Origin of the sequence: Planktotalea frisia (genome assembly GCF_001890925.1) — a bacterium.
Lineage (GTDB): Bacteria > Pseudomonadota > Alphaproteobacteria > Rhodobacterales > Rhodobacteraceae > Planktotalea > Planktotalea frisia.
The window spans coordinates 1-51,639 of the sequence record NZ_MLCB01000079.1; the positions used below are offsets into that span (position 1 = coordinate 1).

At 53.6% G+C, this 51,639-nt stretch carries 51 protein-coding genes; 24 read left to right on the forward strand and 27 right to left on the reverse strand.

Annotation, left to right across the window (positions count from 1 at the left end):
- A partial coding sequence (locus PFRI_RS04405) for a flagellar hook-length control protein FliK (RefSeq protein WP_139292090.1) occupies nt 1-1,080 on the forward strand: 1,080 nt, incomplete at its 5' end.
- Between the two features lie 3 nt (nt 1,081-1,083).
- Nucleotides 1,084-1,758 carry a flagellar hook capping FlgD N-terminal domain-containing protein gene (locus PFRI_RS04410; RefSeq protein WP_072629530.1) on the forward strand — a complete coding sequence of 225 codons (675 nt, stop codon included), beginning with the start codon at nt 1,084-1,086 and terminating at the stop codon, nt 1,756-1,758.
- Here the strand turns inward: PFRI_RS04410 and ubiB are convergent.
- Together ubiB and ubiE are read right to left on the reverse strand one after the other, a co-directional pair.
- The gene (gene ubiB, locus PFRI_RS04415; protein ID WP_072629531.1) at nt 1,755-3,290 is read right to left on the reverse strand and encodes a 2-polyprenylphenol 6-hydroxylase; all 1,536 of its coding nucleotides are present in this window, start codon (nt 3,288-3,290) and stop codon (nt 1,755-1,757) included. The two genes, PFRI_RS04410 and ubiB, sit on opposite strands and share 4 nt — an antisense overlap.
- 3 nt (nt 3,291-3,293) lie before the next feature.
- Nucleotides 3,294-4,046: a bifunctional demethylmenaquinone methyltransferase/2-methoxy-6-polyprenyl-1,4-benzoquinol methylase UbiE gene (gene ubiE, locus PFRI_RS04420; protein WP_072629532.1), complete on the reverse strand. Its 753-nt coding sequence runs from the start codon at nt 4,044-4,046 to the stop codon at nt 3,294-3,296.
- A 101-nt stretch (nt 4,047-4,147) separates the two neighbouring features.
- On the opposite strand from ubiE, the gene mutM reads away from it, so the two are divergent.
- The 8 genes from mutM to PFRI_RS04460 all read left to right on the forward strand — a co-directional run bounded on the left by mutM (nt 4,148) and on the right by PFRI_RS04460 (nt 13,399).
- Nucleotides 4,148-4,999 (forward strand): bifunctional DNA-formamidopyrimidine glycosylase/DNA-(apurinic or apyrimidinic site) lyase, encoded by an 852-nt coding sequence (mutM, locus tag PFRI_RS04425; protein WP_072629533.1) that lies wholly within the window; start codon nt 4,148-4,150, stop codon nt 4,997-4,999.
- 64 nt (nt 5,000-5,063) lie between these two features.
- Nucleotides 5,064-5,840 (forward strand): acryloyl-CoA hydratase, encoded by a 777-nt coding sequence (locus PFRI_RS04430; protein ID WP_072629534.1) that lies wholly within the window; start codon nt 5,064-5,066, stop codon nt 5,838-5,840.
- A 97-nt stretch (nt 5,841-5,937) separates the two neighbouring features.
- The gene (gene rpsT, locus PFRI_RS04435) at nt 5,938-6,201 is read left to right on the forward strand and encodes a 30S ribosomal protein S20 (RefSeq protein WP_072629535.1); all 264 of its coding nucleotides are present in this window, start codon (nt 5,938-5,940) and stop codon (nt 6,199-6,201) included.
- Between the two features lie 535 nt (nt 6,202-6,736).
- Nucleotides 6,737-8,113: a chromosomal replication initiator protein DnaA gene (gene dnaA / locus PFRI_RS04440; RefSeq protein WP_072629536.1), complete on the forward strand. Its 1,377-nt coding sequence runs from the start codon at nt 6,737-6,739 to the stop codon at nt 8,111-8,113.
- 116 nt (nt 8,114-8,229) lie between these two features.
- Complete coding sequence (gene dnaN, locus PFRI_RS04445; RefSeq protein ID WP_072629537.1) at nt 8,230-9,348, forward strand: DNA polymerase III subunit beta; 1,119 nt, start codon at nt 8,230-8,232, stop codon at nt 9,346-9,348.
- Between the two features lie 9 nt (nt 9,349-9,357).
- Nucleotides 9,358-10,470: a DNA replication/repair protein RecF gene (gene recF / locus PFRI_RS04450; protein WP_072629538.1), complete on the forward strand. Its 1,113-nt coding sequence runs from the start codon at nt 9,358-9,360 to the stop codon at nt 10,468-10,470.
- Between the two features lie 90 nt (nt 10,471-10,560).
- Complete coding sequence (gyrB, locus tag PFRI_RS04455; protein ID WP_072629539.1) at nt 10,561-12,978, forward strand: DNA topoisomerase (ATP-hydrolyzing) subunit B; 2,418 nt, start codon at nt 10,561-10,563, stop codon at nt 12,976-12,978.
- A 58-nt stretch (nt 12,979-13,036) separates the two neighbouring features.
- Nucleotides 13,037-13,399, forward strand: a complete 363-nt coding sequence (locus PFRI_RS04460; RefSeq protein WP_072629574.1) for a PaaI family thioesterase — start codon at nt 13,037-13,039, stop codon at nt 13,397-13,399.
- Here PFRI_RS04460 and PFRI_RS04465 read toward each other — a convergent pair.
- Nucleotides 13,396-14,592 carry a hydantoinase/carbamoylase family amidase gene (locus PFRI_RS04465; protein ID WP_072629540.1) on the reverse strand — a complete coding sequence of 399 codons (1,197 nt, stop codon included), beginning with the start codon at nt 14,590-14,592 and terminating at the stop codon, nt 13,396-13,398. The genes PFRI_RS04460 and PFRI_RS04465 overlap by 4 nt on opposite strands.
- A 96-nt stretch (nt 14,593-14,688) precedes the next feature.
- Between PFRI_RS04465 and PFRI_RS04470 the strand changes: the two genes are divergently transcribed.
- Genes PFRI_RS04470 through PFRI_RS04480 form a run of 3 tightly spaced genes read left to right on the forward strand, consistent with a single transcriptional unit; the run spans nt 14,689 to nt 17,559 of the window.
- Nucleotides 14,689-15,348: a histidine phosphatase family protein gene (locus tag PFRI_RS04470; RefSeq protein WP_072629541.1), complete on the forward strand. Its 660-nt coding sequence runs from the start codon at nt 14,689-14,691 to the stop codon at nt 15,346-15,348.
- A 12-nt stretch (nt 15,349-15,360) separates the two neighbouring features.
- Nucleotides 15,361-16,407 carry a saccharopine dehydrogenase gene (locus tag PFRI_RS04475; protein ID WP_072629542.1) on the forward strand — a complete coding sequence of 349 codons (1,047 nt, stop codon included), beginning with the start codon at nt 15,361-15,363 and terminating at the stop codon, nt 16,405-16,407.
- A 12-nt stretch (nt 16,408-16,419) separates the two neighbouring features.
- Nucleotides 16,420-17,559, forward strand: coding sequence for a saccharopine dehydrogenase family protein (locus PFRI_RS04480; protein WP_072629543.1), 1,140 nt, complete (start codon nt 16,420-16,422; stop codon nt 17,557-17,559).
- A gap of 39 nt (nt 17,560-17,598) precedes the next feature.
- On the opposite strand, the gene PFRI_RS04485 is transcribed toward PFRI_RS04480, so the two are convergent.
- Genes PFRI_RS04485 through PFRI_RS04505 form a run of 5 tightly spaced genes read right to left on the reverse strand, consistent with a single transcriptional unit; the run spans nt 17,599 to nt 22,192 of the window.
- Nucleotides 17,599-18,330, reverse strand: coding sequence for an SDR family NAD(P)-dependent oxidoreductase (locus PFRI_RS04485; RefSeq protein ID WP_072629544.1), 732 nt, complete (start codon nt 18,328-18,330; stop codon nt 17,599-17,601).
- Entirely contained in the window at nt 18,327-18,890 is a 564-nt protein-coding gene (locus tag PFRI_RS04490) for a DUF3833 family protein (protein ID WP_072629545.1), read from the reverse strand. Before PFRI_RS04490 ends, PFRI_RS04485 begins: the two co-directional genes overlap by 4 nt.
- A 4-nt stretch (nt 18,891-18,894) precedes the next feature.
- Nucleotides 18,895-20,142: an MFS transporter gene (locus PFRI_RS04495; RefSeq protein ID WP_072629546.1), complete on the reverse strand. Its 1,248-nt coding sequence runs from the start codon at nt 20,140-20,142 to the stop codon at nt 18,895-18,897.
- Complete coding sequence (locus PFRI_RS04500; protein WP_072629547.1) at nt 20,142-20,894, reverse strand: DUF1365 domain-containing protein; 753 nt, start codon at nt 20,892-20,894, stop codon at nt 20,142-20,144. Before PFRI_RS04500 ends, PFRI_RS04495 begins: the two co-directional genes overlap by 1 nt.
- On the reverse strand, nt 20,891-22,192 hold the full coding sequence (locus PFRI_RS04505; RefSeq protein ID WP_072629548.1) for an NAD(P)/FAD-dependent oxidoreductase: 1,302 nt from the start codon (nt 22,190-22,192) through the stop codon (nt 20,891-20,893). Before PFRI_RS04505 ends, PFRI_RS04500 begins: the two co-directional genes overlap by 4 nt.
- A gap of 235 nt (nt 22,193-22,427) precedes the next feature.
- Here PFRI_RS04505 and PFRI_RS04510 point away from each other — a divergent pair, with 235 nt between their 5' ends.
- Together PFRI_RS04510 and PFRI_RS04515 are read left to right on the forward strand one after the other, a co-directional pair.
- The gene (locus tag PFRI_RS04510; protein WP_072629549.1) at nt 22,428-22,967 is read left to right on the forward strand and encodes a sigma-70 family RNA polymerase sigma factor; all 540 of its coding nucleotides are present in this window, start codon (nt 22,428-22,430) and stop codon (nt 22,965-22,967) included.
- Nucleotides 22,968-22,972: 5 nt separating this feature from the next.
- Complete coding sequence (locus PFRI_RS04515; protein ID WP_072629575.1) at nt 22,973-23,620, forward strand: ChrR family anti-sigma-E factor; 648 nt, start codon at nt 22,973-22,975, stop codon at nt 23,618-23,620.
- Here PFRI_RS04515 and PFRI_RS04520 read toward each other — a convergent pair.
- The 5 genes from PFRI_RS04520 to PFRI_RS04540 all read right to left on the reverse strand — a co-directional run bounded on the left by PFRI_RS04520 (nt 23,617) and on the right by PFRI_RS04540 (nt 28,746).
- Nucleotides 23,617-23,967, reverse strand: coding sequence for a nuclear transport factor 2 family protein (locus tag PFRI_RS04520; RefSeq protein WP_072629550.1), 351 nt, complete (start codon nt 23,965-23,967; stop codon nt 23,617-23,619). The genes PFRI_RS04515 and PFRI_RS04520 overlap by 4 nt on opposite strands.
- Nucleotides 23,957-25,117 carry a DNA recombination protein RmuC gene (locus PFRI_RS04525; protein ID WP_072629551.1) on the reverse strand — a complete coding sequence of 387 codons (1,161 nt, stop codon included), beginning with the start codon at nt 25,115-25,117 and terminating at the stop codon, nt 23,957-23,959. The genes PFRI_RS04520 and PFRI_RS04525 overlap by 11 nt, the downstream gene beginning before the upstream one ends.
- Nucleotides 25,117-26,946 (reverse strand): DNA mismatch repair endonuclease MutL, encoded by a 1,830-nt coding sequence (mutL, locus tag PFRI_RS04530; protein ID WP_072629576.1) that lies wholly within the window; start codon nt 26,944-26,946, stop codon nt 25,117-25,119. Before mutL ends, PFRI_RS04525 begins: the two co-directional genes overlap by 1 nt.
- 114 nt (nt 26,947-27,060) lie before the next feature.
- Nucleotides 27,061-28,383, reverse strand: a complete 1,323-nt coding sequence (locus PFRI_RS04535) for an ammonium transporter AmtB (RefSeq protein ID WP_072629552.1) — start codon at nt 28,381-28,383, stop codon at nt 27,061-27,063.
- A gap of 24 nt (nt 28,384-28,407) precedes the next feature.
- Nucleotides 28,408-28,746, reverse strand: a complete 339-nt coding sequence (locus tag PFRI_RS04540) for a P-II family nitrogen regulator (RefSeq protein WP_072629553.1) — start codon at nt 28,744-28,746, stop codon at nt 28,408-28,410.
- Between the two features lie 246 nt (nt 28,747-28,992).
- Between PFRI_RS04540 and PFRI_RS04545 the strand changes: the two genes are divergently transcribed.
- Nucleotides 28,993-31,188 carry a transglycosylase domain-containing protein gene (locus PFRI_RS04545; RefSeq protein ID WP_072629554.1) on the forward strand — a complete coding sequence of 732 codons (2,196 nt, stop codon included), beginning with the start codon at nt 28,993-28,995 and terminating at the stop codon, nt 31,186-31,188.
- 10 nt (nt 31,189-31,198) lie between these two features.
- Here PFRI_RS04545 and PFRI_RS04550 read toward each other — a convergent pair whose 3' ends face one another.
- The 3 genes from PFRI_RS04550 to PFRI_RS04560 all read right to left on the reverse strand — a co-directional run bounded on the left by PFRI_RS04550 (nt 31,199) and on the right by PFRI_RS04560 (nt 34,684).
- On the reverse strand, nt 31,199-31,804 hold the full coding sequence (locus tag PFRI_RS04550) for an MlaC/ttg2D family ABC transporter substrate-binding protein (protein WP_072629555.1): 606 nt from the start codon (nt 31,802-31,804) through the stop codon (nt 31,199-31,201).
- 2 nt (nt 31,805-31,806) lie between these two features.
- A complete protein-coding gene (locus tag PFRI_RS04555; RefSeq protein WP_072629577.1) occupies nt 31,807-32,535 on the reverse strand; it encodes an MlaA family lipoprotein in 729 nt (242 codons plus the stop codon).
- Between the two features lie 217 nt (nt 32,536-32,752).
- On the reverse strand, nt 32,753-34,684 hold the full coding sequence (locus PFRI_RS04560) for a lytic transglycosylase domain-containing protein (protein ID WP_072629578.1): 1,932 nt from the start codon (nt 34,682-34,684) through the stop codon (nt 32,753-32,755).
- Nucleotides 34,685-34,839: 155 nt separating this feature from the next.
- Between PFRI_RS04560 and dapA the strand changes: the two genes are divergently transcribed.
- Nucleotides 34,840-35,715, forward strand: coding sequence for a 4-hydroxy-tetrahydrodipicolinate synthase (gene dapA, locus PFRI_RS04565; protein ID WP_072629556.1), 876 nt, complete (start codon nt 34,840-34,842; stop codon nt 35,713-35,715).
- Nucleotides 35,716-35,748: 33 nt separating this feature from the next.
- On the opposite strand, the gene PFRI_RS04570 is transcribed toward dapA, so the two are convergent.
- The gene (locus PFRI_RS04570; RefSeq protein ID WP_084649597.1) at nt 35,749-36,861 is read right to left on the reverse strand and encodes a helix-turn-helix domain-containing protein; all 1,113 of its coding nucleotides are present in this window, start codon (nt 36,859-36,861) and stop codon (nt 35,749-35,751) included.
- 47 nt (nt 36,862-36,908) lie between these two features.
- Here PFRI_RS04570 and PFRI_RS04575 point away from each other — a divergent pair, with 47 nt between their 5' ends.
- Nucleotides 36,909-37,943 (forward strand): alpha/beta hydrolase family protein, encoded by a 1,035-nt coding sequence (locus PFRI_RS04575; protein WP_072629558.1) that lies wholly within the window; start codon nt 36,909-36,911, stop codon nt 37,941-37,943.
- Between the two features lie 41 nt (nt 37,944-37,984).
- Here the strand turns inward: PFRI_RS04575 and PFRI_RS04580 are convergent, their stop codons facing one another.
- From PFRI_RS04580 to PFRI_RS04610, 7 genes are all read right to left on the reverse strand, one after another.
- Nucleotides 37,985-39,289, reverse strand: a complete 1,305-nt coding sequence (locus PFRI_RS04580) for a M16 family metallopeptidase (protein ID WP_072629559.1) — start codon at nt 39,287-39,289, stop codon at nt 37,985-37,987.
- Entirely contained in the window at nt 39,286-40,644 is a 1,359-nt protein-coding gene (locus PFRI_RS04585) for a M16 family metallopeptidase (RefSeq protein ID WP_084649598.1), read from the reverse strand. The genes PFRI_RS04580 and PFRI_RS04585 overlap by 4 nt, the downstream gene beginning before the upstream one ends.
- Nucleotides 40,645-40,742: 98 nt before the next feature.
- Entirely contained in the window at nt 40,743-41,252 is a 510-nt protein-coding gene (locus tag PFRI_RS04590; RefSeq protein ID WP_072629560.1) for a DUF3035 domain-containing protein, read from the reverse strand.
- A gap of 85 nt (nt 41,253-41,337) precedes the next feature.
- A complete protein-coding gene (gene lspA, locus PFRI_RS04595; RefSeq protein ID WP_072629561.1) occupies nt 41,338-41,823 on the reverse strand; it encodes a signal peptidase II in 486 nt (161 codons plus the stop codon).
- A 22-nt stretch (nt 41,824-41,845) separates the two neighbouring features.
- A complete protein-coding gene (purH, locus tag PFRI_RS04600) occupies nt 41,846-43,435 on the reverse strand; it encodes a bifunctional phosphoribosylaminoimidazolecarboxamide formyltransferase/IMP cyclohydrolase (protein WP_072629562.1) in 1,590 nt (529 codons plus the stop codon).
- Nucleotides 43,436-43,453: 18 nt separating this feature from the next.
- Nucleotides 43,454-45,196, reverse strand: coding sequence for a heparinase II/III family protein (locus tag PFRI_RS04605; RefSeq protein ID WP_072629563.1), 1,743 nt, complete (start codon nt 45,194-45,196; stop codon nt 43,454-43,456).
- 87 nt (nt 45,197-45,283) lie between these two features.
- Nucleotides 45,284-46,555, reverse strand: a complete 1,272-nt coding sequence (locus tag PFRI_RS04610; protein WP_072629564.1) for an RsmB/NOP family class I SAM-dependent RNA methyltransferase — start codon at nt 46,553-46,555, stop codon at nt 45,284-45,286.
- An 81-nt stretch (nt 46,556-46,636) separates the two neighbouring features.
- On the opposite strand from PFRI_RS04610, the gene PFRI_RS04615 reads away from it, so the two are divergent.
- Nucleotides 46,637-46,816: a DUF1674 domain-containing protein gene (locus tag PFRI_RS04615; RefSeq protein ID WP_072629565.1), complete on the forward strand. Its 180-nt coding sequence runs from the start codon at nt 46,637-46,639 to the stop codon at nt 46,814-46,816.
- A 4-nt stretch (nt 46,817-46,820) separates the two neighbouring features.
- Here the strand turns inward: PFRI_RS04615 and PFRI_RS04620 are convergent, their stop codons facing one another.
- Both PFRI_RS04620 and dapB read right to left on the reverse strand, forming a co-directional pair.
- Nucleotides 46,821-47,171, reverse strand: a complete 351-nt coding sequence (locus tag PFRI_RS04620; RefSeq protein ID WP_072629566.1) for a dihydrodipicolinate reductase — start codon at nt 47,169-47,171, stop codon at nt 46,821-46,823.
- 113 nt (nt 47,172-47,284) lie between these two features.
- A complete protein-coding gene (dapB, locus tag PFRI_RS04625) occupies nt 47,285-48,094 on the reverse strand; it encodes a 4-hydroxy-tetrahydrodipicolinate reductase (protein WP_072629567.1) in 810 nt (269 codons plus the stop codon).
- An 83-nt stretch (nt 48,095-48,177) separates the two neighbouring features.
- Between dapB and rbfA the strand changes: the two genes are divergently transcribed.
- The 3 genes from rbfA (at nt 48,178) to truB (ending at nt 50,319) form a co-directional block, all read left to right on the forward strand.
- Nucleotides 48,178-48,600 (forward strand): 30S ribosome-binding factor RbfA, encoded by a 423-nt coding sequence (gene rbfA, locus PFRI_RS04630; RefSeq protein ID WP_072629568.1) that lies wholly within the window; start codon nt 48,178-48,180, stop codon nt 48,598-48,600.
- Nucleotides 48,597-49,334: a phosphodiester glycosidase family protein gene (locus PFRI_RS04635; protein WP_072629569.1), complete on the forward strand. Its 738-nt coding sequence runs from the start codon at nt 48,597-48,599 to the stop codon at nt 49,332-49,334. The genes rbfA and PFRI_RS04635 overlap by 4 nt, the downstream gene beginning before the upstream one ends.
- Before the next feature lie 70 nt (nt 49,335-49,404).
- On the forward strand, nt 49,405-50,319 hold the full coding sequence (truB, locus tag PFRI_RS04640; protein WP_072629570.1) for a tRNA pseudouridine(55) synthase TruB: 915 nt from the start codon (nt 49,405-49,407) through the stop codon (nt 50,317-50,319).
- On the opposite strand, the gene PFRI_RS04645 is transcribed toward truB, so the two are convergent.
- Nucleotides 50,316-50,684, reverse strand: coding sequence for a VOC family protein (locus PFRI_RS04645; protein ID WP_072629571.1), 369 nt, complete (start codon nt 50,682-50,684; stop codon nt 50,316-50,318). The genes truB and PFRI_RS04645 overlap by 4 nt on opposite strands.
- 74 nt (nt 50,685-50,758) lie before the next feature.
- On the opposite strand from PFRI_RS04645, the gene PFRI_RS04650 reads away from it, so the two are divergent.
- Nucleotides 50,759-51,277: a DUF1643 domain-containing protein gene (locus PFRI_RS04650; protein ID WP_072629572.1), complete on the forward strand. Its 519-nt coding sequence runs from the start codon at nt 50,759-50,761 to the stop codon at nt 51,275-51,277.
- A complete protein-coding gene (locus PFRI_RS04655) occupies nt 51,270-51,554 on the forward strand; it encodes a DUF5665 domain-containing protein (protein WP_072629573.1) in 285 nt (94 codons plus the stop codon). Before PFRI_RS04650 ends, PFRI_RS04655 begins: the two co-directional genes overlap by 8 nt.
- The last annotated feature ends 85 nt before the right edge of the window (nt 51,555-51,639 follow it).

The following is a 51,639-nucleotide window of genomic DNA, read 5'->3' on the forward strand; positions in this document are numbered from 1 at the left end:
GTCAGCGATCGCCCTCGCTGCAACCGTCATATTCTGGTTATGAGTCCTGAACCTAGGGAGCTAGAGTTGACTAAAAACGTAGCCACGAATGCGCAGCCGGAAATTTCAGCGCAGCAAATTGCCATTGAGGGCAAAGCCAGCATTCCACTTGACCAATCTTTGGAAACAAAACCAAGCGTACTAACAAATTTTAGCTCAGAGCATTCCGAAAAACCACCAAAAGAACAGACAACGTCGCAAATCAACCCCTTGCCGAACTCAGTCTCTCAAGTGTTGATAGATGCGGTTCCGCGTTTGGTTCCAGGTCGGTCAACCTTGCCAGCGACCACAGAAACACTGCGAGACGCGCAACCCTTAGGATCACTGCTTCCTACTTCACCAACATCAAGTCGTACTGGTGAGGCAATTTTTCAGTCATCCTTAAGTACAAGGATGGAGCAAATACCTGAAACGCAAACAACAGCCTCTTCAAGCATGTTGGCTACAAAACCCACTGTAGCACAGAAAAATGCCGCTTTCAGAAACCCGCCTGTAAACTCTTTAGTTGCGTCATCGTTTGAAAGTTTAGAAAAGCCACTTGAGCCACAAGCAGGCGAACATAACTCAGCGCCAGACGCGACCTTAGGCCTGCAATCTCAAGGGCCAGTCCAACTTACGGCACATACCCCGACTGCGTCTAACCCGACAATTCAAACAACTTCGTTGAACAATTTGGCCCAAGTTGTCGACGCCACTGTTTCCCTTCGGGACAATGTTGGAAAAATCGATGTCGCCCTCAAACCCGAAGACTTAGGTCGCCTCGCGATAAAGTTTGAGCAGACTGCCAATGGAACGCAGATCATCTTCAGCGCAGAGCGGCCCGAAACGCAAGATCTCATGCGGGGTCAAATGGACTTCTTACATCAGCAGTTCAAAAGTTTGGGACATGAAAACCTGACCTTCGCGTTCACTTCTTCGCAAGACCAAACTCACAGCCAAAAAGGCGACGCAACACACACTGAAACATTGCCCCCGAAAGAAACTGAAATTTTACTGTCGGTAAAACAATCCGTTTCCAACGGGTTGGATATAAGGATTTAAAACATGGAAACCAGCACAACACCTACACAAGCCCCGCCATTGTTCCCTTCGCAAACCACGAGCGTCGCACCGTCCCCCACCTCTGCTCTGAGCAGTGATTTTGAAACTTTTCTCAAGATGCTGACGGTCCAAATGGAAAATCAAGATCCACTCAATCCAGTGGATTCCGCCGACTATGCTGTTCAACTCGCAACATTTTCATCTGTCGAGCAGCAAGTTTTGACAAATGATCTGCTCAGCGCTCTCGGTGCCAGCATGGCTGGAGGAGGGATCGGTGCCCTTGGTCAATGGGTCGGAATGGAAGTGAGAGCAGGCGACACGGCTTTATATGATAGCAAGCCGATCGAATTGGTTACCCCTGAACCCGACGATTTTGATCAGCGCATTCTCGTGGTACGTGATGCAACAGGAGAAATTGCAACGCGGATCAACATTCCGGTCTCTGGCACTAATATTACATGGGATGGAAAACTTGCTGACGGAAGTATCGCGCCAAGTGAAACTTACAAATTCAGCATCGAAGGCTTCAAAAACGGAGCTCTAGAGTCAACCACGCCAGCCACACCATATAATCGTGTTCGCGAAGCGGTGGTCCAAAACGGTGAAACTTTCCTAATTTTGGAAGGTGGCGTTTCGGTTTCACCAAGCGAAGTCTCTGCTTTGCGAGATATCGATTAAAACCAAACCCATTGAATGGTCAGCAAAACAGCGACTCCGACAGCGCTACCTGCCACGAACCAAACACTTCGGCTCTTCGTTTTGCTAGCCTCTTCAACCGGAACATCGCCTGCCTGCCGGATCAGAGCAGCTTCGACAAGCGCAGGCAAACGCGGACCGAACCTTGCCAGGACTTTCGCAGTTTTGCCCAAGTCCCGAACAACAGCAGCGGGACCGATGCTCCCCTTAATATACTCTTCAACCACAGGACGCGCGACTTGCCAAATGTTCATGTGTGGATCAAGCGAACGCGCGACACCTTCAACAACCACCATGGTGCGTTGCAAAAGTATCAGCTCCGTGCGCGTTTCCATACCAAAACGTTCTGTCACATCGAACAGGTAGGTCAGCAATCGACCCATAGAAATATGTGTCGCATCCATCCCGAAAATCGGCTCACCCACAGCGCGAAGTGCGCGCGCAAACTCTTCAACATCACGATCAGCGGGCACATAGCCCGCTTCAAAATGGACTTCGGCGACGCGCTTATAATCACGGCGAATGAAGCCAAAAAGGATCTCGGCGTAAACACGGCGCGTGTATTCATCAATATGGCCCATGATTCCGAAATCATACGCAATGATATCACCGTTCGGGGCCACTTTCAGGTTGCCCTGATGCATATCCGCGTGAAAATAGCCATCGCGCAAAGCATGTTGCAGAAACAATTCCAAAACACGCGACGCCAGCACGCTACGATCATGCCCTGCCCCATCGATCGCATCGTTGTCACCTAGTGAAACGCCATCTGCCCAGCCGAGTGTCATAACACGGCGCGCGGACAAATCCCACTTGACTGCTGGTAGCGTAAAACCAGCGTCGCCACCTGTATTTGCGGCAAATTCTGATGCTGCAGAACTCTCTAAACGAAGATCAAGCTCGCCCAACACAACGCCTTCAAAATGCGTTATGACTTCCGTCGGTCGCAAACGGCGCGACGCTGGTGAGAGCAATTCAATCATCTCAGCTGCGAGATAAAAGGCATCGATGTCTTTACGGAATGCTTTCTCGATACCCGGTCTTAAGACCTTTACAGCAACAACTTCACCGGTTTCGGCGATCGTCGCTTGATGGACCTGCGCGATCGATGCCGCGGCGACCGGTTCGCTAAACTCTGAAAACACCTCATCGGCAGGAAGCCCAAGTTCTTGAGTTACCATCTTCTTGGCAACTTCAATCGGAAACGCGGGTAATTTATCCTGCAAAACCCGCATTTGAATAGCGAGTTCTTCGCCAACCACGTCAGGGCGCGTGGATAAAACCTGACCGAATTTGATGTAGGCAGGGCCAAGTGCGGTCAAAGCCCGAGGCGCAGGCGGCATGTTCACATCGCCCTTGTAACCAAGCCATTTGAACGGCCAGCCCAAAGTGCGCGCCAAAATACGCAAAGGACGCGGCGCATCCATCGCATCGAGAACAACGCCCATCGCGCCTGTGCGTTCCAAAGTTGCGCCCGTCACAATGAGACGCCAAATATTGTGCGGTCCACGCATCGGCTAGATCTTCCAACCAGAATGGAGTGCTGCAATGCCCATTGTCAGGTTACGATACTTCGCATTCTCAAACCCAGCTTTGCGCACCATATCAAGAAAAGTATCTTGATCAGGAAACTTGCGGATCGATTCGACAAGGTACTGATAACTATCCGAATCATTCGCGATCAATTTGCCCATCGGCGGGATCACATTGAAAGAATAGCGATCATAGGCCCATTGCATCGCAGGGTTGGGAATTTGCGAGAACTCCAGAATCATCAAACGACCACCGGGGCGCAAGACACGAAACGCTTCGTTCAAGGCTTCTTGGGGACGGGTAACGTTTCGAATGCCAAAACTGATCGTGTAAACATCGAAACTGTTGTCTTCGAACGGCAAAGCCATCGCATCGCCAACAACCCAATCAAGCGAATCGATCATCGCACCGGCTTCTGCGCGCTTGCGACCTTCGATTAACATAGGCTCGGTCAAATCGAGCACCGTCGCATGGCCACTGCCAGCACACTTTAAGAACCGGAACGATATATCGCCAGTACCACCGGCAACATCCAGCAAACGTTGCCCCGCGCGCGGCGCGAGCCAATCCATCATCGCATCTTTCCAAACGCGGTGGATGCCCATCGACATCACGTCGTTCATAATATCGTACTTTGACGCAACCGAGTTAAACACGCCCTGAACGCGACCCGCTTTTTCAGCCTCGGGAACCGTTTGAAAGCCAAAATGTGTGGTCTCAGAAATCTGATCGTTCATGAACAACGCCCATCCTTTTATTTGACCTTTGTTATAGAGCGCTGCACACCCGATACAATGCGCCCTTTTGGCTCGCTCAATGCAATGATCGGGGATGTAAATTGCCAGAATTACCAGAGGTAGAAACCGTAAGACGCGGCCTAGCGCCTGTTATGGAAGGTGCGCGCATTGCAAAAGCTGATGTAAACAGGCCCAATTTACGCTGGCCCTTCCCTGATCGAATGAGCGAACGTTTAACGGGTGCCAAGATCGAACGCTTAAGACGTCGCTCTAAATACATTCTCGCGGACCTCAATACGGGCGAATCGCTACTTATTCATCTCGGCATGTCGGGCCGTATGCTGATTTCTGGCGCTAAGCTTGGTCAGTTTGTGCATGATCATCCTGCTCCTGAAAAACATGACCACGTCGTGTTTCATATGGAGAACGGCGCACGCGTGACGTTCAACGATCCTCGACGGTTTGGCGCCATGGATCTGCTCGAAACCAAGACTGCCGATAGCCACAAGCTGCTGTCATCCATTGGACCTGAGCCGCTTGGAAACAGCTTTGATGAAGCCTACCTCATCGACGCGCTCGCGACCAAAGGCAGCCCTATAAAAAGCGCGCTCTTGGATCAAAGCATCGTCGCTGGCTTGGGAAATATCTATGTCTGCGAAACACTTTACCGCGCCCGCATTTCTCCGACGCGCAAAGCGAACAAGATTTCAAAACCACGGGTTGCAAGCCTTGTTCCGATCATTCGGCAAGTTCTGAGCGATGCAATTGCGGCGGGCGGTTCCTCCCTCAAAGATTTCAGGCAAGCAGACGGGGATCTTGGTTATTTCCAACATAGCTTTGATGTCTATGGGCGTGAGGGCGAACGCTGTAGAACGGATGGTTGCGATAACACGATTAAACGCATCGTGCAGTCAGGTCGTTCGAGTTTCTATTGCCCAACTTGTCAAAGATAGCTTGAAACACACAGCGCACATGGTAAGCAATCAGGCCTGAGCGCAACAACAGTGAGCTAACCATATGGCCTATGAAACGCTGATCGTCGAAATCGAAGATCACGTCGCCCTCATTCGCATCAATCGCCCCGAGGCGATGAATGCGTTGAATTCCCAAGTTTTGAGCGAACTAAGCACGGCGCTTTTGGATGCGGACAAGAACGACAAGGTGCGCTGCATCGTGTTGACCGGGTCCGACAAAGCCTTTGCCGCTGGCGCAGATATTAAAGAAATGTCCGAAAAGACTTTCGTTGATATGTTCATGTCAAACTTCTTTGCGGCCGAAGGGGACACTGTACGCTCGACTCGCAAGCCGATTATCGCAGCTGTTTCTGGCTATGCGCTCGGTGGCGGATGTGAATTAGCAATGATGTGCGATTTCATCATCGCGTCGGATACTGCTAAGTTTGGCCAGCCTGAAATTAACCTCGGCGTTGTGGCAGGAATCGGTGGTACGCAGCGTCTCACCCGTTTCGTAGGCAAATCCAAGTCCATGGACATGCACCTAACGGGTCGCTTTATGGACGCCGAAGAAGCAGAGCGAAGCGGACTTGTAAGTCGCGTCGTACCAGTAAAAAAGCTGAAAGAAGAAGCGCTTAGCGCCGCTCAGAAGATCGCTGAGAAATCTGTTTTGACCTCGATGGCCGTTAAAGAAGCCGTCAATCGCAGCTATGAGACAACCCTAAGCGAAGGCATTCTCTTTGAGCGCCGGTTGTTCCATTCGCTCTTCGCAACCGAAGATCAAAAAGAGGGCATGGCTGCCTTCCTTGAAAAGCGTCAGGCGCAATTTCGAGACAAATAAACACCGCAGGCCTTCGGGCCTGTTGACAGGACGCTGAGTCGGCCCTAAAGACCCGACTTCAAGATGAAACCGAACCCGAACAGTGGGACGATGATATATGGCTAATTCGCCGCAAGCAAAAAAGCGCGCTCGTCAAAATGAAGCACGTTTTCAAGTAAACAAAGCGCGTCGTTCGCGCATCCGCACTTTTCTGCGTAAAGTAGAAGAGGCGATTACATCCGGTGACAAAGATGTGGCATCTGCTGCTCTTCGTGACGCGCAGCCTGAATTGATGCGCGGCGTGACCAAGGGTGTTTTCCACAAGAACACAGTGGCGCGCAAAATGTCCCGCCTCTCGGCTCGCGTCAAAGCGATCGGCTAAGTCTAGCCTTCGAGCTAAACTACATATTTGATGATGAGCGCCACCTGATACAGGTTGGCGCTTTCGTCGTTTCGGCGTTCAGCATGTCTAATCTTTGAATTGATTCTTGCAGGTCTCGCAAAATTTCATACCGTCAAGATGACTCAAATAGACGGCTCTCATTTTCCATCGAACCTGTTGCACCACATCGCCGAAAGCGATTCTTTTGCGGCATTCAATGAGTCAAGGCCATAGATAAGTTGCCGCACCACGGGCCAACTTGATACCAACGTATTGCGATACACGTCGCCTCAGAATCACTCGTTATCACTGACGCCGTCGGTGATCCCATTTGGGGTTATTTGGCAGCCTTGAGAATTGTTTGGCTTTGAGGATCGGCATCACTGCGCGGTTTAGAGGTGGGGACCTTCTAAAAAGCGAAGATGCTGATGTTTGTAAGATTCCTAGACGGATCGTTCAGACACGGCGCGTTTTTCCGGGGCTCGCTCGCTCACCGGGAGGTCGCAAAAGATGGTTGGGATAAGAAAGAATACACATGACGCTCGACGACTGGGGACAGCTGCAAGACATACTTCGCGCTTCTGTTGGCAAGAATAACTATACCAATTGGATTGGTCCACTATCCTTCATTGGTGCAAAAAATGGCGTTGCGAGCTTTAGTGTTCCGACGAACTTCCTTGGCAACTATGTTTCGCAAAACTTTGGCGATATGATCGTTTACCAAGCACAACAAGCCGGACACGACATTCAACGCGTTCACTTTGCAGTCTTGAAAACTGGCGCAATCGAGACGAGCAAACAACACGCATCTGTCGCGCCCAAGCCTGACGTGCAAGTTTCCAGCCCTAAACCTTCAAAAACCCCTGATGTCCTCGCAGGTGCGCCCCTCGACAAGCGCTTCACATTCGACACCTTCGTCGTTGGTAAGCCGAACGAGCTGGCTCATGCCGCTGCGCGCCGCGTCGCTGAAGGTGGCCCTGTGACGTTCAATCCGCTGTTTCTGTATGGTGGTGTTGGCCTTGGTAAAACGCACCTCATGCATGCGATTGCTCATGAGCTGCAATCAACGCGCCCTGACCTCAAAGTGCTGTATCTCTCCGCTGAACAATTCATGTATCGCTTCGTGCAAGCCCTGCGCGAACGCAAAATGATGGATTTTAAAAGCCTGTTCCGTGCGGTTGATGTGCTCATGGTTGACGACGTTCAGTTCATTGGCGGCAAAGACAGTACGCAGGAAGAATTCTTCCACACGTTCAACGCTTTGGTCGACCAGAATAAACAAATCATCATTTCTGCTGATCGCGCACCCGGCGAGATCAAAGGCCTAGAGGATCGAATCAAGTCGCGTCTGCAGTGTGGTCTTGTGGTTGATCTTCACCCGACGGACTACGAACTTCGCCTCGGCATCTTGCAATCCAAGGTCGAAATCCAAAAGGCACAATATCCGGGCCTCAATATCGATGAAGGTATCATCGAGTTTCTCGCGCATCGCATCAGTACCAATGTACGTGTGCTTGAGGGCGCATTGACGCGCCTGTTCGCTTTTGCCTCGCTTGTGGGTCGAGAGATCACGATGGATCTGACCGTTGACTGTCTCTCCGATGTCCTGCGCGCATCAGAGCGTAAAATCACCGTCGAAGAGATCCAACGCCGCGTATCTGAGCACTACAACATCCGCCTTTCCGAGCTGATCGGTCCAAAACGCGTGCGCAACTTTGCACGCCCCCGTCAGGTAGCTATGTATCTGTGTAAGCAACTGACAAGCCGCTCGTTGCCCGAAATCGGACGCCGTTTTGGCGGTCGCGACCACACCACTGTCATGCATGGTGTCAAACGCATTGAAGAGCTGAAAATTCAGGACGGTCAAATCGCGGAAGATATCGAAATGCTCCGCCGCGCTCTCGAAGAATAGTCCGCAGAATAAGCCACAGGTCCAACAAACCATCACGCCTTTGTTAGAAAGGGCTTGAGGGATGCACTGTTTCAGGTAATTTGTCGTTCCGACACGTCTTTCGAGGAGCGAGACACATGAAAATCAGCATCGAACGCGCAACGCTGCTTAAAGCCGTCTCGCACGCCCAATCTGTGGTCGAGCGCCGCAATACAATTCCAATCCTTGCCAACGTGCTGATCGAGGCCGAAGGTGCAGAAGTTCGCTTTCGCGCAACAGACCTCGACATCGAAGTCGTGGACAAGGTTGAGGCGATGGTCGAGCGCGCTGGCGCAACGACAGTTTCTGCTACAACTTTGAATGAAATTGTTCGTAAATTACCTGATGGCGCGCAGGTCACTTTGACCGATGATGGCACGTCCGGACGCCTCACGATTGAAGCAGGCCGCTCGAACTTCTCCTTGGCGACATTGCCGAAAGAAGACTTCCCAGTGATGGCGACGTCGGAGTATTCCGCGAACTTCTCCGCTAAGGCGAGCGTTCTGCGCCGCTTGTTCGACAAATCCAAATTCGCGATTTCAACGGAAGAGACCCGCTATTACTTGAACGGCGTTTACATGCATGTCTCCGAATCCGAGGGTGGCAAAGTCCTGCGTTGTGTAGCCACTGATGGCCACCGCCTAGCCCGCATTGATGCCGACCTACCCGAAAACGCATCCGACATGCCCGGTGTCATTGTCCCGCGTAAAACCGTTGGCGAATTGCGCAAGTTGCTCGATGATGACGACATGCAAATCGCTGTCTCCGTTTCCGAGACCAAAGTGCGTTTCGCAACACCAGAGATTACGCTGACTTCCAAAGTCATTGATGGCACGTTCCCCGACTACACACGCGTGATCCCACAAGGCAACACGCGTAAGATGGAAGTCGACGCTGCCGATTTCGCCAAAGCCGTGGATCGCGTTGCGACTGTCTCTTCCGAGCGGTCTCGAGCTGTGAAACTCTCGCTTGACGAGGACCGTTTGGTTCTTTCCGTTAATGCCCCTGATAGCGGTGCTGCCGAGGAAGAACTGGCCGTCGCTTACGGAGATGAGCGTCTCGAAATTGGCTTTAACGCCAAATACTTGCTCGAAATCGCCAGCCAAGTGGACCGCGAAAATGCTGTGTTCCTCTTCAACTCTTCTGGCGATCCGACCTTGATGCGTGAAGGCAACGACACAAGCGCTGTCTACGTCGTTATGCCGATGCGCGTTTAAAGGGTCTCAATGACCACGCTCGCCCTTACCGAGCTGACGCTTTCCCATTTCCGCTCGCACAAATTGGCCCGCATTTCCTGCGGGCCTTTGCCTGTTGCGATCTATGGCCCCAACGGCGCGGGCAAAACCAACATTCTTGAGGCGGTGTCGCTCTTCTCCCCAGGTCGCGGGATGAGACGCGCCAGTGCCGAAGACATGACCCGTCGCCCCGAAGCGCTTGGATGGAAGATTACGGGCCTGCTCCAATCTCAAGAGCAGACCCACGAAATCGAGATGTGGTCCGAGAACGGCAATCCGCGCAGCACCAAAGCCAACTCCAAACCTGTCCCGCAAAATCGCCTCGCTGAACTGTCGCGCGTGCTCTGGTTGATCCCTGCTATGGACCGCCTTTGGATTGAAGGCGCAGAAGGACGTCGCCGTTTTCTCGATCGCATGGCGCTTAGCTTTTTTCCGAACCATGCAGAGGCATCGCTCACCTATGAAAAGACCATGCGCGAGCGCAACAAGCTTCTGAAAGAGAACGTGCGCGACCCAATGTGGTACGGGGTCCTCGAAACCCGCCTCGCGGAAACTGGCGCGGTGATCCACGAGAACCGCGTTCAAACACTGGATTTTCTTAGCAAAGCACAGACCCAAGCCGAAACCTCCTTTCCCACAGCTGATCTTGAACTGATACACTCTGAGGACGCGATGCCCGTCGATAGCGCAGACCTGAAAGACGCGTTTGAAGCCAGCCGTTTCCGCGATCTTGCCGCTGGCCGCACACTCGTCGGACCACATCGCGCTGATCTTTATGGGGTTTTCACTGCCAAAGGCGTTCCAGCGAAGGACTGCTCTACAGGCGAACAGAAAGCACTGCTTATCTCGCTCATCCTCGCCAATGCCCGCGCACTTTGTGCACAAATCGGTGCACCGCCCATTCTGCTCCTCGACGAGGTCGCCGCCCACCTCGATGCGACCCGCCGTGCATCCCTTTATGCCGAGATCAGTGCATTGGGCGCACAAGCATGGATGACGGGCACTGAAGCTTCGCTTTTTGATAGTCTTTCAACACAATCTATGCACCTCGAAGTGACCGAAAATGCAGGTGTCAGCGAGACGAAAGTCGTGCAACTCGATTAAGCTATGTTCCGCACACAAAATATAGGTGTAGCGCGTGACATTCCCCCCAAAGATTAGTATAAAACCTTTAAATAATGAGGGGGTTTTCGCATGTCCGAGACCGAGCAGAACAACGCCGAATACGGTGCCGATTCTATCAAAGTTCTCAAAGGCTTAGAAGCCGTACGCAAACGCCCGGGCATGTACATCGGTGACACCGATGACGGCTCTGGTTTGCACCACATGGTCTACGAGGTCGTGGACAACGGAATTGACGAAGCGTTAGCCGGACATGCGGATGCGGTGAACGTAAAAATTCACGCAGATTCCTCTGTTTCAGTCAGCGACAACGGCCGTGGCATACCTGTTGGCATCCACGAGGAGGAAGGCGTTTCCGCCGCAGAGGTCATCATGACCCAACTCCATGCAGGCGGTAAATTCGACAGCAACTCCTACAAAGTGTCCGGCGGTTTACACGGCGTTGGCGTCTCCGTTGTGAACGCACTTTCCAACTGGCTAGAACTACGTATTTGGCGAGATGGCAAAGAGCACGTCGCACGGTTCGAGCATGGCGACACCGTCGAACACCTCAGAATTGTGGGTGACACCCCTGGTCGAAGTGGCACGGAAGTCCGCTTTCTTGCCTCGACCGACACTTTCTCCAATCTGGATTACGTGTTCGAAACGCTTGAAAAACGCCTGCGCGAACTTGCGTTCCTAAACTCTGGCGTGCGCATTATCTTGACGGACGAACGTCCTGTAGAACACCTACGCACAGAGCTTTACTATGACGGCGGCGTTAAGGAATTCGTGAAATACCTCGACCGGTCCAAATCTTCCATCATGGAAGAGCCAGTCTACATGATCGGCGAAAAGGACGACATCGGCGTCGAAGTCGCGCTCTGGTGGAACGACAGTTACCACGAAAACGTCCTGCCTTTTACCAACAACATCCCCCAACGGGACGGTGGTGCGCATTTGGCGGGTTTCCGAGGCGCTTTGACCCGCACAATCAACAATTACGCTCAATCAAGCGGCATCGCGAAGCGTGAAAAAGTGACTTTCACAGGTGACGATGCGCGCGAAGGTTTGACATGTGTTCTTTCGGTCAAAGTTCCAGATCCGAAGTTCAGCTCACAAACCAAAGACAAGCTTGTCAGCTCTGAAGTACGCCCAGCGGTTGAGGGTTTGGTGAACGAAAAACTGGCCGAGTGGTTTGAAGAGAATCCCGCCCAAGCGAAAATCATCGTTGGCAAGATCATCGAAGCCGCCCACGCACGCGAAGCTGCACGAAAAGCCCGTGATCTGACGCGTCGCAAGACTGCGATGGATGTGAACTTCCTCGCGGGTAAGCTAAAAGATTGCTCTGAAAAAGACCCGTCCAAAACCGAAGTCTTCCTCGTCGAGGGTGATTCCGCTGGTGGCTCTGCGCAAACAGGGCGTGATCGTCAAACCCAAGCGATTTTGCCGCTCAAAGGTAAGATCCTCAACGTCGAACGTGCGCGTTTTGACAAAATGCTGAATTCACAGGAAATCGGCAACCTCGTGATGGCGCTTGGAACTGGCATTGGACGCGACGAGTTTAACATTGAAAAGCTGCGCTACCATAAGATCGTCATCATGACTGACGCGGACGTTGACGGCGCGCATATTCGCACGCTTTTGCTCACGTTCTTCTATCGTCAGATGCCTGCCTTGATCGAGGGCGGTTTCCTCTACATCGCGCAGCCGCCGCTTTACAAAGTGGCACGTGGCAAGTCCGAAGTGTATCTCAAAGACCAAGCCGAAATGGACAATTACCTGATCGAGCAAGGCATCGAAGGCGCAGTTCTGCGCCAAGGCAATGGCGAGGAAATCCTCGGCCAAGACTTGCGCCGAATTGTCGATGAGGCCCGTCAACTCAAGCGCGTGCTCGATGCGTTCCCGACGCACTACCCACGTCACATTCTAGAACAAGCCGCCATCGCCGGTGCCTTTGTTCCCGGTGTTGTCGATCAAGATTTGCAAGGTACTGCTGACCTTGTAGCGAAGCGTTTGAACCTGATTGCCCTTGAATACGAACAAGGTTGGCAAGGCCGTATCACCCAAGATCACGGCATTCGTCTCGCGCGTATTTTGCGCGGTGTAGAAGAAGTGCGCACACTTGATGGTCCAATGATGCGTTCTGGCGAAGCCCGCAAAACGGGTAGTTTCACCAAGAGCCTTCAAGACGTATACGAATTGCCTGCGACGCTTGTTCGCAAAGAGCGCAATCAAGCAATCTACGGCCCACTCGATCTGCTGAATGCAATCCTGCAAGAAGGCGAAAAAGGCTTGTCTTTGCAGCGCTACAAAGGTCTCGGCGAAATGAACCCCGATCAGCTTTGGGAAACAACGCTCGACCCAGATGCGCGCACATTGTTGCAGGTAAAAATCGACGATGTTGCGGAAGCAGATGATCTGTTCACCAAACTGATGGGCGATGTGGTTGAACCACGCCGCGAGTTTATCCAGCAGAACGCGCTCAACGTGGAGAACCTTGATTTCTGATCTTTTGGACTCATTGATCGAACAAAAGGTGCGCGACAGCTTCGCCCACCAATCTTTTATGACACTTCTAAACGCGCGTATGGAAACACTCGCACTAGGCCACGCGCAGATATCGGTCACGATAGATGAGCGCGTGCAGCAACAGCAAGGTTTTGCACATGGCGGCCTGATTTTCTCACTCGCGGATAGCGCTGCCGGATATGCCGCACTCACAATGCTTCCTCTCGATATGGAGGTCATGACGGCAGAGCTCAAGATCAACTATCTCGCCGCCGCAAAAGGAACTCTCACAGCAACAGGGCGAGTCCTGAAACCCGGTAAACGTCTAATAGTTGTCGCGGCTGACGTCTGGGCAGAGCTCGACGGAACGCGCAAACATATCGCCGCTGTTCAGGGCACGATGGTACCTGTCAAAACCTAGATAAGGCGTGCAACAGCGCCTGCCAACACGCGCAAACCTGCCACCAAATCCGCCTCATCGGTGTCCTCTTCGAACGCGTGGCTGATTCCATTGATTGAGGGCACGAAAAGCATCGCAGCGGGCATCAAGGCAGACACATTCGTTGCATCATGCAGGGCCCCTGATGGCATTTTGCGCCATTGACCTTGCGCGCACTCATCTGCACTTGCCTCTAGCGCCGCTCGCAATTGCAAATCCATCGCGACAGGTTCAAGACCAAGCAAAGGACCATAGCTCAATTCCATTCCATAGGTTTCAGCGATGTCATTTACCGTCTCTCTGATCACCATTTCCATACGCACCAGTCGATCCAGATCACCATCGCGCCATTGCATCGAAAACGTCACCTTCCCAGGAACAATCGAGGAGGCATTGGGATGCAAACTAACATGCCCAATTGTCCAAACCGATTGCCGCGTCACGACATTACGCAAGCGATCATTAAGCATCGCATTGAACCCCGATAACGCTTGAAACGCGTCTCGTCGCAGCGCCATGGGTGTGGTTCCAGCGTGGTTTTGCTGCCCTTCCAAGGTAATATTCATATCTCGAATACCGACGATATCAGTCACAATGCCAACAACATCGGTTGTGCCGTCCATCACTGGTCCCTGTTCGATATGCATCTCGATAAAGCTGGTGAAACGGGATGGATCAACAAACTCTTCTCTTTTGCCACCCATCAAAGCGCGCGCTTGGGCAAACGTAACCCCACTCTGATCCGTCAACGCGTCAGCGCCTGCCAGATCGAGCGTTCCACTCCAAATAGCGCTACCTGTGGTAACGCCAAACCGCCCTTCTTCATCTTGAAAAGAGACGACAGAAACAGGCGTTAACCCATCTTCAAACCGCGCCCGCGCGATTTCCAACGCGGCCATCACACCCAAAGCCCCGTCAAGCCAACCACCCTCTGGCTGACTGTCTGTATGCGATCCCAGCAGCAGACTTTGACCCTCCGCAAGCCCAAAGACAGAACCAGCCGGATCAACATGCACCTCTAACCCACAAGCGCGAAGCTGATCCGCTAACCAAGCACGCGCGTCAATATCGGGCGCCGAAAAAGCAGGGCGCACCACACCTTTGCCAACTCCGCTCGCACCAAAACTGCGCAGGTGATGCAAGCTCTCTAAAAAGCGCTGGGGATTGAGGGGCATTTGCAGTCTCCTTTGCTGCATTACACTCACACAAATCCGCCCCTTTCAACTCTGCATCCCGAGCGCTACATCTTTGGAACGCGATAAGGAAAAGACATGTCACAAATCACCCTCGTGCGGCACGGTCAGGCCAATTCCGATAGCACGGATGAACACGGCTATGACAAGCTTAGCCCCCTCGGGCACGAACAAGCCGCTTGGCTTGGCGCGCATATGCGCGAGACGCATCAGGCTTTTGACAGCGTTTACTGCGGCACGTTGCGACGTCACGTCGAAACCGCCGCTGGCATGACCGCTGAGCAATACGCCCCCATCACGCAAGACGCGCGGCTGAATGAGCTTGCCTACTTCGACCTTTCCAACGCGTTCGAAGCTTATAGCGGTCAGCCAATACCGACACTGCAAGAAGAATTCGTCGCCCATATGCCCCGCTTGTTCGAAGCATGGATGGACGGGCATTTGAAAGATATACCAGAGAGTTTCGCAAGTTTTGAGGACCGGGTCAGCCAAGCAATTGAAGACATAAGCGCGCGCAGTGATCGCGCACTGGTGATCACATCAGGTGGCGTGATTGGATTGATGACGCGCCAAGTACTTGATTTGAGTACGGATAATTATGCGCGCACATGCTTGTCTATTATGAACTCATCGACCCATCGCTTCACAAAGATCGGCTCCAAGCTTTCGCTGTCGCAATTCAACAACATCGCTCATCTTGAGCACGTCGGGCGTCACCACGCGCAAACGCACATCTAAAGGGCTTAGAATATGACACATCTCTGGGTGCGCGCCGAGCAGCGCGAAAATGAAGAACGCGTCGGCTTAACACCTGCAGGCGCGGCGGAACTTATTAAAGCAGGTCTGCGCGTCACTGTTGAACAAAGCTCCGTCCGCGCGATCGGGATTGAAGGGTATAAGGCAGCAGGATGCGAAATTGCGCCAGAGAACAGTTGGCCCGATGCTCCTGCGAATGCGATTATCTTTGGTCTGAAAGAATTACCTGAAGACGGTACTCCCCTTTCCCATCTCCACATCATGTTCGGACATGCATTCAAAGGCCAACCAACAGGGCGCATTCTGCTTGACCGCTTCAAAGCGGGCGGCGGCACGCTTTATGATCTGGAATATCTCGTTGATGAAACAGATAGCCGCGTTGCAGCCTTTGGATATTGGGCAGGATATGCAGGCGCAGCGGTCACATTGCGTTGCTGGATGGCTCAACAAAACGGTGGCATCGCTGGCACTGTTGGTGTGTTTAAAAGCTCGGACGCCCTCGTTGATGATTTACAGAACGCTCTGAAAGGTTTGGATAAATCCACGCTCAACGCTCTGATCATAGGCGCGCTTGGCCGTGTTGGCACTGGTGCAACCGATCTGCTGAGCACACTCGATATCCCCGTTACGAAATGGGACATGGCCGAAACCGCCAGCGGCGGCCCTTTCCCTGAAGTGCTTGACCATACGCTTTTCTTGAACTGCATTCTGGCACGACCCGGCACACCTGTTTTCGTTCCCGAAAGCGCTAAGACCGATGAACGCCACCTTAGAGTGATCGGCGATATTGCTTGCGACCCCGATAGCGATTTCTCTCCGATCAAGGTCTATAATCGCACCACAACTTGGGACGAACCTGCACTGCGCGTGCATGATGCTCCTCCTCTTGATGTGACGGCGATCGACAACCTGCCCTCTATGCTGCCAGTTGAGAGTTCCGAGGATTACGCAGAGCAACTCTTGCCTTCCCTCCTAACCCTCGCCAATCTCGACAGTGGTGTCTGGGCGCGAGCTGAAACCACTTTCAAAGAACATCTGTAAGGAAACGTAGACATGATAATTCATTGGTGCGGCACTGGCCTTTCGGCCATCCCGGGTTTGCGACGTTTGATCAAAGCGGGCCACGACGTCACCGTCTGGAACCGCACGCTCGACAAAGCACAGGATGCTGCTGGCGATCTCACGAAAGACATTCGGGTGTTTGATCTTGATGCTGTCGGCGCTGCGCTAGAGACTGGCGATGTTGTCGTGTCGATGCTTCCGGGTGATTGGCATGTTCCGCTTGCGCAAAAAGCCATCGACGCTGGTGCGCATTTTGTCAGCTCCTCTTATATCGCGCCTGAAATGCGTGATCTGGACAACCAAGCGCGCAGCAAAGGCGTTGCATTGGTCAATGAAATTGGCCTCGATCCGGGTATCGACCACCTCATGGCGCACCATTTGATCGAGACCTATCGCGCCAGCGATGCGCTCGACAAAGACGCTGAACTGTCCTTCACCTCCTATTGCGGTGGCATCCCGAAAACGCCAAATCCGTTCCGCTATAAGTTCAGTTGGTCTCCTCTTGGCGTGCTTAAAGCACTGCGGTCTCCTTCAAAATCTATTCGTGATTTCAAAGAGTTCAACGTCGCACGCCCGTGGGATGCGATCACGCATTACGAAGTACCGCTACCCACACCAGAGAGCTTTGAGGTGTATCCGAACCGCGATTCTCTTCCTTTCATGGCGCAGTACCACTTTGACACAGAATGGAACGTAAAAGAGTTCGTGCGCGGCACAATTCGCTTGAATGGTTGGGCAGATGCGTGGGCAAATGTCTTCGCTGAAATCGAAACGCTTGAGGGCGCAAGCGGCGAAGCCCGCCTTAAAGAAATGTCAGACAAATTCTGGGCAGAGAACGCTTATGACGAAGGTGAGCCCGACCGCGTTGTTCTGTGCGTCGCGCTCAAGGCCGAGAAAAATGGCAAAACAACTTGGCATCAGAGCTATGTGATGGATGCTTGGGGGGATGAGAACGGCACGGCTATGGCGCGTCTCGTGTCTATCCCGCTCTCGCATGCGATTGAGGCTGTGATCGCTGGGAAAATCGGCGTTGGCGTCAGTGCTGCCACGAACGACCCAGAGCTTTTGCCGCAATGGCTGGCTGAGATCGACAAGCTCGCTCAGCACCTTACCATCGTTGACCACATGTAAAACAAAAGCGCGCCGTTCATGCGCGGCGCGCACTTTTCTTTAGGCGAACAGACGATAATACATCCAGTCCGGCATGAATTGGCTAAGCCTAAAGACCCACGAAAACATGCCAGGAAAGCTTTTCTTAAACCTGTCTGTGTTCATCAACTCAAACATCTCACGCGCTGCGTCGTCCGGCTCCATAATGAAGGGCATCTTAAAGTCGTTCTTTTCGGTTAAACGTGTCTTGATGAAACCCGGATTGGCGAGTTGCACATCAATTCCGGTGTTACGCAAATCGGCATACATGCTTTCTGCCAAAGACATGGTTCCTGCCTTTGACGCTGCATACCCAATCGCGCCGGGCAGACCACGAAAGCCAGACAGCGATCCCGTAATCACCAGATGTCCCGTGCCGCGCGCTTGCATCATTGGCATCACCGCGCCCATGACACGCACCGCGCCGGTAAAGTTGATATCCACCATCGCTTCGGCCTTTTCGGCATCCCACTCTTGCGATTTCATAGGCCAGTAAACGCCCGCCAAAAACACAACGCCGTCTACATCACCAACAGCAGACGCCGCCGCTTCAACGCTTGCGCGGTCACTCACATCGACCACTTGAGCGGACGCGTTTCCCGGCAATTCAGCAACCAATGCGTCGAGCTTGTCTTGCGACCGCGCAGAGACTATCACTTCGACCCCGGCGCGCGCCAACTGATGCGCCAATGCCGCGCCTAAACCTTCACTCGCCCCAACCAGCCAATACCGTTTGCCTGCCCAATCTCTCACGCCACTTCCTTCTTTCTCATTGTCGCGACCAGCTCTGCGACCTTGAAGCCGAATTTGCGGAACTGAGAGCGGTTCACGATAGTGCCATTCGGTGCCAGATACATCCAGTCAATCGTATCAAGCACATGGCCACCTGCTTCATCTGGTAGTTTAATGCGATATTTCAACTGCACCGCAGATCCCATTTGCGTGCCAGAGCCAGTCCCGATCAAATCAGGTGCTTCGGCCTTGATTCCACCATCGTTGCCAAGCGTCAGGTGCCATTCACGGTTCTGCACGGTGCCACTGTCATAGCGAAATTCTTCGCGCATGTAGCCTTTGTTACCGTCCCATTCCGCCTCAAAGTTACCAACAAAACGAGACGTCACGCGACCTGTTGGGCCATAAATAACGCCTTCACATTCAATCGGACCATTGAGGTGTTCACGCAGATCAAATTGCGGGTCATTCTTGGCATAGTCCAGCGGACTTTGCGCCGCAAAATCTAGATATTTGCTCTTGAGATGGTTCAAAACCAGCATCAAAGCGACACCCAGCAACACGTAACCAATCGTTTCCATTCGCTTATCCCTTTTCCATTTGTGTTGTCGCAAGCAGCGCAATCGCAAGGCATTTCAACCCGCAAGGCACGGCTGCATAAAGTAACGTCAAAAGCCAAAGTGAGGCTTCCGTATTATCGCCGCCGGAGGTAAATCCAGCCCGCTCCAACATGGGGAGCAAAACGACAGCCGCAAACGCAAGCGACAGCTTCGACACCAACGCCCAAAGACCAAAGCCTTCAGCCGCATTCGGTGCGATTTTCGCCATGCGGGTGGCGAAGGCCGCGGGCAAAAGAGTGAGGTCTGCACCCATCGCAGCGCCAGTGGCGACACAAACGAGAGCAAACAAAAAGATGTCACCAGTCCTAAGGCTAATGGCCACAGCAAAGGCGAGAACAGCAAGGATCATAGCGCTCAAAAGCACGGGTTTTATCCCGTATTTCTGTGCCAGAAACCCCCAGATCGGCGCAGCAACGGCCGCGCTCAAAAAGAACAACAAAAGCAACACACCCTCTTGGCCGGGCGCATCAAGGCGGCTCTCGACGAAGAACAGGAAAAGGGTGGAACTGACCGAAACAGGCGCTGCATTGACCAGTGCTATCAACAGCAAGCGGCGCGCCTGAACGTCTTGCAATATGACACGAAATCCAGGTCCCGCCTCAGGTTTCACATTGCTCCACTCGCCGCGCATCAACACCAAAGCGAGCATGCCCAAAACGGCAAAGGCCAATGCGAATCCAGTGAACTCGGAGTCCATAAACGTCAGAAAGATGAATGGTGCGATAGAGGCCAAGCAAACACCGAGTAGCGCACCGGTTTCTCGCCAGCGCGCAAGCCTCAAGTGACCCCCATTTGCCATGCCATCCGCTTTACCAACACCTTGGGCATAAAAGGAAATTGTTAGAAAACTGAACGCAGAAAAAACCAGCGTCAGCATGATTGCGAACCACAAAACAGGCGAAAACATCGGGGGGATCGCAAACAATCCGATCATACCACCGCAAAGGATAAAGACCCCAAAAACCACAGCAATCCCGCGTGCCTGAGCTGTCATCGCCGCGAGTTTACCTAGCAATGGATCTTGCACCACATCCAGCAAACGCAAAGCGAATAGAACCGCACCCAATGCGCCCAAAGACACGCCAAACTCGTCCACGTAAAACTTCGGCGCATGGATGTAGATCGGCAAGCCAGCCGCTGAGAGCAACGCTGCAAAAACGCCATAGCCACCCAACGCGGAAACCCGCGTGTTATCTTTAACCACGCTCTGCATTACGATATTTCGCTTGTGGGGGGCTCAGGGCGGTTGCGAAAACCAGCGCCTTTCCACCAAAGTTTCAACGCTTGCCAATGGATCAGACTTAGGACGCGCCGCGATCCAAAAGGACGCTTCAAACAGAAACCCAGAATATTGCCATTGCTCAACGGCGCGCGTGGCCCTGTCAGAGTAGCGATCAAACCGCCTGCTTGGCTCGTGTAGTCGATGAAAATTCCAACGCGCGCAGCAGTGATGTCAAAACGAAACTCATACCCACCTTCAACAGGTTGGAAAGGCGACACATGCATAAGTTTGCGTGATTTCAGACGATCACTCGCCACAATCGGACGCAGATCGTCATGGTGACACAGGTAGCTATGACGATCGCCGTATGTGTTCGTGACTTCAGAAATAACAGCACAAAGCTGATCCTGTTCATTATAAATGAGCCAGAAACACACAGGGTTAAACACATGTCCAAGCACACGCGGCTGGGTCAAAAGAAGGATAGAACCCGTTAGCGCAATCTTATTTTGCGCAAGCACCTCACGCACCCAAGCAGCGCCGCGCCCTTGTTTGGGCAAACCACCGTGATCACTATCGAAAACCGCAGTCAGATTGCGCCCGTTACGCGAAAACAACGACGGCGCATCAACAGGCGTGTCCATATCTAGCAGCACATAATCCACACGGTATCGGAACGCATTGGCAATATCGCCTTTGCGCCCATGATACGTGTGACCAGCTATGTGCTGCACTTGGCTCATTGTGCCGCAATCCCCATCGCGTTGGCACCACGCATGGCTTCGACCACATCGACTGCGCTCGAAAGACCATCTTCATGAAAGCCGTTCTTCATCCAAGCGCCGCAGAACCATGTGTTGTTCGAACCATTTAGCTGTGCCACTTCACGCTGACCGTCCAGTGCCGCGAGATCAAACACAGGATGGCGCAAAGTGACTTGATCGTAGATCAGCTCTTCACGGATCGAGCGCGTTGTGTTGAGCGTCACGAAATGCGGATCATTCGCAGGGATCGGCTGTAGCGAGTTCATCCAATAGGTCAGATCAATCCGATCATTCGTCTTGCTCGCGTCCTCTGTGTAATTCCAAGATGACCAGCACACTTTGCGTTTAGGCATCACCGACGCGTCCGCGTGCAGGATGATGTCATTCGGTTGGTATGCGATCTTACCCAATGCCGCAGCTTCTTCAGCAGTAGGATCCGCCAACAAACGCAAGCTATCGTCGGAATGCGTGGCGAAGATCACCTCGTCAAATGCCTCCCACTCACGACCATACGCTTTGATCTCAATCCCATCCGCAACACGGCGCACCGCATCAATCGGCGCACCTAGCCGCAAATCGACACCTTTGGCGCGCAAAGACGTCTCAACACGGCGTACATATTCCGTTGAACCACCGTTCACCGTGTACCACTGATGCTGCCCGGTTACCCCCAGCAAAGCGTGGTTCTTAAAGAAGTCCATCATCGCGTACGCAGGAAAATCCATAATCTTGTCCGTTGGCGTCGACCAAATCGCACCGGACAAAGGCGCCAAGTAATAGTCACGGAAATACCGTCCGACACCCAACTCATCTAAGAAAGTTCCGATTGTCCAATCGCGGTTTGCGGCGGCGATATCGTAACCCTTGCCGTTAAAGCGATTGATATCGCGCAACATCCGCAGGAACCTTGGATCAAGGACATTCTTGCTCTGCGCGAACACAGCGCGCACAGAGGCGAGCCCATATTCCAAACGCCCCCCGTCAATAGAGGCACCAAAACTCATGCTCGATTCCACGACGGGCACATCAAGCTCTGCGAACAATGCCGCCAGATGCGGATAGTTCGCGTAGTTAAACACGATAAAGCCCGTGTCGACAGGCTGGTTCCCGCTCGCTCCTGCCATAATAGTGCGCGCATGACCGCCCAAACGCTTCTCTGCTTCGAAAACCGTCACACGGTTGTCGCCGGCAAGCATGTGCGCGGCACCAAGACCTGATATACCTGCACCGATCACGGCAATATTTTTATGTGGCCGGTGTCCGTTCTGTGTTGGCATTCAAAGCGCTCCAAAGCTAAATACTGATAGATGTTATGAGAGTGTACGCAGCTTCGCTGTAATCGGATGTAAATGAAGAAAATTAGCAGGCGAGTGATCCAATTCAGCAAAAGACGCGTATTAATTTACGTTGATACGCGTGAAAGCCTTGGAACACGATCCAAATACCCCAGTTTCGGTCTAAATATCCGCATTTGGGACGTACAAAAGTAAGAAAAGCCAGGACTGAACTGACGTGAGCAACACAACGAAAGACTGGACCGCGCAAATTTATGCGATCAGGGACAAACAGGATCAGGCAGCCTTTGCCGAACTGTTCGCCCACTTCGCGCCGCGTGTGAAAGGCTTTTTAATGAAAAGCGGCGCTGATGCGTCTTTGGCAGAGGAATGTACCCAAGAGGTGATGGCCACTTTATGGCGCAAAGCGCGCATGTTTGATCCGAGCCGCGCGAGTGCGTCTACCTGGATCTACACAATTGCGCGAAACCGTAAAATTGACGCATTGCGCAAGCAACGTCGGCCTGAACCGGAAGATTTACCTTGGGGTCCCGAAGCTGAACCCGAACAAGCCGATGCAATCGGTTTGAAACAAGAGACAGAGCAATTGGCAGTTGCGATCAAGGAATTGCCAGAGAAACAAAGGAGTTTGATTGAACAAGCCTATTATGGCGACCTTTCGCATAGTGAAATTGCAGAAATTACAGGTCTCCCACTGGGCACAATCAAATCCCGCATTAGGTTAGCTCTAGAACGTTTGCGCCACGCTATGAAGTGATGAACATGACAGATACGATTAAACACCACCTGACGCCCGAAATTCTGATGGCTTATTCCGCTGGCACTTTGCCAGAGGCGTTTGGCCTGATCGTGGCAACCCACGTTTCGATGTGCGATACATGTCGCTCTGATCTGGATAGCTACGATGCTGTCGGCGGTGTTGTCATGGAAGATGCCAAGTTAGCCAATGTATCTGATGACGCCTTCGCCGCGACAATGAAGCTTATTTCTTCAGGCGACAGCACCCCGTTAACGCCACGTCGATCATCAGGAACGCTCCCTAGCCCGCTTCAGGATTATGTCGGCGGCGATCTGGATCAGATCAAATGGAAGCCACTTGGCATGGGCGTAAAACAGGCGATCTTGCCAACGTCAAAGGCGGCAACTGCGCGATTGCTCTATATTCCAGCAGGCGCAGCCGTGCCGGACCATGGACACAACGGCACTGAAATGACACTCGTTCTGCAAGGTGCATTCGTCGATGAAGACGACCGGTTCGCACGTGGCGATGTCGAAGTCGCGAACGAAGACCTAGAGCACACGCCAATCGCGGATGTAGGCGAAGACTGCATTTGCTTGGCCGTTACCGACGCGCCACTCAAGTTTAACGCGTTCCTGCCCCGTCTCGCACAGCGCTTCTTGCGAATCTAAATGTCCTCGTGACAGGCTGATGCTTGCGTCACTTGCCCGTTCTCATCAAAAAGCAACGTCTCTGCCGCGCGCACACCGCGGTGGTTCAGGTATGTGATCACCATCATCTGATGACCTTTGAAAACATGTAAGACCTCGAACTTGAGGTCCGGTTGTTTTTCTAATGCACGTCCCCAGTAATCGCGTAATGCTTCAGTTCCATGCAACTCACCCGCACCCACCAAAGCCACGGCCTTGAGTGAGCGAAAACAAACGTCATCGCTATAGTGCGACAGAATACGATCTAGATCGTGGCTGTTCCAAGCGCTTTCCCACTCGCGCGCGAATATGTCGAAATCAACGTTCAATCTTTGGCCCTGCCAATGGAACGACTTTCGCGATTGGATCGGGTGACAATTCTTCAAAGTCAAAGTTATCCAAGCGACGCGCGCGCCGTCCAGCTTTGTCGGAGCTTATCTTGATCTCGGCGATATCTTTCGACGCCTGATTGAAATGACGATCAAGGTTCTCAACCCGTGTCCCCAACCGTTCAATATCCCCGAACAACAGCCCCAACTCACGCCGGATCGCGCCAGCTTGTTCTTGCATACGCGCGTCTTTCAAGATCGCGCGCATCGTATTCAACGTCGCCATGCAAGTAGTGGGTGATACGATCCAAACCCGCGCTGCAAATCCCTCGCGCACAAGTTCAGGAAAATTCGAATGCAGCTCTGCATAAACAGCCTCAGAAGGTAGGAACATCAATGCCCCATCTGCCGTTTCACCGTCCAAAATATACTTATCCGAGATCGCTTTGATATGCGCCTTAACGGACGTGCGCATCATCCGCGCCGCATCATTCAATTGCTGCTGTGTTTCTGCATTACGAAGCGCCTCATACGCCTCCAAAGGAAACTTGCTGTCCACCACAATTGGTCCCGGAGGATTGGGTAAATGGATCAAACAATCCGCGCGCTTGCCGTTTGAAAGCGTCGCCTGCCACGTATAACTGTCCGCAGGCAGCGCTTTACTCACGATATCTTTCAACTGAATTTCCCCAAACGCCCCACGCGTTTGTTTGTTGCTCAATATATCCTGAAGGCTCAATACATCGCCCGACAGTTTGGTTATATTATCCTGAGCCTTATCAATCGCTTGCAGACGTTGCTGTAGCTCACCCAAACTTTGCGCCGTGCGCCGAGCCGAGCCTTGCAGGTTCTCGTTCATCGTCCCACTCACATGCGTCAGGCGTTGCTCCATCAGCTGCAAGAGATTGGCTTGTGACGCGGCGGCGGCCTCTGACACATGGTTCAAACCACCCGCCAATTGTTGTTGTCCATCGGACAAAGACTGCACGCGCTGCCCCAACATTCCCATCTGGTTCGCCAGTGGCTCTGTCATCCTCGCAGATCGCCCTGCTGCGCGGATCACCACGATCAAGAGCACAAATATCAACAAAAACGCCAACACCCCCGCGATCGCGGCAAGTACGAACGGGTCTTCTAAATCAATCGTCATCAGGTCCGTCCAAACAGCCGTTCAATGTCGGCGAGTTTCAATTCCACATAGGTCGGTCGCCCATGATTGCACTGGCCCGAATGCGGCGTTGCTTCCATTTCACGCAACAGCGCATTCATCTCTTCACCGCGCATCCACCGGCCTGAACGAATGGACCCATGACAGGCCACACGGCTCAGGATCGCTTCAATCTTGGCTTGCACCGCGATGCTTTCGCCTTGGTCCGAAAGTTCATCAAGGATGTCGAGCAACATCGCTTTCGCGTTCACTTCCCCCAAAATCGCAGGTGTTTCGCGTACGGCAATCGCGCCGCCGCCAAAACGCTCGATGCCAAGGCCGAACCGCTCCAACTCTTCCGCGATCTCCATCAATCGCGCACAATCGCCATCGGATAATTCAACTATTTCTGGGATCAACAAAGCCTGCGCCGCAACACCATTCGCAGCCATTTGTTTCTTTAACTTCTCATAGACCAACCGCTCATGCGCTGCATGTTGATCAACGATCACCATCCCATCCGCTGTCTGCGCGATGATGTAATTCTCATGCACCTGCCCGCGTGCAGCCCCCAACGGAAACTGCTCCGCTGGTGTGTCTTCAACCACAGGTTCAACGCGGCTGAACACACCCGCCGTTTCTTCAAATCCGGGCGCTTGTGCTTGATAGCTTGCGCGCATTGCACCCTGAGATGGGCGATCCATTTGATAGACCCGCGCAGGCCCAGTCGGCTCAGCCCGCATCGCGCCCAAAGTCGCATCTGCCACAGTCGTAGAGGCGCGGTGCCCTGCCTCTGCCAAGGCGTGGCGCAAGGCCGATACAATCAACCCACGCGCCAGCCCAGGGTCACGAAACCGTACCTCTGATTTCGCAGGATGCACGTTCACATCCACCAACTGAGGATCGCAATCGAGGAATAGCGCCGCGGCAGGATGACGATCGCGCGAAAGAAAGTCGAAATAAGCTCCACGCAAAGCACCGTACAAAAGCTTGTCGCGCACAGGGCGTCCATTGACGAACAAATACTGCGTCACCGCAGATCCCCGCGAGTAAGTCGGCAAAGCTGCAAAACCCGTCAAATGCAGACCTTCGCGTTCAGCCTCAATACGTAGGGAATTATCAGCGAATTCTTTGCCAATAATCTGCGAAAGTCGCCCGTGAAGCGCATCAAACAAATCACCGTTCTCTGCATCTACTCGGAACGTCACACGTCCTTCGCCGCCACCCGTCACATCACGTAAAGTAAATCCAACAAACGGCTCCGCCATCGCCAACCGCTTGACCACATCCGTAATCGCCTGCGACTCCGCGCGATCCGTGCGCATGAATTTCAAACGCGCGGGCGTTGCAAAGAACAAATCGCGCAGCTCGACAACGGACCCTTTGGACAACGCCGCAGGCTTTATGGCACTCATCGCGCCGCCGTTGACAGCGATCTCATGCGCATCATGACCGGCAGCGCGCGAGGTAATCGTCAGTCGGCCAACAGCACCAAGCGAGGGCAACGCTTCGCCGCGAAACCCGAAAGTATGGATGTTTAGCAGATCACTGCCGTCAATCTTCGAGGTCGCATGACGCGACAGCGCAAGCGGCAAAGCATCAGGGACAATTCCGCATCCATCATCAACGACGCGGATCAGTGTTTTACCGCCATCTGCGTAGGCCACTTCAATCCGATGCGCGCCAGCATCGATGGCATTCTCGACCAATTCCTTAACGGCGGAAGCAGGGCGTTCGACCACTTCACCCGCAGCAATCCGATTGATCGCAGCATCATCAAGCTGACGGATAACAGGTTGGCTATCGCTTATGTTGGGGGCAAGATCATTCATACCCCAACACATAGCATAAAGACGCGCGATTCTGCCACGCACCAAAACAGCGTTAACCAACAAAAAACCCGGGCGCGGACGCCCGGGGTAAAGTCTGTCTTAGACTTTGGGAGGTTAGCCTTTTGAGAATTCAGGGTAGGCTTCCATGCCCAGCTCAGTTGTGTCGAGACCGCTGATCTCAGCTTCTTCGCTGACACGGATACCCACTGTCGCTTTCAGGATGAACCAAATCGCGCCGGACACCACGAAGGTGAACACACCGACAACCATGATGGAATAAAGCTGCACACCAAGGTTCGCCGCATCATTGGTGAACGTCACTGCGATTGTGCCCCAGATACCTGCGAACAAGTGCACAGGGATCGCACCAACAACATCGTCGATCTTCAGCTTATCAAGGAAGGGAACCGCGAAGACCACGATTACACCACCAACTGCACCGATCAGCGTCGCTTGACCAAGGGAAGGTGTCAAAGGCTCTGCCGTGATGGACACGAGACCCGCAAGAGCACCGTTCAAGATCATGGTAAGGTCAGGCTTTTTGTAGAGAAGTTGCGTCAAGATCATCGCTGTCAGAGCACCGCCAGCCGCAGCTGCATTGGTGTTGGAGAAGATGCGAGAGATGTCGGCAACGTTCGCAGCGCTGTCCATATACAGCTGGGAACCGCCATTGAAACCGAACCAACCGAGCCACAGAATGAACGTGCCAAGCGTTGCAAGCGTCAGGTTGGAACCCGGCATCGGGATCGTGCGGCCGTTCTTATACTTACCAATACGTGGACCAAGGATCAGAGCACCCGCAAGTGCCGCCCAACCACCGACAGAGTGCACAACTGTGGAACCCGCGAAGTCCTGAAAGCCCATGCCGTCAAGGAAACCGCCGCCCCATTTCCAGCTCGCTTGGATCGGGTAAATCAGACCAACAAGGATCGCCGTAAAGGCGAGGAAGGGCCAAAGTTTGATACGCTCCGCCAGTGCGCCGGACACGATAGATGCTGTCGCCGCACAGAACATCAGTTGGAAGAAGAAGTCAGATCCGACAGAAGCATAGGTCAGGTCAGGCTCAGCCCCCTCAAGACCGACAGGCTCGAGCGACGTTAGCGAGAATGCGCCAAGCACGCCTTGAATCGACCAACCATCGCCAGGATACATCAGGTTGTAACCGATCAGATAGTAAACAATCGTAGCGAGCGAGAAGAGACCCATGTTCTTGGTCAGCTGCATCGTCACGTTCTTACCGCGTACAAGACCAGCTTCCAGCATGGCGAAACCAGCGGCCATGAAGAAGACCAGAAAGCCCGCAACAAGGAACATAAAGGTGGTGAAAATAAAGCCGATCTCGGCGTTGGTCGGCGTTGTGTCCGCCTCTTGCGCCAGTCCCAAACTCGGGAGCAGCACTAACAGCGCGGTGGCACTCAAAAGTGTCGTCTTTTTCATATCCGTATCCTTCAACATGCGCGCTTAAATCGCGTCGTTATTTGTTTCACCTGTCCGCACACGCACCGCTTGCGCTACGTCGAGGACGAAAATTTTGCCGTCACCGATTTTGCCAGTGCGCGCTGTGTTAGTGATCGTCTCGACCACTTGGTCGGCCATGTCGGCACCGATCACAATTTCCAGCTTCACCTTGGGCACAAAGTTCACCGCATATTCAGCGCCGCGATAAATTTCTGTATGGCCAGATTGGGCACCGAACCCTTTGATCTCTGTAACCATCATGCCGCGCACGCCAATATCTGTGAGCGCTTCGCGGACGTCCTCCAGCTTGAATGGTTTGATTGTTGCTATGATGAGTTTCACCTGAAAACCTTTCGTAAGAGCGAGGGATCGAATCCTCTGTTTGGACTTGCAGCAAAACGGTCTTGGCGCAGGGTTGGAAGAAATCTGCGATGATTTTATTGCGAAAACGCGATTGTGCGTCTAAATTTTAATCACCTTCAAATATTTGCATAATATTTAATCGTATTGAATGCGAAATTCTCCACTCAACATCCAAGCCGCAACGCGATATGCTATGAAAAAATAAGATCCGAGCAGGTTCGTTGAATGGTTCAGAAGAAACGCGGCAACTCAAAACTTGTCGCAGAAAAACGCTATAGCAGCTCTAAAACAGCCGCTAAGCCACGCGCCAAACCCCGCAAAAAACGCGCGGTGCGCAAACCTATGCGCGGTCCAATCGGTTGGATTGTCACGCTGTTTCGTTGGATCGTGCGTCTGATTTGGGGCTTCACGTGGCGCATTGGCTTTGTCACGGCGGTTATTCTTGGCCTTGCTGTTACCTATTTCGCGCTGCAACTGCCCGCAGCGAACGCTCTTTTGGATGCGCGCGCGCGCGGCTCTGTCACTTTGTTGGATCGCACTGGCGAGACCTTCGCATGGCGCGGCGATCAATTCGGCGGGGCCATAACAACTGAGACTGCATCACCACATCTGACGAATGCGATCGTCGCCACAGAAGACAAACGCTTCTACTGGCACCTTGGCGTCAGCCCCCGCGGTATCGCGAGCGCCGTGCGCATTAACCTTCGCGAAGGGCGCGGGCCTTTATCAGGTCACGGCGGATCAACAATCACGCAACAAACCGCAAAACTTCTCTGCCTTGGTGTGCCCTATGACAGCGCCACTTGGAAAAGTGAAAAGGAATACGAGGCCGACTGCCGCCGCACAACCATGTGGCGCAAAGCCAAAGAAGCACTCTTCGCTATGGCGATGGAGGCGAAATACTCCAAAGACGACATCCTCAACATCTACATGAACCGCGCATTCCTTGGCGCTGGTGCGCGTGGGTTCGAAGCAGCAAGCAAACGCTATTTCGGCAAGTCCGGCGCGGACATCAACGCGGCAGAAGCAGCGATGCTTGCAGGCCTTTTGAAAGCACCGACACGCTACGCGCCCACAAACAATCTCGCGCGCTCCCAAGACCGCGCGTCCGTTATCATTGGCCTCATGGCGGACCAAGGATATCTCAGCCAGAAAGATGCAGACATCGCGCGCATCGCCCCCGCGCAACTCTCCGAAGCGGCTGAAGCCAAAGCAGGCGGATATTTTGCGGATTGGGTCATGGACAGTGGTCCCGAGTTCTTTACCCGCGACACGACCGAAGACGTCATCATCAAAACAACGCTTGATCGCCGCCTCCAAGCCAGCGCGGAAGAGGCGATGAAATACATCTTCGCAAACAAAGTGCGTGAAGGCAGCAAAGCCCAAGCCGCGATTGTCGTGATGAGCGCAGATGGCGCCGTGCGCGCAATGGTCGGCGGGCGAAACACCAAAGTTTCCGGCGGTTTCAACCGCGCGACGCAAGCGATGCGTCAAACTGGATCAGCCTTCAAACCTTTCGTCTACGCGACTGCGCTGGAACTCGGTCATAGCCCGAATGAACTTATCGTAGATGAACCGTTGACCATCAATATTCCCGGCTCCGGCCCTTGGACGCCCAAGAACTACACCAAGGATTTCAAAGGTGCCGTGACGCTCACGGATGCCCTCAAGGACTCACTCAATATTCCTGCGGTCAAACTCTCTGAACTTGTCGGGCGCGAAAACGTGCGCAAAGTCGCCAGCGAATTTGGCATTGAAAGCGACCTCGCCGCTGGCCCTGCTCTCGCGCTTGGAGCCTCTGAAAGCACGTTGATCGAAATGACTGGTGCTTACGCTGGCATCCTTAACGGCGGTTCTTCCGTAACGCCTTATGGGCTTGTTGAACTTAGCCTGCTTGGGGATAGCGAACCCTTGATGGGCACAGGTGGTGGGATCGGCGAACGCGTGATCCGCGACGAAGCTGCGGGCAAACTGATCTACATGATGGAGCGCGTCGTGAGACAAGGTACGGGCCAACGTGCCAAACTGCCCGATCGCGAAGCCGCTGGTAAAACAGGTACGACCCAAGCTGCACGTGATGCTTGGTTTATCGGATTTACAGCTGATTACGTTGCTGGCGTTTGGATGGGATATGACGACAACACGCCGCTAACGGGCGTGACCGGCGGTGGCCTTCCTGCTGAAATTTGGCACGAAGTCATGGTACGTGTGCACCAAGGGTTGCCCGCGCGTCCATTGCCAATGATTGCACCTGCACCGATGGCTCAACAACCACAGCAACACCGAAATGGTGATTTCGCTCCCATTCCAGCTGACGGAGTCGCGGAAACAGTGCTTCAACGTGTGCTTAGAAGTTTAGGGGGCAGCAATGGCCCTGACCCTCAGCGACGTAAGCGAGATGAGTACATCATCGACAGATAAAAAGGAGTGCTTACTTAGCGTTGCGCAAATCGGCGATCATCTTATCGATGCTGCCACCACGTTTGTCGATCATCGCGCCGATTTCTGTGCGCTCTGTCAAAAGCAGGTTGATGCCTTCGATGAACATGTTGAAAAACTTGTCGCGACCTGTGCGATCAGAAACAAGGAAAGTGACGGTAAAAGGCGACTCACCACGCAAAAACGCGGTTGTTTGCACTTCAAACCAGCTCTTCACAGGGCGGACGCTTTTAACTTCTAGGCGGCCACCAATGAATTCGCGGAAGCGCGAACCATATTTGCGAGAGATGTAAGTCTGAAACTCAGCTGAAAATTTCTTCTTTTGTGCATTGCTCGCACGTCGGCCATCATTGCCCATCGCATAGGCTGCAATATAGGACGTGTCGCCATACTTCGCGAAAATGCGTTTGAAGTCGCTATACATCGCTTGCTCGGACTTACCCGACGCAATCACGCGGTTTATTTCACCGACCAAAGCATCGACCAGCTTCTTAGCGCTTGCATTGTCCAACGCGGATGCTGTGGTTGGCATCAATGTGAACGTTGCGACGGCAGCGCCAATCAAGCAAGTTGCGGCGCGGCGTGTATACTGTGTCATGCTTAAAATCCTTCGGTATTTAGATCAAACGGGTTGATCTCTTCGGCAGCGTCACCATCGCCCAATTCAAAGCGACGGTTTTGCAAATAAATCCCACGCGCTTGGCTGTAGCTATCCGCACTATTGTAAAGAACGGAATCAACTGTTTCAGCATAGCGCCCGCGATCCCCTACTTTTGACGCAACTCCAGCGGCAGTGCCAATATATTTATCCGGGCTCGGCAAGACATAGCTCAGCGGGTTGGTAAACAGATCAACTGCACGACCAACCATGGCCCGCTCTGTCGAGGGGCCAAGTACCGGCAATTCGACGTATGCGCCTTCGGGCACACCCCAAACATAGAGCGTTTGACCAAAATCTGCTTTCACTTCGTCAATCTGAAAATCGCCAGCCACATCAAACAGCCCACCAAAGCCAAGCGTCGTGTTGAATACGAAACGCATCGTATTAGTAAACGCGCCTTCCACGTTGCCTTGGAGCAGGTTGTTAACCACCGTCCCGGGCAAACCAAGGTTAGAGGCAAAGTTGCCAATGCTACCTTCCAGATCATCTGGGACAATGGCGGTGTAACCAACGCCAACAGGGCGCACCAAAGCTTTGTCCAAGGCACGGTTCAATTCGTGGGTTTGTCGGTTGTTTTCCTCGTAAGGATCAAACACATCGCCAGAAACACGCGCGCCATCTGGCGTCGCACATCCAGCAAGAATTAGGCAAAGCGGGGCGAGCGCCATAAAACTGATGCGACGTGCTCGAATTGGACTGATCTTCAACACTTCACCCACCAAACGGTTAATCTTTTGTTAATACCTAAGCTGCGTTGACCAGAGAACCAGCGCTAAACCCGTTAAATCCCAGGGTTGTGACTCAATCGTGACAACTTTCTTCAAATATCTGCCGCATCATCGCACATTGACGCAAAAGGGTGAAGGTTGGCCGCCCAGATTAAGCTCAGCGCATTTGGATTAACTCTTTGGAAAAGGGAATTGGCAAAGGCTCTTGCCCCAAACGCGCGCGATAGATCGGCAAACTCTCGGTTACGCGCATCGCATAATTGCGGGTTTCGCGAAACGGAATATGCTCGATCCAATCCACCACATCAATTTCGCCTTTACGCGGATCGCCATAAACTTCCATCCAACGCACAGGGCGTCCCGGACCTGCGTTATACCCCGCAGATATCATCACCGGATTGCCGCCAAACTGCTTTTTGAGGCGCGCCAAATAGGCCGTGCCAAGCTGCGCATTATACCGCCAATCTGACGTCAGTTTTTCTTTGGCATAATCAACGCCCAACTCGCTCGCGACATTCTTCGCAGTGGCAGGCATCACCTGCATCAAACCACGTGCACCCGCGCCTGAAACAACAACAGGATCAAACTCGCTTTCGCGCCGCGCAATCGCCAACGCGAACTCCGTCTCAATCGGATGTGCCGACTTCGCGAGGTCATGGAGCGCGTAGTACGGAGCAGGGATCGTCACACCACCGCTTGCAGCACGTTTTCCAATCATTACAGCGATATGCGGTTCATTCAGATCAATGGCGACCTGCCCTAACTGCGCGGCTTCTAGGGGGCTCAAGCTCTCTGTAAGATGCGTGAAAAACCGCTCTGACACAGTCAACGCGCCTGCCTGAAGCGCGAGGACTGCGGCTTGAAACACGGTTGATCCCATAAAGGACGCCTCACGCCAATCAGGCAAAGCAGCTGCACCTGCGAGGCTTTCATCAAACGCGATTCCACCGCGCTCAGCCGCCAGCAATCCATAGAAGCTCGACTGATATTCAGCGCCCTGTACATACGACGCTTTGGCCGCTTTAGCGTTGCCAAGCGCTTCTTGCGTCCGCCCGATCCAATAGCCCGCGCGCCCGCGTGAAATAGGTGTCACAACCGCACCCTGATGCGCCTTGAAATGCTCCAACGCTTTGGCTGGGTCATTTAAAAAGCGCAACGCAATATAGCCGCTCAACCACTCCAAATCAGCAAACGAAGATCCTTCACTCAAGTGGTGCTGACTGGCCAACGCGTAGGCCCGCTCATACGCATCATCACGCATTAACTGACGCGAAAGCGACCGGCGCCTATTCGCCCATTGCTCAGGCTCACCCAAGGTTTTCGCACTTTTGCTAGCCGCCAAGGCCAACTCAATCGCATCCTGTTGTCGCCCTTTGCGCGCGCGCCACACAAATCGCTCGAACGTCAGACCGGGATCATTTTGCAAATTCTCAGGCACAGATGCGACCAAAGCATCCGTTCCTTTCACGCGCGCGCGCAACCCTTGGCGTGCTTTAGCGAGCTTGCGGTAGCCCTCAGGCACCAGCGGCAACATGCGCTCCGTGTTGCTTTTCCAGTCTTTCCAAAGCAACATGTCTAGTCGCGCGATGTGATGCTCGGCGAGCAAATCACCATGCTCTTCCAGCATACGCGTATGCATCTGCGGACCAATCGCCATACTACGCCACGCCAACACCAATCCCGCTTCTGCGCTGCCACCCTGACCACTGGCCTTCAAAGCCCACGCATGCGCCAAAGCGCCTTGTGCACTTTGTGGCAATTCATCGCGGAAAAACAACAAAACATCCGCATCCGTCGCGTCCAGCATCGATGGTTCGCTCTTGCGGCGTAGCCAATCAAGACCCGGCCAATCAGGGTTTAGATCGAGGAACAGCATCACCTCTTCAGCCGTGCCAATCCCGCCGCGCAGGCGATGCCACTCGATCAAATCATAGGCGACTGGACTGACGTCGCTGGCAATCGTGCGCGCTGTCGTCCAATCGCCAGCACGCATCGCTTCAAAGGCCCGGGTCAAAGGAACATGGCCATCTGCACGCGCAAAAACGGGTGCACACAGCATAAGAAAAAGGAAAAGGGCGAGACGCATCATGGCTTGCAATTCATTCAATGACAAAGGATAGACATCGCACAACCTAGCCTCTGGAGCGCTGGCCGCAATTCACAAATGCGCGCATCGGCGAATGCTTGCGGCAGGCCGTGAATTCATCCGGGCATTTCGTCCGCCAACACGAAGAGGAGCGTGTCATGTTTAAAGGGTCTCTACCCGCACTGATTACGCCGTTCACGAACGGCGAACTGGATCTGGATACGTTGAAAAAACTTGTCGAGTGGCATGTGGGCGAAGGCAGCAACGGACTTGTTCCTGTTGGCACCACGGGTGAAAGCCCGACGCTCACCCACGAAGAGCATGACAAAGTTGTCGAAGAAGTTGTACGCGCCTCAGCGGGTCGGCTTCCTGTGATTGCGGGCGCTGGTAGCAACAACACCCTCGAATCTATCCGGCTTGCGCAGAGCGCCGAAAAGGTCGGCGCGGACGCGGTTCTAGTTGTCACGCCTTATTACAACAAGCCGACGCAGCGCGGCTTGATGGCGCATTTCACCGCCATTCACGACAGCACGAATATTCCGATCTTCATTTACAACATCCCGGGCCGCTCCGTTGTGGACATGACACCCGAAACGATGGGCGAGTTGGCAAAACTGCCTCGTATCGTCGGTGTGAAAGACGCCACGGGCGATCTTGCGCGCGTGCCATTGACACGTCTGACATGTGGTCATGATTTCATCCAGCTCTCTGGCGAGGATGCAACCGCACTCGGCTATAACGCGCATGGCGGCGTTGGCATGATTTCGGTTACCGCAAACGTCGCGCCAAAGCTTTGCGCGCAAATGCAGGCGGCAACGCTTGCGGGTAACTTTACAACCGCGCTTGAGATTACCGACAAGCTGATGCCTTTGCACAAAGCGATCTTTACCGAGCCGGGCCTTGTTGGTGCGAAATACGGCATGTCCAAGCTGGGTCTGTGCAGCGACGAAGTCCGCTCGCCTTTGACCAGCCTCACAGATGAAACCAAAGCGATGATAGACGCGGGCATGCGCCACGCTGGTTTGATCAACTAAGCATCAAAATGGGGCAGGTTTCGCGACCTGCCCTTATTTTTGCGTGCGATACGCAGCTGGCGAGCATCCGTAGACCCTCTGAAATTCTCGATAAAAGTTAGACCGCGTCAAAAACCCTGATTGCGCCATAACCTTGGTCACGCTCTCATCCGTGCCGCGCAACAGGTCCGCCGCATGCGCCATGCGAAACTGGTTCACATATTGCGACACGTTCATGTCTTGCGTGCGATTGATCGCAACAGACAAGGCACGCACAGTCACATGCAGACGACGCGACAGACGTTGAACAGATAGGTCTGGCTCAAGATACAGTTGGGTTTCATTCAAAAACGCCCGCGCCTCTTGCTCTAGTCTCACATTCTCGTCGCGCTCGCCTTCAAACAACGCGGCACTCTTGGCGCGCGGCGCGGCAATCAGAGAAGGCAGCACAAAGATGAATACAAGCAAGCCCACGATAAACGGAATCGACGCGAGTGAGATCAACGTCTTTGCATTTCGGCCCTCATTGAGCATGAAATCGAGCGCGATAACCGTATCAATCAGCAAGATCGTCAACAGCAGCACCATCCCACGCAACATCCAATTCGACACTTTTTGCGCCACGTCGAAATAAGCGTGGATCAAATAATCCGGCCCCCTACGCCAAAGCCGCCAAAGTGCTGCTAGATAGAAAACGTAGCTTAACGTGATCACCCAATCGAGCGCATAAATCGGTCTAGGCGACAGCAAAACCACAGCAATCACCGCGAAAGCCACACCCAAGTGAAGCCAAAGCGCCCGGGTAAAACGTTCCTTAGGGATCACAAAAGCCGCGAACCCGAGATAAAGCAACGGTCCAACAAGCATCGGTAAGGTGCGTTGGATCAGGATCACTTGCTCCAAGCCATAACCAAAACGCAAACCAACAAGCAGCGAACTAAAGCTGAGCAAAGCAAACAAAAGCGCAAACAGAACCGTCGCACTTTTGCTCCCTAGATCGAGCCGCAAGATCAGCACAGCGATTCCCGCACCAAGCAAGGCCGTCAGAATGGGCAGCGGTAAAACCAGCAAAGCACTGTCCTGCATATGTCCTCTTTCACGATTTGCCTGTCCTAGATCGGGTTTCAGGACAGGTTTTGCGGTGCTGAGCGATTGCGAGAGCACCATTCCTTGAGCAATTCCATTGGTATCACGCAACCATATCGGAGTTCGACATGAAACGACTTTTACACATTCTTTCCCTCGGAATGCTCATTGCAGCGGGGCAAGCGCACGCAGACGACACAGTCATGGGTTGGCAGAAATTCAAAGTCAGCGATGCGCAAACAGAACGGCCAGTCAGTGGGCTCATCTGGTATCCTGCTCACGATGATACGCGCGTTACGCGGATCCAATCCAATGGTGTTTGGGTCGGCGTTGATGCCGCAAAGAAAGCGACGCCATTGGCGGGCACGCATCCTTTGGTCGTGCTCTCGCATGGGATGTACGGGAATGAACGAAATCAGAATTGGCTTGCAGAGGCGTTGGTGTCTCAAGGCTATATCGTTGCGTCGCTTAGCCATCCCGGAACATCCACTTGGCTGCGCGACCCTGATGATGCGCGCCAACTTTGGGAGCGTCCGCGCGATGTCTCTCGGGTGATCACACATCTGCTAGATGACAAAACCTTCGCGCCGCTCATCGACCCTGAACGCATCTTTATGGGCGGTCATTCTCTAGGGGGTTGGACAGCCGTCTGGCTTGCTGGTGGGCGGTATGACGGCGCAAAGGTCAAAGCCGATTGTGCCGCTGATCCTAACGATTTGATCTGCTCAATTGGTGACATGTGGAATATCGCAAAAACGCCTGAGGACGTGCAAGCGATGGAGCAGGACCTGAGCGATTCACGTATCAAAGCGATTGCCGTGTTTGATCTTGGTGGCACACAGACCTTTGCGTTTGATACCCTAGCCGCTGTGCAAACCCCGCTCCTTGTCGTTGGGGCGCCAAAACCCTCTATGGGGTCGCTCGATCTGAACCGCGAAAGTCGCGCACTTGTCGCCGCTTTGCCAAAGGCAACCACCCGCTATATCGAGCCTACAAGCCTCACCCATTTCGATTTCCTCGGCGTGTGCACAGAACGCGGCGTGGACATTCTAGAGGATGAAGTCACGGGCGACGGCGAACTTTGCGAAGGCGGTACAGATGAGCGTATTGCCGATCATGCGCTTATCGCGAATGCTGTGATCGACTTTTTCGCCAATCCGTAAACGAAAACGAGCGCCCTTTAATCAAGGGCGCTCAATCTTTCTCAAAGCCCGTCGGGCTTGCCCACGACAGTGAAGTGCAGCTCATCGGGCAAATACACTTCTTTGATCACACGATTGATGTGCTCAAGCGTCACTTCGTTCACTTTGTCATTGCGTGTGTTGATGTAATCAATCGGCAATTCGCCCATCTGCATCCCCATCAAAATCCGCGCAATCGGCGCGTTGCCGTCAAAACGCAAAGGATAGGCACCCGTCAGATAGGTCTTGGTCGCGTCCAACTCTTCTTGCGTCACGCCCTCATTCGCAATGCGCGCCCACTCATCCTTGATGACTTCAATCGCGGCACCAATCCGGTCATTGGCAGAGGCAACTTGCCCCAGCACCATTTCAGCATGCTCACGCGGGGACAGATAGGAATAGACGCCATAGGTCAAACCACGCTTGTCGCGCACTTCGTCCATCAAACGGCTCTCAAAACCGCCACCGCCTAGGATCGTGCTCGCAATGAAGGCTGCGAAAAAATCGGGGTCGTCGCGTTTAATGCCACGATGCCCGAACAATGCAACAGACTGCGGTGTGTCGTATTCTACAACCGTCACGCCCGGCTCTAGCGCAACTTCCACGCGCTCAGGCATAGCGGCACCTGTTTCAGGCAAATCAACCAACAGATCATCAATCAGCGCCCCAAGCTCATCAGCAGTAATGTCACCAACCGCACTGATAAACACACGATCCCGCGCCATCGTATCGCGATGCGCGTTCAAAATGTCTTCGCGCGTCAACGCACCAACAGACTCGAGCGTCCCTTCAAGCGCGCTGCCATAAGGATGATCACCGAAAGCTGCGGCATTAAACGCAGTGCGCGCAATCGCATCGGGGTCTTTCAGATCAGAGCCGATGATCGACACGACCTGCCCGCGCACACGATCAATCGCAGATTGCTCAAACGAGGGCGCAGTAAGCGCACCCTTCAAAAGCGCAATCGCTGCATCACGGTTTTCGCTTAACATACGCGCCGAAATACTCACGGAATCCCCAGATGCGTCAAAACTGAACGACGCGGCCAGCTCATCCACTTCACGCGCAAACTCACGTGCATCAAGATCGCCTGTGCCCTCTTCCAGCAAGGCCATCATCAATGAAACAGCGCCACGCTTTTCAGGACGATCCAGCGATGCACCGCCTTTGAAACCGATGCGCAGGGCCATAAACGGATGCGTGTGATCTTCGACCAGCCACGCTTTAAAGCCCATGGGCGAGCTTATCTCTTGGATGTCGACATCTGCGCGCAAAGGAGCGGCAACAAGGGTAACAACCGTTAGAACACTCAGGAAAAAACGCTTCATTGTGCCGCCTCCCGACCGGATGTCAGCCATCCTGTCACTGATGATTTATTGTTCAACACCGTGCGCATAGCGGTTTTGATGTCCTCTTCCGTGATGTTTTCAACAACGTCGGGCCATGCCAGAATATCCGCAATCGTCAGCCCTGACGTCAACGCGCGCCCGTAGCTATTCGCTAACCCTTGCACGTTATCTTTGGCGTATATCCGGCTGGCGCGCATTTGGCTTTTGATCCGCGCAAGGTGGGCTTGATCAATCGGCGTTTCCATAAATTCTTCGAGAACCGCGTCCATTTGCGCTTCCGCTTCAGACAGGCTGACACCGGGAACAGGCACAACAATCGTGGTAAAGCTGGTGTCATCAAGCGATGTGCCGCGATAATATGCTGTCGCAAACACCGCTGTCTTGTCCTCGAATTGCAATTTTTGCGTCATAAAAGAGGTCTGCCCATCCCCCAGCAAATTCGCACCTAACATCAAAGCCGCTGCGGTTTTCTGATCCTCGCTGTCACGCTCAGGCGCAAGGTAAGAGCGGCGCACATAGGGCTGCGAGACGCGCGGATCTTCAAACACCAAACGGCGCTCCACATTGTGAACTGGCTCTTGCGGACGCGCCCGCGGCTCAAGATCTGGGTTCGCTTTCAGCGGACCATAATGGCGCTCCGCCATCTCTTTGACCTCTTGCGGCGTCACATCCCCCGCAACAATCAAGATCGCATTATTCGGCGCATAGAACTGCTCGTAATACTCAAGCGTGTCTGGCAATTCGAGCGTTTCCATCTCATGACGCCAACCAATCACAGGCACGCCGTAGCGATGGTTCATATAAAGCGCTGCACTCGCTTGCTCACCAAACAACGCATTCGGATCATTCTCTGTGCGCTGATTGCGCTCTTCGATAATCACTTCGCGCTCGGTCAAAATATCCGCCTCTGTCAGGCGCAAATTCACCATGCGGTCCGCTTCCATCTGCATCATCAGCTCTAATCGATCCGATGCAACACGCTGGAAATACGCAGTGTAGTCGTATGAGGTGAACGCGTTGTCCGAGCCACCATTGGCTGCAACCGTCTTGGAAAACTCGCCCGCTTCCATATTGTCCGTTGCTTTGAACAACAAATGCTCCAAGAAATGCGCAACACCGGAAACACCGGGCTGCTCGTCCGCAGATCCAGCGCGATACCACATCATATGAACCACGACAGGCGCGCGATGATCCTCGATCACCACAACTTCCATGCCGTTATCGAGATCAAAGGTGCTCACCTGTTCATCGAAACGCGTAATCTCTGCAAACGCACTGATGGGCGCTGCCAAAAGCGCCAAAACAGGCCCAGCCATACGAAGTCCAAAGCGCATTACATACTCCTCACGCAGGATAAATTCAGATTGGTCTGCTCATAATCTACGGTTGCGCAGTTGCGTTTCAAGCGCACTGACAGCTTCGTGAGAGCGTTTTAATTCACAGGTGGAACAGTCGGCGTGATGCGACCTGTGCGACGTGCCTTCAAAAGAGCGTCACGCGCATCTAGCTTCTCGCGTTTGTAAACGCTTCCGTAGCGATCCGTCCTGAACAGTCGAATATTCGAAAAACGCCCGCGTTGCTTACGGAACTTCGCATCCTCAGCAGCGGTCTTTTCGCGAATGTTTGGCGTAACGCCATAGCGCGACGCGCTCGCGACCAAAGCTGAGTCACTGCGCGCAACACCTTGCGCATCCAGCAATGCAGGACGCCCACCCAAAGCTGCAATTGCATCTTTCTTAGGTGTCGCATCGCTCAGATTGGCTTGACCAGGTGTTGGCGTTGGCAAGGTCGTGAAACTGTCAGGCGTCTCAAGCGGCTTGTTGGGAATAATGTCGAATTCCTCTGGACCCGCTGCCGGATCAGACAAATCGCGCAGCTTTACTTCGCCACATGCTGTAAGCCCAAGGGCCAAAATCAAGATCAAACTGCTCGCCGGTCGCATGGTTCACTCCGCTCCGTTCGCCGTGGTTTTAACCTATTGTTAAGGCGACGTCACCTAGGCTTTTTCCATCGTTGCAAAAGCCCGCTTATATCTCTGTTTTTGGGTCTTCTTTACTGTCGCCCGCAAAGATCACCATTCCCAAAGCCCCCGCAAAAATCGCGATATCTGCAACATTAAAGGAGAAAGGATTGCTAAAGCCACAGCAGCTCATGTTGAGAAAATCCGCGACTGCACCGTAAAGAATGCGATCAATGATATTTCCAAGCGCGCCACCAATAAGGATACCCGCGCTGATCAACCCGATTTTGCCAAACTCTTCCTTGCGCAACCAATAAAGCACAAAGGCCACGATCATGATCGCAATGCCAATCAAAATCCAACGCGTTGAATCACTATCACCGGAAAACAGACCAAAGTTGATACCATAGTTCCACGCCATGCGCAGGTTCAGCAAAGGCGGCATCACGTCAATGCTACCAACTTCGCGCAGATTCATCCAGTGAACCACGAGATATTTGCTCGCTTGATCCGCGAGGAACACCCAAAAGCCTGCCCAAAATACCAGACGCATCTGCGTCCTCCCTTAACTCTTACTAATGGCGGAAGTGCCGCATACCTGTGAACACCATCGCCAAGCCAGCTTCATCTGCCGCCGCAATCACTTCGTCATCGCGCATAGACCCTCCAGGTTGTATAATGCAAGAGGCACCAGCGGCAGCGGCTTCCATCAGTCCATCCGCAAATGGGAAAAACGCATCAGACGCGACAGCAGAACCGACACTCAAAGGCGTCTCAAGTCCTAGCACCTCTGCCATGCGTTCTGCCTTTTTCGCGGCGATCAAAGCACTATCGAGCCGGTTCATTTGCCCTGCACCAACACCAACAGTCGCACCGTCCTTCACATAGACAATCGCATTCGATTTCACGTGTTTTCCGACTTTCCAAGCAAACAAAAGATCGCGCATTTGCTCATCAGTTGGCGCAAGCTTGGTCACGACTTTCAGGTCGTCCATACCGACAAATCCAACGTCTTTGTCCTGCACCAACATGCCACCCGCGACTTGGCGATAAGTCAGCCCACCCGCACGATTGTCAGGCAGACTATCGGTTGTCAGAAGGCGCAGGTTTTTCTTGGCTGAGAACACCTCTCGCGCGGCGTCCGATGCACCCGGCGCAATCACAACTTCGGTAAAGATGCCAACAATCTCTTTCGCCGTCGCCTCATCAAGGGTTTGATTAAGCGCGACAATTCCTCCGAAAGCAGAGGTGCGATCACAATCAAACGCGCTCTTGTATGCTTCCAGCAACGTGCCACCCAAGGCCACCCCACAAGGGTTCGCATGTTTGATGATCGCACAAGCAGCACCATCAGCAGGATCAAACTCAGCCACCAATTCAAACGCAGCGTCTGTGTCATTGATGTTGTTATAGCTCAGCTCTTTGCCCTGATGTTGAACTGCTGTCGCAACACCCGCGCGCGCAGTTCCATCCACATAGAATGCTGCTGTCTGATGCGGGTTTTCGCCATAGCGAAGCGTTTGGGACAACGTCCCCGCAAATGCCCGACGACGCGGCGCAGAATTGCCCAGCGCATCTGCCATCCACGTAGACACAGCCGCATCATAAGCGCCCGTGCGCGCATAAGCCGTTTGCGCCAATTTCTGACGGAACGCATAGGTGGTTTGACCGCCGTTCGCGTCCAATTCCGCGAGCAAAGCATCGTAGTCTTCAACATCCACAACCACACTCACAAACGCGTGGTTCTTTGCTGCCGCGCGGATCATTGCTGGGCCACCAATGTCGATATTCTCAATGCAATCTTCGTAATCGCCGCCCTTCGCAACCGTCTCCTCGAAAGGATAAAGGTTAACAACAAGCAGGTCGATCGCACCAATGTTGTGCTCATCCATAGCCGCCACGTGGGCCGCGTTATCGCGCAACGCCAGCAAGCCACCATGTACCGCAGGATGCAGGGTTTTCACGCGGCCATCCATCATTTCAGGATAGCCCGTCACATCCGCAACATCACGCACATCCAAACCCGCATCGCGCAACGCCTTGGCGCTGCCACCTGTTGAGAGCAGTTCAACTCCGCGCTCAGACAACGCCTTTCCCAGCTCAATCAGCCCCGTCTTGTCAGACACAGAAAGCAAAGCGCGGCGGATGGGGGAAAGATCAGTCATAAGGTCATCGTCCTAGGGTCAAAATTGCGGTTCGTTATCCGGCACAAGATCGCGCACGCCCACCGCAGTATCTTGGGTTTTGGACAGCGACCACCGAATACGCGTCGCATAATCCATCGCGCGCCCAGTTAAAACGATCTGTTTTGTCGCGCGTGGCTGAAGTCGGCCTTTTTCAAGGTAAACGCTCGGCTCTAAGCTTAGTTTTGCAACGCCATCATGGCGAAACACCCATAACTCGCCGCTCTTTTGCGCAATTGAAACTGCCGTGTCGCCCATATCAAGCGCTGAATCGACCTCGGGATGTAGATGAAAGCGGATCGAATAGGGTACGCCTTGCAAGCTGACTTCGTCCATTTTCGCGTCAAAACGTTTCTTGGCCGCATCTTCCATCGCCAGAAGCATATCTTCGCCCGCAAGACCACGACCATTGAACGTCAATTCCAAAGTCCGCGCGTGGGTCAAACCATGCGTGCTATCGTACCCGTCATGCCCCGCTTGCAAACGTGTGCCATCTGGCGCTTCGCTGATTTGAACCGGAACATGTTTGGGACTGTCCACAAGCAATTCAAGTTGACGTTTTTTGCTACCAGATGCCGCGAAACGCGCGCTGGAATAGCCGTCAATCGAAAGGACAGAATGCGACTGTGACGCGCGCCCAGCGCGGCGCCAATCTTCGCCAAAGACCTTGCCAGAGCCACAATTCACGATCAATGGACGTCGTCCAGACGTCAGCTCAAACGCCAAAGTCGAGGCATGTGCGTTGTGCGAAGCGACCCCTTTTGGCGGCTCGCTCGCGTCCACCACCAAACTGGTACGCCCGCCTGAAAGGCGCACAAACCCCATCGACAAACCATCCGGCACAGCATGACGCACCTCAGAATTAGACAGCGCTTGATCCAAACGCCCATCGACACCGCGCCCACCACCATGGAACCGCGCAAGGCTTCCATCTGCATGGCGCAACGTGCGCAGCGTCGGCGCAATACGCTCAATTGCATCTAAATGCTCTTGCGGGGGAATAATGCCTGCTTCACGCAAACTAACCGCAGCCCATGTAATAAGTGTAAACACATCCAATAATTCTTCGGGATTGCGCGTCGAAATTCCGCCTTCGGCATCGATCTGTTCCGAACAGGCTCGTGCTAAAGCTTTGACCGCAGGGTTCACATGCGCTTCCATCCCGCTCAGCGACAGGCCCGCATAGATCATGCCAGTGAGCGCTTCAAATCGCGCAAGGCCCGGTTCGGTCTTGTGCCAACGGCGCGACAAAAACGTGGTTTGCTGGGTGAGCGAGCGATAAAATGCCTTAGACGACTCACTGTCCTGAGAGCGTAATAAAAACAAAGCGTGGTTAATCCATCGGATCAAACGCCGTCCCGTCAGCGCTGGTGTCCACCCCGGCCCTTTGCCACGACCGTAAGCTTCGATCCAACCCCAAACCCAGGCTTGCGCCGTTTCGCGCGCGGCCAAGTCACCCACTGCCGCAAGATCATCAAGCCAACTAAAGCCATGCGCCTCTTCGGCAAACGCAGCATCTGGCGCAGGAATATCCCATAGGTTGGTCTTCGCCGCTTCGACCAAATGGCCTGCAAACATGATGTTTCCAGCACTCAGCTGACGCCCTCGCGCAAAGCTTCCGATCGTGCGAGGTTCTGGTTGCGACACAAAGCCAGTCGCCGCCGTTTGACGGGTCACAAGCCGCGCATGAACGCGGTGCATCGCGCGGGTTGTCCGCGCTGACCATTTACTCGCTTTAGACATCTGCTCTGCCCTATGCGCTCTTTTGGCGCGTTGATTAAAGCGACCTTACCTCGAGATCAGCTCAGAGTCATCGCTGAAAATCACGCGTTAAGCTGGTTTGCGCAGCAGTGCGATATAAAACCCATCCATGCCACCCTGCTCTGCCCAGTAATCTGGACGCAAACGCAGACCGCCTTCCTGTGTGATCCACACGGGATCAACACCATCAACCTTCAACGCTTCGCGATCAGTTTCCAATTCCGGATGGGCCTCAAGCAGGTCTTCAATCTGGCATTCGCCTTCATCAGGAAGCAATGAACATGTGCAAAACACCAAACGTCCACCGGGTTTGAGAAGTGTCACCGCATGGGCCAACATTTGCGCCTGTAATTCAATCAATTCACCAAACTCAGACCCATCTTTCACCAGTGGCAAATCAGGGTGTCGACGGATCGTACCCGTCGCAGAACACGGCGCATCGAGCAGTACCGCATCGTATTGACCGCGCGTCTCCATAGCGTCCCCGACAACTAAGTCCGCCGAAAGCTTCGCGCGTTCCAAGTTTTCACGCACGCGTTGCATCCGGCGATCTGACGTATCAACCCCTGTCACCTCAGCACCGCTCGCGGCGATCTGCATCGTTTTGCCACCCGGGGCGCAGCACAAGTCGATAATCTTTTCGCCACTCTTAGGCTTCAAAATCGCAACGGGCAAAGCTGCTGCCGCATCCTGCACCCACCAATCGCCTGCCGCGTATCCAGCCAACGCAGACACTTGAACAGCGCCTTCGATCCGAACAGACCCTGTCGCCGTCAAAGTGCCACCAACAGCATCGGCCAATGCAGCGCCATCACCCTTTGGCGTCAAATCCAAAGGTGCGCCTGCAAAATGCACACGTTCGATCGCACCGACATTCTCAGACCCATACGCCAGCGACAAAGGTGCGCGCAGCCATTTGGGTAAGCGCGGCACACGCAATTTTGCCCATTCTTCCGGTCCTTTGTCCACGACCTTGCGCAAGACCGCGTTCGTCAAACCCTTCATCTTTTCAGTGCGCTTGTTCGCGCCGACACTGCTGACAGCATCATTCACAACACCATGCGCTGCACCACCTGTGCAAAGTTCATACGTGGCAATTCTTAAAACATTATGGACAGCCAAAGGCGGCGGTTTGCGCAAAAACGGCTTCATGATTCGATCAACACGCTCCAACGAGCGCAGCGTCTCTGTCGCCAAGCGTTGCGCCCGCGCGCGGTCTTCATAATCAAGCTTTTGCATATAGGACGCGCCTAGCGCTTCCGAGAGCATCACTTGCTCGCCTAGCACTTGTCCAAGCAATCCAGCCGCTGCACGTCGCGCTGCTACACCATTATCTGCCATTGCTTGCCCTTTGCGCTGCTTGCCGATCCTGCTTCGCGGCGTATATCAAGGGTGCACCCCCATGGAAAGGAGCGCTCGAACATGGCCGACATAGAAAACAATGATCTACCCCCAGCCGCCCAGCGCGCATTAGCCGAAGCAGAAGAGCGCCGCAAAAATGCAAAAGCACTCGACCTTGCACCAGAGTTAGGTGGTCGCAACGGTCCAGAACCTGTGCGCTATGGTGATTGGGAGAAAAAAGGAATCGCGATAGACTTCTGACCGCTTAGCGCAGTTTGAATTCAGCAGAATCGCCTGTGCCCTGATCAGAAGTGAACCGCACCTTACCATTGGAAAGCCCAACTTCTTGGCAATTATAGCCAAGCTCGGTGCCGCCCCAATTCAGGTTTCGACAAAAATAGCCGTTCTTCCACGTCCATTTGCCCTCAACATCCCACGTCGCACCGCGACCTTTGATGCTTCCAGCGGACGACACTTGAAGCTTCACCAAAGGGCGCGTCAGTGTTTTGCCGTTCACTAACTTTACGAATTCAGCCTTGTCATTGATCTTTGTATAGTTCGCCGCAAAGGCAGGGGTCGCCACCAAAGCAGTCGCAAAAGCGCAAAATCTCAACATAGTTCGAATCCCTTTTAATGTACCCACTATACGCTAGTTTGACCTGATCGGATCAAAAAACTCTCTACAGTGGGCCACTATCTAGCGTGGGTTTTTGCCTAATTTAAGGAGAATTAAAGACCAAGCACGTCAAGCATATCATATTCACCCGGTGCTTTACCCTGTCCCCAAAGCGCGGCTTTCAAAGCTCCTCGCGAGAAAACGCGCCGATCCGTCGCCATATGACGGATCACAATCCGCTCGCCAGCCGCTGCAAAAAGCACATCGTGCTCGCCCACAATATCGCCGCCGCGAATGGCCGTGAAACCAATATCGCCCCGCTTGCGCGCACCTGTAATGCCATCACGCCCACTGTCGCGCACATCCTTAAGATCGACGCCGCGACCCTCAGCCGCCGCTTCACCCAACATCAGCGCAGTGCCAGAGGGTGCGTCCACTTTCATGTTGTGATGCGCCTCGATCACTTCGATGTCGAAATCTTCATCGAGCGCCGCCGCGACCTTTTTTGTCAATTGAGTCAGCAGATTAACACCAAGGCTCATGTTGCCAGCCCGCACAATCGTTGCGTGACGCGCAGCCGCTTTGAACACGGCCAAGTGATGATCTTCAAAACCCGTAGTGCCAATGACATGCACAGCGCGCGCTTGCGCGGCGAGACCAGCAAAGGCGACACTCGCATCGGGCGAGGTGAAATCAATCACCGCCTGCGCCTTGGCAAACACCTCCAAAGGATCATCCGTCACCAACAAACCAGCCTCGGAACCGCCCATTGCGACACCAATATCGCGACCGACCCAATCGTGCCCCGGACGCTCCAAGGCACCAACAAGATGCGCGGTATCGCTTTCCTGAATGGTTTTAATCAACATCTGACCCATGCGGCCAGAGGCACCAGTCACAACAATTCCAGGCGTTTCAGTCATCGCAATATTCCTTCTCTCGTTGCTCTCTCTTAACCCGCGCACAGCAGCTTGGCAAAGGCGGCGATAGCGCTTAAGTGGGGCACATGGCTAAGAAATCCTACTCCAGTGGCTCCGGCCCATCACAGCGTCAACTTCGGGTCGGTGAATTGATCCGTCGTGGTCTGTCTGAAATCCTGCAACGCGGTGATCTGCACGACGTTGAACTCAACCGTTTGTCTGTGACAATCGGCGAAGTGCGCGTGTCCCCTGATCTGCGTGTCGCAACTGTTTATGCGCTACCCCTTGGTGGCGAGGGCAAGGATGACGTTGTCCAGCTGCTCGCCAAGAACAAAGGCGAACTGCGTCAATTGATCAATAAAAAGCTCGCGTTGAAGCACTCGCCTGACATGCGCTTCCGACTTGATGAAACCTTCGACAAGATGGATGAAACACGCCGCATGTTCGAACAAGAACACGTGCGCAAAGACATTGAACGCGCAGACGAGCGTGACGACGAGGAAGAATGAAGCGCTGGCTCTGTGCATTCTTAATTTGCTTTGCGGCGCCTTTGACCGCAGCCGAATGTCGCGAGCAAAGTTATAAAGACAATCGCTATGTCGTCTGCGATGTGGACCTTACCACCGAAGACCTCCGCCTGTTTCTCAAAGACGACACCGGCGACGTGCATGGCTACTTCTCTTCCGTTAATTCCGAACTGAAACAAAACGGCGAAAAGCTAAGTTTCGCGATGAATGCAGGAATGTATCATGAAGATCGCGCGCCTGTTGGCCTCTACCTTGAGGACGGCGAACAAGAGCAACGCATCATAACATCTGAGGGTCCTGGCAACTTTGGCCTACTTCCAAATGGCGTGTTCTGCATCGGCGAAAAGCGCGCGGATGTGATTGAAGCCCGCAAATTTGCCAAACGCCCCCCTGAATGCACATACGCCAGCCAATCCGGTCCAATGCTTGTGATCGATGGCAAACTTCACCCGCGATTCCTGATCGACAGCACATCGCGTTACATCCGCAATGGCGTTGGAACCAGCGCAGATGGCCGCACTGCAGCCTTTGCAATCTCGCGCAACACGGTCACGTTCCATGAGTTCGGCTCATTCTACCGCGATGTTCTAAAGACACCGAATGCGCTGTTCTTTGATGGCAATATCTCGCGCGTTTATGCCCCTCAGGTCGGATCCTCTGGTGTGGGCTGGAACAAACTTGGCCCTATCGTCGGCACTGTCATTCCTGCTGAGTAATTGACGCGCCTCTACAGATTGGCTAGGCGGCGCGCTTAGGCAATGGCTGAAGTTTTCAAGGACACCCCAAATGGCACGTAAACGCAAAGGTCGCGATATCTCGGGTTGGCTCGTTGTCGACAAACCTGCGGGCATCACCTCGACCGCTGTTGTGAACAAAGTGAAATGGGCGCTGGATGCGAAAAAAGCAGGGCACGCTGGCACGCTTGATCCTGAAGCGACAGGCGTTTTGGCGGTTGCACTTGGTGAAGCAACAAAGACGGTTCCCTACATCACTGACGCGTTGAAAGCCTACCGCTTCACCGTGCGTCTCGGCCAAGCCACCAACACCGACGATGCCGAAGGCGAAGTGATCCACAGCAGTGACTTGCGTCCAGAAGACGCTGACATCACCGATGCGCTGAGCGCGTTCATCGGCGACATCCAGCAAGTGCCGCCTAAATTTTCCGCCGTCAAAATCGATGGCCAGCGCGCCTACAAACTTGCCCGCGACGGCGAGGATGTTGAACTGTCTGCCCGCGCGCTTTGGGTCGAAGAGCTGCTCTTGATTGATCGCCCTGATGCGGATCACGTTGAGCTTGAAATGACCTGCGGCAAAGGCGGCTACGTCCGCTCTATCGCACGTGACTTGGGCGAAGCGTTAGGCTGTTATGGCCACGTTTTGAAACTTCGCCGCATTTGGTCTGGCCCGTTTGAAGCCACCAACGGGTTGAGCATGGATCAGATCAAAGAGTTAGAACGCACTCCCGCGCTCGACGATCACATCCAACCGCTTGAGATCGGGCTGGATGATCTGACCGAACTGCGCTGCACTGAAGAAGGCGCCGCCAAACTGCGCAACGGCAACCCCGGTATGGTTTTTGCGGCAGATGGCGTCGAATACGGTGATGAAGCTTGGGCCTCTCTCAATGGCGAAGCTGTGGCCGTTGGCGTCTACAAAGCAGGCGAATTACACCCCTCACGCGTGTTCGTGCGACCCGCTTAACGGTGCTGATCGACCAAGATCGGGTTCCCGTCTGGATCGATCACGGTGAAACTCGCAGGCCCTGACGTCTCGCCCTGTTCATGCGCAATCATATGCCCTGCTGCCATCATCTTGGCCTTGATCGTGCGCACGTCCTCAAACGGGTCAACCACATTAGCAGACTGATCCCAGCCAGGATTGAACGTCAGCATGTTGGTCTCAAACATGCCCTGAAACAAACCTATCAAGCTCTCTCCATTCTTCATGATCGCATACCCATGCTCGACTGTTCCGCCGAAGTGGGAAAACCCTAAATCTTCATAAAACGAAATGGACTTCGCCAAATCCTTCACTGCCAAACTGACCGAAAACGCACCTAACTGCATATAATGTCCTTTCTGTTCACCCGCACACGATAGCACAGATTTGCACAGCCGCACGTTTCAGGCATAACGCCCTTATGATCACGCGAACTCATATCAAAGGCGATGCGCCCTCCACTGCGATCTATTCAGATTGCGAGCGTTACCGCTATTCGCTGAGCCGTATCTGGTATCCCGCAGGCAAGCATGTGTGTTTTGTGATGCTCAACCCCTCTACCGCGACGGAGGTGCAAAACGATCCGACTGTAGAACGCTGCGAGCGCCGCGCGCGCGCGCTTGGGTTCGGCAGCTTTACGGTGACCAACATATTCGCGTGGCGCGACACGGATCCGCGCAATATGAAAGCCGCCGCAAATCCCATCGGCCCTGACAATGATCAAGCGATTCTAACCGCGAGTCGCTCGGCAGATCAAATCATCGCCGCATGGGGCACACATGGGGCCCATCTTGCGCGCGGAGCCGAGGTACAGACACTTTTGTTAACTCTTGGTAAACCGCTCTTTCACCTTGGTCTCAGCAAAGCAGGCCACCCCAAACACCCGCTCTACATCGCCTACACTGAGCAACCGCAACTCTGGGAATTGCCCTATGAATGACGACACCGATGCGCGTCTCGACAAGCTCACCGCAGAGCTGGAAACGCTCAACAGCCACCGCTTCATCCGCGTGCATAACTCTTTGTGGCGGCTCATTCTTTTTCAGTTCACACGTGGCTTGGCCTTCGGCCTTGGCTCGGTCCTTGGGGCCTCCATACTCGTGTCGCTCGTCGTTTGGTGGCTCTCTCAGTTCGAGTTCATTCCGATCATCGGCGACTTTGCCAGACAGCTGATTGAATGGATCGAAATCCCGATCTCAAACGCCCGCGAACGTTAACTAAAAGTTTTAAATAAGTTTGCTTATACCGCTGCTACCCCAAAACCCGAATTTTTTCATGGGTTATGACGCGGAAATTGTCTGA

Excerpts from the sequence above, each read along its gene's own strand:
- PFRI_RS04410 (WP_072629530.1), top strand. The coding sequence starts at position 1,084 with ATGGAAACCAGCACAACACCTACACAAGCCCCGCCATTGTTCCCTTCG.
- ubiB (WP_072629531.1), bottom strand. The coding sequence starts at position 3,290 with ATGCGTGGACCGCACAATATTTGGCGTCTCATTGTGACGGGCGCAACT.
- ubiE (WP_072629532.1), bottom strand. The coding sequence starts at position 4,046 with ATGAACGATCAGATTTCTGAGACCACACATTTTGGCTTTCAAACGGTT.
- PFRI_RS04430 (WP_072629534.1), top strand. The coding sequence starts at position 5,064 with ATGGCCTATGAAACGCTGATCGTCGAAATCGAAGATCACGTCGCCCTC.
- rpsT (WP_072629535.1), top strand. The coding sequence starts at position 5,938 with ATGGCTAATTCGCCGCAAGCAAAAAAGCGCGCTCGTCAAAATGAAGCA.
- dnaA (WP_072629536.1), top strand. The coding sequence starts at position 6,737 with ATGACGCTCGACGACTGGGGACAGCTGCAAGACATACTTCGCGCTTCT.
- dnaN (WP_072629537.1), top strand. The coding sequence starts at position 8,230 with ATGAAAATCAGCATCGAACGCGCAACGCTGCTTAAAGCCGTCTCGCAC.
- recF (WP_072629538.1), top strand. The coding sequence starts at position 9,358 with ATGACCACGCTCGCCCTTACCGAGCTGACGCTTTCCCATTTCCGCTCG.
- gyrB (WP_072629539.1), top strand. The coding sequence starts at position 10,561 with ATGTCCGAGACCGAGCAGAACAACGCCGAATACGGTGCCGATTCTATC.
- PFRI_RS04460 (WP_072629574.1), top strand. The coding sequence starts at position 13,037 with ATGACACTTCTAAACGCGCGTATGGAAACACTCGCACTAGGCCACGCG.
- PFRI_RS04465 (WP_072629540.1), bottom strand. The coding sequence starts at position 14,592 with ATGCCCCTCAATCCCCAGCGCTTTTTAGAGAGCTTGCATCACCTGCGC.
- PFRI_RS04470 (WP_072629541.1), top strand. The coding sequence starts at position 14,689 with ATGTCACAAATCACCCTCGTGCGGCACGGTCAGGCCAATTCCGATAGC.
- PFRI_RS04475 (WP_072629542.1), top strand. The coding sequence starts at position 15,361 with ATGACACATCTCTGGGTGCGCGCCGAGCAGCGCGAAAATGAAGAACGC.
- PFRI_RS04480 (WP_072629543.1), top strand. The coding sequence starts at position 16,420 with ATGATAATTCATTGGTGCGGCACTGGCCTTTCGGCCATCCCGGGTTTG.
- PFRI_RS04490 (WP_072629545.1), bottom strand. The coding sequence starts at position 18,890 with ATGGAAACGATTGGTTACGTGTTGCTGGGTGTCGCTTTGATGCTGGTT.
- PFRI_RS04495 (WP_072629546.1), bottom strand. The coding sequence starts at position 20,142 with ATGCAGAGCGTGGTTAAAGATAACACGCGGGTTTCCGCGTTGGGTGGC.
- PFRI_RS04500 (WP_072629547.1), bottom strand. The coding sequence starts at position 20,894 with ATGAGCCAAGTGCAGCACATAGCTGGTCACACGTATCATGGGCGCAAA.
- PFRI_RS04505 (WP_072629548.1), bottom strand. The coding sequence starts at position 22,192 with ATGCCAACACAGAACGGACACCGGCCACATAAAAATATTGCCGTGATC.
- PFRI_RS04515 (WP_072629575.1), top strand. The coding sequence starts at position 22,973 with ATGACAGATACGATTAAACACCACCTGACGCCCGAAATTCTGATGGCT.
- PFRI_RS04525 (WP_072629551.1), bottom strand. The coding sequence starts at position 25,117 with ATGACGATTGATTTAGAAGACCCGTTCGTACTTGCCGCGATCGCGGGG.
- mutL (WP_072629576.1), bottom strand. The coding sequence starts at position 26,946 with ATGAATGATCTTGCCCCCAACATAAGCGATAGCCAACCTGTTATCCGT.
- PFRI_RS04535 (WP_072629552.1), bottom strand. The coding sequence starts at position 28,383 with ATGAAAAAGACGACACTTTTGAGTGCCACCGCGCTGTTAGTGCTGCTC.
- PFRI_RS04545 (WP_072629554.1), top strand. The coding sequence starts at position 28,993 with ATGGTTCAGAAGAAACGCGGCAACTCAAAACTTGTCGCAGAAAAACGC.
- PFRI_RS04550 (WP_072629555.1), bottom strand. The coding sequence starts at position 31,804 with ATGACACAGTATACACGCCGCGCCGCAACTTGCTTGATTGGCGCTGCC.
- PFRI_RS04555 (WP_072629577.1), bottom strand. The coding sequence starts at position 32,535 with ATGGCGCTCGCCCCGCTTTGCCTAATTCTTGCTGGATGTGCGACGCCA.
- PFRI_RS04560 (WP_072629578.1), bottom strand. The coding sequence starts at position 34,684 with ATGATGCGTCTCGCCCTTTTCCTTTTTCTTATGCTGTGTGCACCCGTT.
- dapA (WP_072629556.1), top strand. The coding sequence starts at position 34,840 with ATGTTTAAAGGGTCTCTACCCGCACTGATTACGCCGTTCACGAACGGC.
- PFRI_RS04570 (WP_084649597.1), bottom strand. The coding sequence starts at position 36,861 with ATGGTGCTCTCGCAATCGCTCAGCACCGCAAAACCTGTCCTGAAACCC.
- PFRI_RS04575 (WP_072629558.1), top strand. The coding sequence starts at position 36,909 with ATGAAACGACTTTTACACATTCTTTCCCTCGGAATGCTCATTGCAGCG.
- PFRI_RS04580 (WP_072629559.1), bottom strand. The coding sequence starts at position 39,289 with ATGAAGCGTTTTTTCCTGAGTGTTCTAACGGTTGTTACCCTTGTTGCC.
- PFRI_RS04585 (WP_084649598.1), bottom strand. The coding sequence starts at position 40,644 with ATGCGCTTTGGACTTCGTATGGCTGGGCCTGTTTTGGCGCTTTTGGCA.
- PFRI_RS04590 (WP_072629560.1), bottom strand. The coding sequence starts at position 41,252 with ATGCGACCGGCGAGCAGTTTGATCTTGATTTTGGCCCTTGGGCTTACA.
- lspA (WP_072629561.1), bottom strand. The coding sequence starts at position 41,823 with ATGCGTCTGGTATTTTGGGCAGGCTTTTGGGTGTTCCTCGCGGATCAA.
- purH (WP_072629562.1), bottom strand. The coding sequence starts at position 43,435 with ATGACTGATCTTTCCCCCATCCGCCGCGCTTTGCTTTCTGTGTCTGAC.
- PFRI_RS04605 (WP_072629563.1), bottom strand. The coding sequence starts at position 45,196 with ATGTCTAAAGCGAGTAAATGGTCAGCGCGGACAACCCGCGCGATGCAC.
- PFRI_RS04610 (WP_072629564.1), bottom strand. The coding sequence starts at position 46,555 with ATGGCAGATAATGGTGTAGCAGCGCGACGTGCAGCGGCTGGATTGCTT.
- PFRI_RS04615 (WP_072629565.1), top strand. The coding sequence starts at position 46,637 with ATGGCCGACATAGAAAACAATGATCTACCCCCAGCCGCCCAGCGCGCA.
- PFRI_RS04620 (WP_072629566.1), bottom strand. The coding sequence starts at position 47,171 with ATGTTGAGATTTTGCGCTTTTGCGACTGCTTTGGTGGCGACCCCTGCC.
- dapB (WP_072629567.1), bottom strand. The coding sequence starts at position 48,094 with ATGACTGAAACGCCTGGAATTGTTGTGACTGGTGCCTCTGGCCGCATG.
- rbfA (WP_072629568.1), top strand. The coding sequence starts at position 48,178 with ATGGCTAAGAAATCCTACTCCAGTGGCTCCGGCCCATCACAGCGTCAA.
- PFRI_RS04635 (WP_072629569.1), top strand. The coding sequence starts at position 48,597 with ATGAAGCGCTGGCTCTGTGCATTCTTAATTTGCTTTGCGGCGCCTTTG.
- truB (WP_072629570.1), top strand. The coding sequence starts at position 49,405 with ATGGCACGTAAACGCAAAGGTCGCGATATCTCGGGTTGGCTCGTTGTC.
- PFRI_RS04645 (WP_072629571.1), bottom strand. The coding sequence starts at position 50,684 with ATGCAGTTAGGTGCGTTTTCGGTCAGTTTGGCAGTGAAGGATTTGGCG.
- PFRI_RS04650 (WP_072629572.1), top strand. The coding sequence starts at position 50,759 with ATGATCACGCGAACTCATATCAAAGGCGATGCGCCCTCCACTGCGATC.
- PFRI_RS04655 (WP_072629573.1), top strand. The coding sequence starts at position 51,270 with ATGAATGACGACACCGATGCGCGTCTCGACAAGCTCACCGCAGAGCTG.